The following is a 56746-nucleotide window of genomic DNA, read 5'->3' on the forward strand; positions in this document are numbered from 1 at the left end:
GCCTTCGACGCTTCCGGCCTGTAAGCGACGACGTTCTGGCTGTCGAATTCGACACCCGGCTGCACGACCACGGCGATCACGCGGCCGAACGCTTCGGTCAGCCCTTCGCGGGCAAAGATCTCACGATGCACGTCGATCGTGCAGCGCGACGCCGCCGCTTCGGTGGGCTTCACCGAAAAGTCTGCGACTTTCCGGGATCATGCTCTGGCCCTCACTCGGCCGCGGGCGCCTGCTCGGCAGCCTTCTTGAGTTCCCTGCCGAAGAACAGGGGGTATAGCCTGCCGGCAGGACAAGGATGGTGAGCACGGTGGCAACCAGGATACCGCCCATCATGGCATTAGGCGAGCGGACCCCTGAGACGGCGCGCGAGATCGGGATTAGCGCCAGCACCGCCGTCATCGCCGTCAGCACGATCGGCCGGGAACGGCGGACGCCGAGCCGCACCCTGTCTGCGGCCCCTGCCCTGAAACTTTCCCGGAGCACTCGTGGGAGTCAGTTACGGTTGCGCTCAGAAACCTCGCACGTCTTCCTGCTGAAGGCGTTCCAGTGTGCCATTTATGCGACTTTCGAAGCACGTAGCGTGAACATCGAGCCCTGAAAAAACCGTCTTTGCTCTCCGAGCCATAAGTCATTTCTGCCGAAGGACCGCGATCAGATTCCGGCACTGAAGGTCTGGGGTTGGGCCGGTGTGGAAGGTCGGCTTTCGGTTCACCACTGCAAGAAACCGCCCTTGGGCTCACGACCCTATTGGTCGCATTGCCCTTTTGCGATTCCCAAAACCAGACTTTCGACGCCAGAACATGAGCGACCACATCGACGCGCGCGTAGCTGATCCAGATACCTATCGTCCCTTGCGAACGGCCACTAGGCTGCGACGGCTGCCGACCTGCGCCCTTGGCGGGGAGACCTATCGCGTTCGTGATCTTCGGGCGGGCAAGCGGGACAAGCCACCGATGCGTCGCCAATGGCTTTTGCCGCTACCATCGACAACTTTGGCCTACCTTCCAAAAGAGAGACAATCTGCTTGGCGAAGGAGCGGCCGTCTACGGCGTACATACCGCCCCGTGCGCCCTCAAATCCGCAGTTCCATGCCGCAAGCGCCTGACCGTATCGAAGGGCTTGGTGAATCGAGACTCCGGTACCATCCCGTAAGCCTATTTGTCCGTGAGCGGCGACTTTCGTCAGAAGCCCTGCGGTACACCAATCTCCCGAACCGCATGTATCGACCATATTTGGTGCATTAATTGCACTCATATGCGCCCATTCTGAAATGCCCGCTCCAAGACGATGACGGTATCTCAAACCGTCAGAGCCGAACGTCTGCACTTCAAGGAGAGTGGCACTTTCGGCCTGCATTGTGCCCCCGGCCGTTGCGAGGCGCTGATCGGAGTATTTCACGATGTGAGCTAGTTGAATCGCCTCTGCAAAGAGTTTCTCATCCGACCTAGCCGACGGTTCATAGACGATGACGGCACCCTGGGCTGACGCCGCGGACGCGAGCGAGAGCGCGGCGCGCGAAAGGCGATCCATGAAAAATACGGCTGCTCCAGGAAGGTTCGCAGCGACGGTTTCGATAGCGTGCTGGGTGACAGGTCGGTAGCTGGGCAAGCGTTGACCGCAGCGCGGACATGACCACAAAAACCGATGGGTTGGAGAGCCGTGGCGATCCTGACGAATCTGCTGGATGATAATCGGCGTGTGGCTGGTCGGCGCACAATCCGTGAAGTCGAGGGCCACACCCCATCTCTTGAGATCAGCGCGGACGCGATGGGACGCCGGATCCCCGTTCATCCTTGCGATGGGGAAGGAGTTCCAGCCGAGGTATGCCAGGATAGCCATGACGTTGCCACAAGTGCCGCCCGCCCAGGACTGAACGGGCGATGTGGCCTCGGCGCCCATGACAAGATCAAGAGCGATCAATCCGGTGCCGAACGCTTTGGGCCGGGAGTCTTTCGTCTTCATGAGGCACTCGTCCCTTCACGGTGAAGCACTGGCCGAGGCTGTGTATACACGTCGCCTTCCAACCAGATGTGTACAAGATTTGGCGTCGAGCTTGTAAGCGGAACTGACCCGTCAAGATCGTAGCTTATCGATTCGAGGTATGCGACTGGTAAATCTCGTTCCAATGCGGCCATCAGCGCTCCCAATGCCATGACCTTGCTGCCGAGCGGCGACAAGACCAGTAGCGAGCCTCCGACCTCGCGGAAGACCGGCTTTCGCAAGTCGTCAAGCCGCAGAATGGTTCTGTAGAGATCGAGGGGATCCGCCTCGTCCGCATAGAGGATGTTGCGGGTGTCAACTGACCATCCGCTCTCCATCTCAGTCAGGAATTCTTCCGCCAGCTTGTCGCCAAGTCTCGGGTCACTGGCAGGGAAAGGCAGGATTGGGCACGTGTCATGCGGCCCGACGAACTCATGAAGTCTGCCGAGTGCGCCACGGCGTCCGGTCGCAAGTTGGGGCAGCCATAGCTTTGCCGCTGCCGCTGAACCGTCCAGCGTAGATCCACCCTTAAACCCATGGACATAACCTGGTGCATCGCTTGGCACCGATTGAATAGCTGCATCCAGCGTTGGGTCATGAGCGACGAAGACGTGCAGGTTAGCTGGCCCCTTGCCGCGCTCGATCCGCTCCACGAGATAGCGAATAATCGGGAAGCTGGTGCCCACTGACAGTGCGCTGGCGTCGACGACGATATCGGTAATGTCCTCGAACTTTTCCTTGCCAAGGCTACTGGCTATATTTCTGCCGCCGACAACAGCACCGTCCGTTCCGAAGATTTCGATAGGAATGACGACATGGTTGCCGACGGCCGTGGTCAGTGATCCCGCGTTTGATGTGGCTCGGTTTATGAGGTCCTGCGCCGGCTTAGGCCGGTTTTCTTGAAACAGGATCGCGCGCACGGATGCCCCGGCAGCTTTCAGCCGTTCGGCGACGGCGGTCGAGCGCGGATCGAAGCCAGCGCCGGCAATCAGTAAGACTTTCCGGCCGACGCCTCCGAAATACTCGACGATAAATCGGTCAACTTCCGCACCTCGATGTGAGACACACGGATCCCAGCGCCGCTCGCGTCCCATGTCAGACCTCGCCCAGAAGCCGAACGAGATCGTCGGCGTGGCGTTCGAGGAAGCCGCCGCGTTTCAGAGTGAGACCATGGTGCAGCAACAGGACACCGCCGAGTTCGACCAGGCACCATAGGCGCTTCTTCGTTCCATAGTTGGGAACCAACATGAACGCGTTGTATGCGACGCCGAACTGCAGAACGCGCGCCAGGTCAGGATAGGTTGACGGGATAGTGTCAAATTCCTCTTGGGGAATCCCGAACGCTGATGCCCCTCCACCTAGAGAGGCATTGCCTTCAAGGCTCTTGGCTAGGCATTCGGAGGCGATCCTCTCGGCGAGACGGCGGACGAGCTGATGCTGGGGAAAGTCCCATTCTCGCACCATTTCGGAGGCGCGCTCGCGCAATAGATGGTGTTGTACGCCACTGGTCAGCGTCGCCGGCTTCGAGCGAATCAGTTGGGTTTCTGACTGCGACACCAGCCTGGCGGCGAGCTGCAGAAATTGCTCTGCATTCTCGGAGCTGGCGTCGCAGAGCGGGTCGATGCCAAAATAATATGGCCGATCATATCGGTGGAGCAGATGGACCCGCGCGCCATCCGCTACGCCGGCATCGGCAGTCAGCGGGCGGCTTGGCTCGGTGTCTTCTGCGTTTTCCTCAAAGAGGCCGCGCTGAGGGACCCGTTTGGCATAACGCTCGAGCAGAATTGCGAGCATAGCCAACCGAAGATCCTCACCGTCTTCGTCGGCACCCTCCAAATAGTCGGCAACCTCCTGTTCAAGTCCGCTTCGGCGCTCGGCCGAAACGGCATAGCGACGTTGAAGCGTCTCAACCTGCTTGGCGAGTTTCTCTCGCTTCGATTGCGCAATCGTCTCCGACTGAGTCGAGAGAAGATCGCCAAGGTTGTGGAGCCGCCGGCGATTGAAAACCTCCATCTGGACGAGATAGCGCCCAGCCATGTCCTTCGCCATCTTGCGAAACGCCCGGCGCTGGTTGGCTCGGTCTTCCCCGCTTTGCATCCAGATGCTGGTAATTTCCCTGGCACGCTTGAAGCCCGGCTCATCGGCCGTCGCGGCGGACCCGTCGTCGAGCAGCACATCGGACGGAGTGAGCGCGTCAAGCCGTGTGAGTATCCAACGTGACACCTTCAATTCGCGTCGGCTGAGCCAGCGCTGTAGAGCGATGAGCTGTGTCGGATGAAGGCTGTGCGCGTCATCGAAAATCACGAGCGGTCGAAGATCGAAGGTCTCCTCGCCCGAAGCGATGTGAAATGCCTCGATAACATCGAACGGTCTGTAGGCGGCGGCTGCCTCGCTGTCGATTTCGTCGATCTCCGGAGGAACCAGGGCTGCCGAAATTCGATAGATGGCAAGCTCCACCTCCCGCGCGCGAGCATGCAGTGCCGGCCCTGTCGTTCCGCCGATAGCAGTGAGGGCTGCCACAGCGTCGGCACGCGGAACAATCTCGACCTGATCCAGGCCGATGCCAGCGGCCTGGACGTTCCGCAGCCAGGCAAGCACCGTCCGCGCTTGAAGGAGCGCGATCATCAGCCCTGTCTTCAATTCGTCGGGATAGGGGAATTCCCAAAACTCGCGATATTCGGCTTCAAGCGGGATCCGGCCGCCAATCAACGTCGGCCGTTGATCGGCAATTGCCCCACAGGCGCTGAGAGTATCAATCAGCGGCTTATATGAGTTCATAGTGCGGTTGCGCAACAGCGTGCGCAATGTCGAGAATTGGAAAAGGCGCGCGAGGGTCGTCTTGCCGCTGCCCGGCGTCCCGATGATCATAGCCAGTCTATCGTAGAGCCGCCCCTCTTCCGCCGGCTTCTGGAAAAATGTCGCTAGTGGCTCAGGCGTGACAACGGCAAGAAACGCTTCGTCGTCACGTAGATATTCAGTCGCACGCTTCTCGAATGGGTTTGCCATGTGTGACCTATGCGTGCCTTTGCCGCCGGCGGAAAAGCGGCCGCATCGCTGGGGCGATCACGCCATCACGATTGCCTCCATCGGTTTCCGCCCATAGCAACGCAACCGAGTTGTTCGGCGTGTTATGCTCGAGCACGAGCGGTAGCGCGCAGCCGCCATAGCCGAGCCCTAGATGCGTCACGCCGCCAACATCGGTATGCCGTGTTCTAATGATTGGATCGTAGTAGGTTTTGGTAAGCTCCAGGAATTCGTCGTGACGACCAGAAACGGCATCGATCGATAGGTCGTCGGGGAGAACCATACCAAAGGTGAAATGTACGCCGCTTGCCCACCCCTCGCCTTTCAGCGCCTCGCTTGCCTCAGCCCATCGACTTTGGACGGCCTTGGCCGCAGCTGAAGTCCCGATATAGTGATGGATACAGAGCTGCCAGTCGGCGGCAAGAACGTGATCGCCCTCCAGGGCTTTCACCGCATTATCGACGGATTCCTTGAACTTCAACAGCTTGCCGGACCACTTTTTCTTCTCGGAATTGTAGCGAAGGAACGAGGTCCCTGTGCCCATGAAATCGTCGATGAGATAAACGAGCCGAAATCGAGCGTCCTTGTCCTTGAGGTCCTCGCGCAGGTTCGCAACCAAATCCTGCCATTTTTCCTTGTCCACCTGCGTCGCGAGCACCAGCTGTTCGTTCGTCAACAGACCAACGTTGCTATGGCGAACGATATCGATCCGCGCGCCATCGCTCAGTCCCATGAACAAAGTCTGGCGCCGAAGCCGCTCGGCGGCAGCACGCGCTTCAAGATCAGCGAGGACGCGGTAGGTAGGCAAGCCACGCTCCCCGGCAATCGTTGCGATCACACGATCCCGAACGGTTCGCGGATAGAATTGTTCGACAAGCCGCTGCATTTCGCTGGGGCCAACGTAAATGAGTGTGTGTCGAACGAATGCGTATGCGGTTTCGCGCTCTGCTGGCGTGAATTGCTGGAGCCAAGTCGCGAGGCTTTCGATGAATCGCATTCCCGCTTGGAAATCCCTATAGCCGTCATATTTCAGTCGAGCTACGAGGCGCAGCCACTGAAATTCCCGCCTGGCCCGGTCGTCGTCCCAGCCCATAATCTCGCCAAGTATTTTCAGGCCGAGGTCCTGGTTCACTGAAGCGCTCCCGACCTCAACCGGACGCCGCCTGGATGAGCCTCGAGTGAGCGAAGATAGTCGAGAGTTACAGCGACCCCGCGCTGACCGCATTCCGCAAGATTCCAGCAGGTATCCGGATCCACGCTTATTTCGTCGACGCTCAGTGCAAAGGGTTCCTTCAGCAACGCATAGTCGTTACCAGGCCATCGACCGCGATCTCCAATTGAGAGGATTGAGGCATCGCCGACGCGCTCTCGCAGTTTCGTCAGCACATTCAGCTTCGAGACTCCAGACGCGACGATATCAATGGAGTGGCTCGACCGTGTAACCGTCATGTTCGCTCCACCGCTGAGCAGGATCACCTGGTGCGCGAGATCCCAAAGGCGATTCTCGGGCATGGCCCGTCTGCCTTGCAGCGTAATTTGAAACCGCCGGTCCGTCTGTTGGGCCGACTCGGCAAGCTCAGGCTGGACACGTAACGCGGCTGCGAGCGGCGCTAACGCTTCACATGTCCCTTCCTTTCCGTCGGGCGCTTGATTATCATCCAATGTCGCGACCTCAGCGCCATTGTAGTATCCGACAACAACGCGTGGCCACAGATCTGCGGACAAGCGAGCCCTGAGATCCTTTCGAACCGAAACACCACGACCTGTGGCGATCGCCAAGTGGCAGCCGAATCCCAGGATCCGAGCGAGTTCGGATGTCACGTCTTGGCTCGCCAGGTCGAAACGATTGCGGGTATCGACGATTGTGCCATCGTAGTCCAACACGACGGCGCCGAAGATCGCGCTCTGCAGGCGAGCACGGAATAGATTGAGCGCCGTTCTCCAGTGTTGCAGTTCGCCCAAAGCGTCAAGACGTGCAGGCGTTACGCCAGCCTTGCGCGCTATGGCAGCCGCGTCGCGATCCGTGAGACTGCGATGCACGTTCGACGGCAAAGGTTTGGGAAGCGGGAGGCTGTACAGCTTGCGTCCGAAGTCAGGGACGCCCGGCCGACCCGGATCAATCCCGCGTGCGGCACCTGCCCATCCGGAGATTCGGAGCGCAGCCACCAGGGAGGCGAGACCGGCTGCCGATGCTGAACCTGCAAGATCTAGTCGTGCGCGCGGGATTTCAGCCGGAATGAGCTTGAGCGTCCGATCTGCCAGCGCACGGTCATGGTCCGACACGAAGGCCAGGACGGCGCTTGTCTCCCCGCGTTTGGCGAGCCAGTGGTGTCGCCCGTGACCAAAATTCCGATAGTCCGCAAGTTGAAGGTTACCAAGCGCAGCCTCGGTAAATTTCGACTCAAGGTCGATAGCACCGATTCGAGTTGACGGACCGTAGAGAACGAGCGTCGTTTGCCGGGACCAGAGCGGCATAGTGGTGGCCTGCCAGGCGTCGCGCGTATCGGAGCGCTCCGCGAGCAGCGGCCAGGTCGTTTCCCTGATCGCGTCCCAATCAGCGTCGCGTCCGAACTCGGTCACGTAGGCCCGCGTCAAAAGCGCGGTGAAGCCCAGAAGGGAGTTGGTCGCGAGGAACCCGTCCTTGCCTGCAGGCGGCGCGTAGATAAGCAGGTCCACGTAGTCATGTCGCCGGCAGAGATCGGCGAGGGGGCTATCCTCGCGCCCGCATAGAATGCCGACTTGGCGTGGTTCGCGGGCAATAAGGGCCTTCGTGGCAGCCAGAATATCGACGTTGCCACCTCCCGCACTGAGCAGCCACGGCGCAACGCTGGCTTCCAGTGGATCGGCAACTGCGTCGAGCGGTGTAGCCACCGCGGCAATTCGACCGGTGAACCGCTGGTGGAGTCCAGCCAGCGCATGGGCGACGGTCAGCGATCCCCCAGATCCGATGGCAAGAAGGGAGGAAAGGCCGGCCGTGCGCACGGCTTTGCGAAGCGGGGCAATATCGACTGCGGCCGACCAAGCAAAGGTCTCGGCGAGTTTTTCCATTTCCGCGGCATAAGGCTTTGCCATCTTGGGTTCCCGGCTCTCGTCAAGAGCCTCTAGCATTCCATTTTGCCTGCGAATTTACAAGAACAGATCAAGAACATGCGCGGCAGCGTTTCGTTAATGCGCCATAACAGGTCCTGTCCGAAAAACGTAGCATCGTTCTGACAAGGCCTGTTAACAGTCTAAAAAATGTTCCAGATTTCGGGCATGTCCACGGACTCGTCAACAAGCGGCGATTTGCGTTTTGCCTCCTCGCGCGCATTCAGCCCGAGCCGGACCGCGTCTGGCAGGCAGACCTGCAATGCGTCTTGTTCAGGCCCCTGCACTGGCTTCAGGATAGTGCTTGGCCAGGATGAAGAGCGTCGTACAGCCGCGACTTTGCGATGACTATTTGACGTCTCCAGCACGGTGCAGCGATTCGGCGGATCTGGTCGACGGTTTTCGTCCCTACCGATCTCGATGCAAGAGTTCCTCCGAAACCTGATGGCTCCCTGCAAAGTCGGACATTCCAGATGCCAAAGCTGCCTCGTACTCGTGGGTGCCACACTCTCCAAGTGACCCGTGTCGCGATGGCGACCGGGCAGCTAGCCCTGCCGCCGGCGGTGCCATCAAGGTGACATTAGTTACCTTCTCTTTTTCCGGCGCTTTTCCCTCCCGCGGATTGCTTTTTCACGCCGAGATCTTGGCTGCGGCTCACGACGCGCTTTCAAACGCTGCGCCATTTCCTCGATTTCGGCTTTAGCAAGCGCAATCGCGCCGGCAGGAAGGAAGTGGCCGGTTATCCATCCGTTGATGTAGTCTTTGATGGGCTGGGCGCTTCCTCTTATGATGAACGCAAGCGTTAGCGCCCATTCATGGGCCCGATGCCTGATCATGCGTTCGAGCAGAATGCTGGTCGCCTGCTGGGATCGCAGATCATAGCGCCCTGGCCCACTCCAAAGCTTGTTGAGAAATTCAATGGATACCTTGAGATGGGACCTCATGTCGGCGTTCGCAGTGCCCATAAAATTCGATAGGGCGCGGAAGTTTGCTAGATCGCCAGTCTGATCCTCTCGGAGAGCCGTGAGCATCACGTCGGCTTCCAAGGAAAGATGCCCATGGCGACGCCACGCCAGCTTAACGACTAGATCGACGTACCGTGATCGATCGATCGCTCCAACGTCCTGGGCAAACGAAAAAACTGTCTGTAGCCAAACACCCCTGGTCGAGCACGCAGCTTCACCGTACTGGCGGAAATGCATGTCCTCCGAAACGAGCACATGCTCCGTTCCCGCCAAATTGGCGGCGTCAAGCACATGACTACCGAAGGATTGGTGGATCATCGTCGCCAGTTCGGACGGATTGTCGGCGACAATAACGGGGCGGACCTCGCACGCCGTCTCGATTCTAGAAAGCTGCTCTTGGATATAGGCGTGCCGTTCAGCGGCGTCCTCGGCGGTGTGCTCCTGTTTGATGTATTCGCCGTTATGCCAAGCGACGGTCATCGAGCGTTCGGCCGTGAGATCCTGCTCGTCTCTCAGCGTTCGCAGCTCATCAACGACGGATTGTGCGACGATGACCGATCCGAATGTCGATTTCAGAACATCGAAAGCATCCATCGTCGAGACGGTCCAAGCGGTGTAGGTATCGAGGACCGCGCCAGAACTTCTATGCCGCTCGATGATCTGGCGAGCGGCGACGCGCTCGGCGTCCGTGCCGACGCAGGTTCGGATGTCGAAATCGAGCGAACGAACGTACTCGACAAACCGGATGGTATCGCCGCCGCGTTTGGAGACGACCAGGCTGAGCGGGCAATTGTTCCGGAGGTAGAGATCGGCGAGCTTGCGATTGCTCTCAGACACGCGCCTCACCTGATCCAGCGCAGGCTGAATATCCCCCTCTTCCATTGTGATTTTGTAGAAGCCCTCCGCGTCGGGGAACCTTTTTTCGAAGTTCTCCATCATGTCGTGAAGAGCATGCAGATATTTGTGCTTGATCTCGGCGACCCGCCATTTGCGAACCTCGCCGAAGACCGCCGGCATTTCGAATACATCTCCGACGCTCAAGCCCAGAGCTGCGGCCGCGGTCGCATGTGTCGGGCTTAAAACATCCTCCGCAGGCCGGTCCTCCCCCTCTTCGATGAGAAAGGCGTGCACCTCACGACGATCGCTCTCCAGACGGACCCAGGTATCGACGGCCACGGTTTCCGCAGACGGAACAAAGCCGTCCTCCGGATCCATCATGATCAGGCCGAAATAGCGGAGAGCCGCCTCGTGATCGTTCCTGGCGGATTGAAGAACGGCGTAGGCGTATTCCAGCGCCTTGGCTCCCTCCCCCACTTTGCGCATAACCTGTGCCAAAGACATCTTCTGGCCAGGCGTCCCCATCACTTCATCGAGATCAATTCCCTCGATGACCGCCTTCACCTCGGCGCCTCGGTCGAGCCGATGCAGGACCGAGAACAGCGCCAGGTAGGTGTCGAGCTCCGGTTGCGTCGCGATGGCTTTCCTCAGCGCCGCTTCCGCCTCGGGAAGCGCACCGCGGTTGAAATGCAGCAGGCCCTCGGCATGGAGGAAGAATGGAAGCCCCCGCACCTCCGCAGGAAGGCGCTCGAAGAAGGACAGCGCTCGTTGCCGGATGGGGCTGTCGTTGACAAAGGCGCGAGCCAGCACCCGCAACTCGTTGTTGTCGTGATCTTCAGCGACGTGGCCATCCAACAAATCCGCAACGATCGAAGAATCGCCACGGCGAGCTGCATGATGCGCGACCATCAGCCTGTCTGCAGCGTGACTTCCAATCGCGATGTGACCTAGGGCGGCTTTGAAGGCACCGTCTGCGATTTCTTCGAAACCTTCCCGGCGGGCAAAATCGGCGACAACGACGCTTGCGCGCGGGTTGCTGGCCGCCTCCACCGCGACAGCGGAAATCTCCCGCCGACGCGCTTCCTCGTCACTGCCGCCGATCTTGATCGCCGCCAGCTTGCCGGTCGTCGAAATGATCGGCGCTTCCACCGACGGGATCAAAGAGGCATCTTCCTCAACGAGACGTGCGATCTCGCTCCAATCGGCCCGGGATGCGTGGAAGCGGAACTTCAGGACGGTCGCATCGGAGTTCCGAGGCAGTTTGGCGAGGAGCTCGTGCGCCAACGCGTCATCATCGGCGTCTAGAGCGACAACGGCCGCTCGGGTGATAATTTCGACATCATCGGGCGCAAGCGAAAGACCTTGGCGCGCGACCTCGAGCGCCTTGGGCAGATCGCCGAGCGCATGCAGTCCAACTAGGACATTGCCACACAGCGCGGCATCCTCAGGCCGTAAGGCGCCCTCCGTCACCCTTTCGCGATCCCATTGCGATACCAGCGTTGCCGTAGCGGCTTCCAGTCTGGCCCGCTCCGCAGGCGACAAAACACGCGTGCGCTGAAAGCTCTCACTCGTTAGAATCTGGTCGAGCTCGGCCTCCGCCGCAAACTGGACCGCGTGGGGTTCGGACGGGTGTGCTTCGAGTACCTCTTTGGCGACGGGCCACCACTCGCCCGGCTGTCCACGGCGCCGGATAAAATCCACCCGACCGATTTGCACAGCCGCAGTGTGATGAAGCTGTTCGGGAATGATGCCGAGCGGATCGCTGACGGAGGAATCGAACCGGGCGGCCTGAACCAGATAGCCCGCAAGGCCCTCGTTTCCCGGATCCGCGTCAAGCTTTGCTCCGCCAAAGGCGAGAAGTTCCTGCCATTCTCCTCGCAACAGCAGCCCAAAAGCCTTGTTGGCGACGGCTTTCGGTTCGTCCGGCGCATGGTCATAGGACGACAGCAGCATCGCGGAGGCTTCGTCGTCCTTACCGAGCGCAAGCAGGCAATGGCCAATATTCGCCTTGACGCGAAAGAGGATGCGGCCAGAGGCCGTGCTCCGGACACGCTCGAGCAGCTTTTCCAGAAGCGGTAACGCCGTCAGCGTCTTTCCGCTGTTGTTGAGCTCCCGGTACTCGTCGATCTCCGCGTCGAGATGCGCCTCGAAGGCGCTCAAAGCCACCGTTGCGTCACCTGGCGGAACAGCCAACCGCGCGCTCACCTCCGTGAGCATCGCTTCCATGCGAGAGAAACCAGCACCCATTTCGGCACGGGTCTCGGTCTGGGCGATGGTGATCTGGCGGGTTTCGTCGAGAATATGCTCGCTGAACGGGCCGTAGGTCGGATCGAACGCCTTGCGGGCCCCCGCGTCTTCGCTGATTTTTTCCTCTAGCGTGTTCCATCCCCAGACGAACACGCGGAGCTTACGTCCCGTTTTCGCCAGCTCGGCCGTGATCCCGCGTGCAAGCTCCTGCATCGCAACGTCGTCCGGCGCAGTGGTCGTGACGTAGTATTCCTTGAGAGGCGGCTTGAAGGTCAGGGCCTTTCGGACTTCCTCCCGAACCTCATCCTCGGCGAGGAAATGCCCTTCGCTCTTCAGCTTGCATTGAATGCCAACGTGCCAATCCGCGTCATCGTCACGGATCCCGAAAAGATCGACGCCGTTCTGCCGTTGGCCGCGCCGACCATTCCGCTGCACCGACCGATCATTGAGCAAGCCTCGCCACAGCACGACAGAGGCGCGCTCGAAGGCTTGCTCGTCGGCAGGCTTTGGAATCTGGGTGGCGGCGAGAAGCGACATAAACAGCGATCACCCCTCGATGCCCAACTCGCCGAGCAGCCGAGAAAGGCTATCGTTCACCGCGCGCTGCCGCAGCGACCGCTGTTCGCGAATGTCGGCGTCTTCATCATTGCCTTCGATCTCGAACCGCGCGACCGCTACCGGTCCTTCACGAAGGTAGCCTTCGTCAGGCTTCGGGTCGCAAAAGCGCTTCAAAAGGATCGCCAGCGCTTCACCGATGATTCCGGCGTGTTTGCCAGTCAGGGCATCCTTGAATTTGGCAATGGCGCCGTCCAGCCCACCCTCGCCATGCTCAAGGCAATAGACAAGGTCATGGGCGTCCTTCCCCTCGCGACGGTGGTCGAAGGCGAACGCCTTCAGGCAGGTGAACGATACGATATTCGCGTAAGGTATCGTTTCGGTCGCTCGCCCTTTTTGTCCAAGGAGATCGGCTGTCACCTCCATATGATCGTGGAGGTCGAAAACGAGCGATGCGTGAGGAATGTTGACGGCCGAGATGTTTCCCTCGGTCGGCAGCTCTTGCAGCGCACCACCTTTCACTTTCGGGTCGTCGGCCAGGAATTCGAGAATGACCGTGACCCCGTGTTCGGTCTTGGTCTTCCAGCGCCAATTGACCTTCACGCCTTTGTCGTTTTCCGCGCGCTCGAACCCCATTCGCTTGAGGTTCTCCTCAAGCGTACGATAGGCTTCGGTGTCCGCGAGAACGGCAAGATCAACGACGACGTCGATATCACCCGTGCCGGCATGAGCCGGAACGGCCGGCGGCCGCGCCGTCACCAGATAGCGCGGCGTCAGACCGCCGACCAGGAACACCGAATTTCGCCACGGTCCGAGACCACTGAAGAGCGTGACAAGCACACGCTCGCAGTCCCGCGTTACCTCCTGGCTGTAGTCGACGAGAAACTGCGGCTTGGACATCATGCCTCCAGTTTCTCGGCACGAAGATGCTGCGCCAGTTCCTTGGCCCGGCCTCCCGCTTGCAGCAAGTCAAGATAGGTTTGGAGCGGATCGGCAACCCACAGATCATCGATCCTCTGGCGAAATGGCAGTTCGTCGTCGGACTTCAACTCGTGAACGCCAAGATTCCAGCCGTCCCGGACGGGGCGTGCCTCGATAGCGTCCAGCACGGCATGCATCGCCCGACCAGCAGGAATGCGACAGGAAACCTGGGATGCGTTCGACAGGTAAGGAGCATGGATTTGCCCGGCTGAGATGCCGGTGAGCTCGTAAGGAATGCCTTCGCCCTGGCATGCATGATCAAGTCGACGTTGCAGGTCCGGAGGCGTCGTCGAGCGGACGTAGTAGTACCGCACGGCCTTCGGCTTAACTGAGCCTTGATAGGTCGACCAGGCGTCGAGCAGAGCACGGGGGTTGATCAATCGGCGCTCTTTCGAGGGACCAGCACCGCGCACCTCGACCCATTCCCGGCGCTCGACAGCGATCAAGGTTTCCGACGCCGTCGCGGGCGACACACCGGCCCGCTCCGCGAGTTCGTGGACGCCGAACCAATCCGACTTGGCGACCCAGATAGCGTGCAGGACCTGGGCACGTCGGCCAGTGAACAGGTTGTTCAGTGAGCGGGACTGTTTCCTCGATGCCGGCTTGTCGACACGCAGGTAAAGCCCCCTCGCTGCGATGAACAGACTCCCGCTGGAGTCGAAATAGCCAATTCGTTCCTTGCGGAGCAGCTGCCGGGCGCCTGGCGAAATAGTCTCGGCAATAAGAACGGGCACCACCGGATCGGCACCGACGTCGTGGTGGGCGAGATGGTTCCTGAGCTGCCAGATTGCCTCGCGGGCATCCCGAGGAAAGAGCGATAGCTTGGCCTCGACAATGAGCCGATAGGGCTCGCCGTCTCGGTTCATTTCCATCATGAAGTCCGGTCGATACGAGCCTCGCGCGCCCTCCGGCTCCCGCAGAATGTGGGGCGCAGCACCGACGATTTCGGTCAGGGCCTCGGCAAAATTCTCAATGAGGGCTTCGACCGTCTGTTCTTCCATCGTCATTTTCTGCGCAGCGAATAATATGAAATTATCGCATATTCGACGTTAAGTCAATATTTGCTGCGCAGCGAAATTCATCTTCACGGAGAGCTGGGGCCCCTTACAGCACTTCGTACAGGTCGCATCAGGCAGCGTGATCGGCTTTTCCGGCACGCTCGCAGAACGAACAGGCGAACACCACCATACAGGATCAGTACGCGAAGAATGGATCATTCTTCTGATGCGCGCGGCAAGTCTCGAACTTCGTTGATTTCGTCCAACGGCTCTCTGGCGCCTTGTTCCTGTTCGACCTTATGGACCAAGTGGGAATCGCTGCAATAAACCGCTTTTCGAGGACGATCTTGCGACCGACAGCCTTTTCGGCAACGGACAGAGCCTTGTCGAAGGCGGCTGTGGCAGCATCGATGTCGGAAAACACGCCCCATAGGGTCGTGTTTGTTAAACGGAATAGCTTTGACGTGCCATGAAACACGTAAAGCAGCCCTTCCGCCTCAGCACAGTCGACGAACTCTTCCCATTGCTTGCTAGCTCGATCCTTAAAGTCATAAGTAACAAGATAGTCTGTCAAAATACGCCCTCCCCGGTTAATCGTCGCATATGGTGTTGCGATTCGTGCGATCCAAGAGCGGTCGATCAATCTCAACGCAATCGCTAGCAAGGAGGAGACTCGACACCATGGACGGCCCGCTCGCACTGGAAATCTTCGAAGACGGTGGCGTCTTCCGGCACGGCGAGAACCACGAAGAGGTCGTCGAAAAACTGGACGAAGCTCTCGAGCAGCGCGAGGCTGGACGGATCACGCCGGCGAAATATCTCAAGACACTCAAAACGCTAGTCGAGCATTACCCGCACTTCATTGACGGCTACGCCCATCTTGGAAACGCCTTGGTGGAAGAGGGCAAGCCGAGGCTCGCGCTTCAGGCGTGCTTGCGCGGCCTCGAAATAGGCGAAAGCGCCATCCCTTCGGATTTCACGGGGCCAATCGAATGGGGGATTCTGGAGAACCGTCCCTTTCTCCGTGCCGCCCAGGGCTCAATGTTGTGCCAACTTCGGCTTGGTCAACGTCGTAAGGCGCTAGCGCTCATGGAAAAGATCCTCGCATGGAATCCCAACGACAATCAGGGCATTCGCCACCTGATCGGCTCGGAATATCTGCGCGCTGGTGAGCTAGACAAAGCCGACCGCATCTTTGCGGATGAAGCCGCCCACAATCCACCCTATCATTATGAGCGCGCCTTGCTGCAGCTCCGTGCCGGAGAAACCGTCTCCGCCGCGACCAGCCTGCGTCACGGCTTTGTTGCGAACGGCTATATCGCCGAAATCCTATGTGGCAATCCCGACCCGATGCCGCTCGCGATCTGGCACGGCTCGAACCTCGCCGCACCAGAAATCGCCCGCGAATATCTGGAGCATTACGGCGGCCTCTGGCAGCAAACGCCGGGGGCCATTGCCTTTGTGCGCTGGATGCACACGCACCCGAAAGTGTTGATCGAGCGCGCCGGCATCCTGGAATGTCAGGGGGCGCTACTGTGGGAGTTTGACCCCGTCCGCCGCCGCGAGATCCTCGATCGCGAGGATGCTGCGCGAATTCGGATCAACAACGCCCTGTCGAAAGAGATCGTCCAGAGTCGCGCCGACCGCCACGGTCGACAGGTCGCACCGTGGCTCCATCAAGCGGCGCACCGGCGGCACCGCTGACGCCTCCTTTGGAACGTTGCCTAACCGCCGTCCAGCGAGTCGCCATCGGGATCGTTTTCCGCGTTGTTGGCAAAAGTTGTCGGCATCTGTCCGGCTAACAGCTTCTCCTTAGAGAGCAGGCCGGCATCCTCGAGTGACTCGAAATCCGGCAGGTCGCGCAGCGTGTCGAGCCCGAACTCCAGCAAGAATTCTTTTGTCGTCACATAGGTGTAGGGCGCGCCCGCCGTCGGGCTACGCGGACCGGAAGCGATCAGGCCGGCACCGCGCAGATGACCAATAAAATCGCGACTGATCTCCTTGCCGAAGAAAGACGACAGTTCGGCGCGGGTGATCGGCTGGAAGTAGCCGATGCACATCAGCACCAAAACCTCCGACTGCGTAAGGTCGGCCGTCTTCCCATTTCCACCTACAGCAGCGCGGATGGCGTCTGCATAGGCAGGCCGGGTCAAATGTTTCCAGCCGCCGGCGACCGAAACCAGATCGTAAGGGCGGCCGCGCAGGTCCTCGCGGATGTCGTCGATGAGAAGATCAATGCTGCAGCTTTTCCCGACGATGCGGGCGAGCATTTCGCGGTCGACCGGCTCGCTAGCGGCGAAGATCGTTGCTTCGACCCGGTGCATCCATTCACGCCAACGCGCTTCCGGCGGCAGATGATCCAGTTCCCGGTCAAACAGCTGGTCAGCTGATCGACGGTCATCTGGCCGGCTCCCTCCTCGCCTACGTGCACTCTCCGCCATTGTCTTCACAGCCCATAGATGCGGAAGGTGGCGCGGCCGGACAATTCACGCACGGCACCGAGCTCGACCAGCCGGTCGAACAGGCGGCGCAGGCCGCGATCGCTCATGCCGGCGATTTGTTCCGAGGCGACGATCGCGTCGTCAGAGAGCAGCTTTTCCACGACGACGTCCGCCGCCTTGGCCCTGAGTTTCGGCGCAACCGCAAGCAGCCGGTCCGCGCGGCGCTCAAGTTCGGCGAAAAGATCAATGGCGCGCAACGCAGCGCGCGCCTGCGCGGCCAGCAGGCTTTTGGCCCAATCGGCTTCCGTTTCGGCGCCGGCAGCCAGAGCGGCAGTCACTGGTCGACGCGCCCGGCCCTTACCCACAACTAAGGTCGCTTCGGCGCCCAACAAAGGGATTGCATATGTCCAGCCTAGCCGCTGCGCGAGCAAGACATCGGCAAGCCAGGCTCCGAGAACGCGCCGGAAGCCGTAACGCTCCGCGGCCGCGAAGGCCCCGACCAGCGTTTCGACCGTGCCGGTGTTGGCGGCAAGCTGTCGCAGATCGTCCGTCAGATCGCTGACCGCCTCATCGTTGAGCGTGAGACCTAGATCTTCCAGCACCGCCGCGACATTTTTCTCCGTCAGCAATTCGTCCGCTGGCCGAGATGCCAGCCGCCGCCAAGCAAGAAGGAAAAGGCCGGCGGGACCGACATTGTCGCCCGGTCTTGTGAGCAATACGGCATCGCGCAAGGCCGCTTCGTTCTCGATGCGCCCTGCCTGCCGTGCCGTGACCGCGGCCGCCGAAATTGCCAGGCGCTGCCGCCAGGCGCCGGCCCACCGCTCCTGCCGGCGGACCACCGCATCGAGCGCGCCGATGGCGGCGCCGGCCGTGACCGCAATGTCCTCTATGCCTTGTCCCGCAACCGTTTGGGCGTCGAGGGCGGCGGCCTTGCGCAACCAGGTCGGCACCATTGCCATCGGCGCGGTCGGAGGGGCACCGGCAGGCGTGGCGTGGTGACGCGGAGAAGCTTTGGGGCGCAGAATCATCAAGAGCACGATGAATCAGGGCGGCGCTTTTAGCAACAGGAATGACCGGAAAGCGCTGTGCTTGTCGCCCGCCAAGAACGAACGATAATCTTGCATTATCGTTCGTTATGCTCTCTATAGGAGAAATGGCCATTTTCAGCGAGCAGAAGCCCAAAAATCGCCTCACGCGACCCTCCGGACCGTCCCACAGTACGGGGCCGCAAGACGTTGTTTCCGCCGCGCCGGTGTCGGCTGAGCCCGGGGCCGGCGCCGACAGTCTCGACGGCGAGCTGCCGGACATCGTCTCGATCGTCATGGCGATGGACCAGGCGCCGGAAGACGAGCCTGCGGAAGCCCCCTCCCCTGCCCTGCCGATCAGCGGCGGCCAGACGCGTGTGCCGGCGCATCTGGAAAAACTCGCCGATCGTGCCCGCGGCTATGTCGAGGCGGCGAGCGCGGCCAACACCCGCCGCGCCTATGCCGCCGACTGGAAGCATTTTGCCAGCTGGTGCCGGCGCCAGGGCGTCGAGATGTCTCCGCCCGATCCGCAAGTCGTCGGGCTGTACATCACCGCTTGCGCGTCCGGCACGGCCACCGGCGACAAGACGCCAAACTCCGTTTCGACGATCGAACGCCGGCTGTCCTCGCTGACCTGGAACTACGCCCAGCGCGGTCGGCCGCTGGACCGTAAGGATCGGCACATCGCCACCGTCATGGCCGGCATCCGCAACAAGCACGCCGCCCCGCCGCGGCAGAAGGAAGCGATCCTGCCCGAGGATCTGATCGCCATGCTGGAAACGCTCGAACGCGGCACCTTACGCGGCTTGCGCGACCGCGCCATGCTGCTCCTCGGCTTTGCCGGCGGCCTGCGCCGCTCCGAGATCGTGGCTTTAGATGTCGGCCGCGACCAGACCGAGGACGGCCGCGGCTGGATCGAGATCCTCGACAAGGGCATGCTCGTTTCCCTTCGCGGCAAGACCGGCTGGCGGGAGGTCGAAGTCGGGCGCGGCTCGTCCGATGCCACCTGCCCGGTTGTCGCGGTGCAGACCTGGCTCAAGCTCGCCCGTATCGCGCACGGACCGCTGTTCCGGCGCGTCACAGGCCAGGGCAAGGCGGTTGGCGCCGATCGGCTCAATGACCAGGAGGTCGCCCGCCTGGTCAAGCGGACCGCGCTGGCGGCCGGCGTACGCGGCGACCTGCCGGAAGGCGAACGCGGAAAGCTCTTTGCTGGCCATTCGCTGCGCGCCGGCCTCGCCTCCTCGGCCGAAGTCGACGAGCGCTATGTGCAAAAGCAGCTCGGCCATGCCTCGGCTGAAATGACTCGCCGCTATCAGCGCAGACGCGATCGGTTCCGTGTCAATCTCACCAAGGCGAGCGGATTATAGGCCGGGGACGTCCCTCCCCTGCCCTTCGATGCCAAGAAGTGCGTTATCGCCAGGATAGCTGGTCCTTCGGCAGCCGACCGCTCGGGTCGAATACAGTTACCTTGTGCGGCAGGCCCGGACCCCAGTCCCAAAGGACCAGGTTGCGATCCTCCATCTCGGCGCTCGGCGCGAAACTTGGGACCACGATGCCGGCAATATTTCGAGGTCGCAAGCGGTCGTAGATGGACCAGGACGCCGGGCGCTCTCCGTCGCCGAGCGCCGTCGCCCAGGCGCAGGCCATGTCCTCGAGCGCGATAGAAAATTCTCCCCTCGCCTCTTCGGTTGTCAGATCCACGATGTCATCGCAGTCGATCTCATAGGAACACAGCACGCACGGATCGATCCGGTGCGCGAACCCCTGGTTGGCTTCCTTGACCGCTGTCATGATGGTCAGCGCCAAATAGAGCGCCGGCACGCCTTTGGGATTAAATCGCGCCCCTCTGATCGCCGCTCCTTCACCGGAAGTCGGCTTGAATGCCCAACGTGGATCGTGTGCGCGGTAGCAGGTTCCGACAAACCTCAAGCGAAACCACCAACGGCCATGTGATCGAGATAATCACGGACCGCAGCTGCCTTGCCGTCCTTCACCAGCGCTTCAGCAGTGCGTCCGCCAAATGCTGGAAGCGGCTGAGCTCGATACCATGCCATCGCCTGCTCCTTGCCGCCCGCCCAATCCGTCACGCGACTGATGATCTCAAGCATTTCCCGCAGACGCCCTTGTGTCTTAACCGTCGCGCTGCGCTCCGACCGATAAAGGGTCTCGCGAGCAAGACCGGCGGTCTGGGCCAACTGGCCCTTGGACATGCCAAAACCGTCCGCGACCTGCTCGACCGCAATCTTCCCGTTCCGGTCCATATAGGACAAGATGAGAGGTCCATTCTGCTCGGGGATCTTCAGTGCATGAGCCACAGAATTCATCCTACCATATTGAGAGTCATATTTCCTGTGCAAAATATATGGCAGTGCTGGGCAGCTTTCAAGCGCCTCCCCTCCTCAGCCGAGGTCGACGAGCGCTATGTGCAAAAACAGCTTGGCCATGCTTCGGCCGAGATGACCCGCAGGTATCAGCGGCGGCGTGACCGCTTCCGGGTCAACCTCACCAAGGCGTCCGAGCTTTAGGCGCTGGTAGAAGGCCCCTCCCCTGCCGTTGCGGCGGCTCACATGTTGGGCGCAATCAGTTTCAATGACGGAAAGTACGTCCGGTAACGCCTCACATCGCGCGTCAGCAGCGGCAGCTGGGCGACAGCCGCATGGGCACCAATGAAGAAGTCGGGCAGCACACCGGTCCTCGATCCACTGGCTCGCCGATATTGTGTAAAAACCTTGCCCGCCAGAAACAAGGCGGCACGCGGCATGGACGTCATTTCGAGCCCAGCACCGTCGACAAACGCCTCGAGGTGCTCGATGCGTTCATACCGAACAGCAAGCTCAGCATAAACCGCGTCATTGATCAGTAGCGGCCCATCAAGGCTCGCTGCTTCAAGCTGAGAAAGTGACCAGTCCGCCCACTTGGGATCGTCGGTGACAAGATCGAGGAGCACGTTGGTGTCGACAAGCGTCACGATTCACCACGCGTCAGCGCCATGATCGCGTCGGTATCGAGCCCCTTGCCGGCATGGCCACGCAACTTGGCGAAGCGGCTTGCGGGCTGCTTCTTGTCGGCGCGCGCAAGCACCACGCTGCCATCGGCGGCGCGACGGAAATCGACCTTGCTCCCAGGAACAATGCCGAGAAGATCACGAACCGGCTTCGGAATGGTCACCTGTCCCTTGGCTGTGACGGTGGTGGTCATGTTCGCTCCTTGGTAATACCGAATGCCAAACAGGTATTACACAGAAGGTCAATTTTCAACCCCGGCTGGTCGAGTTGATCGGCCCATGCATAGGGCGTCGCCATTAGATCGGTTATGGCCGCCAACGCGCACATATCAGCACCGTCAATCGTTCAGCGCTACAGGGGCGTCCGGGTTGTAGGAAAAGCCCGCTCCCCTACCGTGCTCAGTGTGATGCACCAGCAGCTTTTTTGGTCGTTTCCTTCTCAGACGACAGGGCTCGCAGCACAGCCTCTCTCCATGATGCGAAGCAAGGTGCCCCCAGCGCCACTCGGGTGCCTTTTTCCCTGCTCCCATTTCTTGTAGCCGGATGGGCTGGTCCCGAGCACGGTTGCCATCTGGTCCTGCGTCAGATCGAGCTTCTTGCGCACGGCTTTTGCGTCCACAGCGCCAACCTCCATATCGTGCACCTTGATGCCGGCAACGTCCTTGCCTTGGCGCGTGTCTGTGCGGCTGCGCAAACTGTGGTCGAAGTTGTCCACGTGTAACTGTGCTGCCCTTGAGAGGTTCGCCTGAGACGTTTGCAGCGGCGACCCAGCGGAGATGCTCTGGAAGCCTGCCCCTGCCCTGGTGTACTATTGGCAAGTCACTGCCGATGGGCGTTGCCGGGCCGCTCACCGCTGCTGGGTCCGAGAGACATCCAGCAAGCGCCAGGAGCGAGTTGCACGTGTACAACTGCGGCGAAGCCTCAGGCGCGCTTGGAGGACGGCTTGAGACAAAGTCCATTTCCCAGATCGACCTCAAGGCCCTTGACCTTGTCTCGCACGTAGGCAGCTGGGAGATCCAGGGATTGTTGCAGCCCGAGTGATACTGCGGCTCTCTTTCCGATCCAGCTGGCTGATCCTGTGCTTGATGAAGTTGCACATGGGACAACTGCTCAAGCGAGGCCGTGATGTCGACCGCTTGGCATAGGCTGTCATCAGGACTGGTGCGCAATTGGCTCCAGGCGCTGCGATTTGGCAGAGCAGCTGCACGGGCTCAATCTTGCGCGAGATCCGCCGTCGGTCCCGACCAGGGTGCCGAGGCGCTTAGAGCAATTCCGCCGCGACATCGGTTGCGGTCTAAGCAGACGCCTGCGGCACTGCCGGTAATCGCCAAGAGCGATCGCGGCAAGGCGCACTGATCGGGAACCGGGCGGGAATTGCCCCAGGGCGACTACGACGAGCAGCTCGCCTGCGACTGGGCCGTGAGAGCGCCTATTGAGTTGTACACGGACAACTGCCGACTGCGGTGTAGCTGTCGTCGCATTGCGTCAACAACAGTAAGCCGCATTCCATTCTGCTCAACGGCCGAGCTGCCCTTGCAGCTTTCCGCGATTCACCGGCGACGACAACGTCCCGCGCGGCTAATCGGCGGGCGCAGTTGTCACGGCCGCACAAGTCGAGGTGGCTGGACTGGGCGTTATCCAGATGAGTTGCACACGTACACCTCGGGCTTCGAGCAGGGCAGGGCTCCTCGCACGTCGGTCCCGCAAGTGTGATGGCTCTGTTGACGGCAGAATTCTCGAGCACCACACAATGCGCGAAGTCACATCGTGCTTTGGGTCAAACCCATCGAACGCCATCGCGCGAACTCCGGCTCCATGCCCCTGATGCATTAGTGCCGCCTAGGCGACGGGCCGGCCCTGCCGCAGCGCGCGAATTGTCGGCAACCCTAACAGCCCCACGCCGCGAGCAGAGAAAATGCCGCTCACGCCAATGGCTTCCAGCGCCGACCTTCAAGTCGGGTTGCACATGTACAACCGAACAAGACGCACCGCGCCCAATTCGCACGCCGTCAGCGCCCACTGCGGCGCGCGGCTATGCGCCGGCGCGAGGGTTACCCAAAGTATGCGCGAGAAAGCTCCCCCAGATGTCTTGCCGACATAGTATACTCGCACGTTGATTCTTTGGACTTTCCAAGTCCCCGCAGACTCGCTCAGGGATCAGCTGCGTTAACCTTTTGTTAACCAAAAAGCGTTTGTCGGCCGTCCAGAATCAGTTCATCTTAATCAGCGCATTTACGTTTCTCTTTCGCTAAAATGCGCAGATCAGGAGAGGGTCGTGTTGGACAAGGTCAGCCATGGCAGGCCGGCGGGTGAAAGCCTTCGCGAACTCATCGCCGCGGACGCCACCGAGCTATCGAGGCAGCTGCAGGCGCACCAGGCGAGGACCTTCCCGCCGACCGCGCAAAAGGGCATACGCTTGTTCACGCCCGGCGAGGCTGCTGATTTCATCGGCATTCATGAAGGCTACCTGCGCCAGATCGTCTCCGAAGGCCACGGGCCGCAGCCACAGGCGAACGGAAGGCGCCTGTATTCCGTGGGGGACATCGACCGGCTTCGCCAGGTGCTCGACGAGGCAAACTCAAAGGCGCCGGGAAAATACATACGTCACCGAAGGGGAGGGGAGAAACTCCAGATTCTCTCGGTGATGAATTTCAAGGGAGGCAGCGCCAAGACCACCACCGCGGCTCACCTTGCCCAATTCCTGTCGTTACGCGGTTACCGGGTTCTTGCGATTGACCTTGATCCTCAGGCCAGCCTGTCAGCCATGTTCGGCCATCAGCCTGAACTCGATGTCGGGGCCAACGAGACCATTTACGGCGCGATCCGCTACGATTCGGAATGCAGAAGCATTCTGGAAATCGTCCGCTCGACCTATACACCCAACCTGCATCTGGTCCCCGGCAACCTGGAGCTCATGGAATTTGAGCACGAGACGCCGAAAGTGCTGGCCAACCGCCAGCCGGGCACCATGTTCTTTGCCAGGCTTGGCGAATGTCTGGCCGAAATCGAGGCCGCATACGATGTCGTGGTCATCGATTGCCCGCCGCAACTGGGCTTCCTGACGCTGTCTGCCTTATGCGCGGCCACGGCCGTCATCATCACCGTGCACCCGCAGATGCTCGACGTGATGTCGATGTCCCAGTTCCTGCTCATGACCTCAGACCTGCTAACCGTCGTCGAGAACGCCGGCGGCAACACCGACTATGACTGGATGCGCTACCTGGTCACCCGGTTCGAGCCGAACGACGGCCCGCAAAGCCAGATGGCCGGGTTTATGCGCTCGATCTTCGGCAACCGGGTTCTCGAAAATTCAATGCTCAAGTCGACCGCGATCTCCGATGCGGGACTGACCAAGCAGACCCTTTATGAGGTTGAACGCGGACAATTCACGCGCGGGACTTACGACCGAGCGCTTGAGAGCCTGACGCTTGTCAACGGCGAAATCGAGGAGCTGATCCGCAAAACCTGGGGGCGGAAATAATCATGGCCCGCAAGAACCTTTTCGAACTGTCCGAGGCTGCCGGCGAGCAGGCACCGCCTGACGCCGCCAGGACCTCGCTTGTACGCCCCCTCATGGGCCTTGATCGACCATTGAAGCCGGGCGGGCCGGTGGGCGCCATCTCGCAGTCGCTGGAGAATATAAACTCGCGCGCCCAGCGTGCCGACGAAATCGAGCGCAAATTATCGGAAGGGCAGGCGGTTGTCGAACTCGACCCAAGCCTTATCGATCAGTCTATCGTGGTCGATCGCCTGGGCATCACCGACGAAAGACGAACGGCGCTCGTCGATCAGATACGCGAGCACGGACAACAGGTGCCCATCCTGGTGCGGCCGCATCCAGGCGACAGCGCTCGCTACCAGGTCGCCTACGGACACCGTCGATTGGCTGCGGTTCGGCAACTCGGCCGGATGGTGCGCGCGGTCGTCAGGGAACTGACCGACGAGCAGCTCGTCGTCAGCCAAGGGCAGGAAAACAACAGTCGCAGCGACCTTTCCTACATCGAAAGGTGCTATTTCGCGGCAAAGCTCGAAGCCAGGGGTTTCTCGCGCGACATCATCATGGCCTCGCTTGGGGTCGACAAGGCAGCGCTGTCAAAGATGATTGCGCTGGTCGCGCGCCTGCCGGCGGAGATCATCGAGGCCATCGGCACCGCTGAATCGTTCGGTCGCCAAAGATGGGCCGAGCTCGCCGATCTGCTCGAAGAGCGGGCCAAGCGCGCCAGAGCTCTGAAGGCAATCGAGGATCCCGAATTCGCAGCACTCTCCAGCGACGAGCGCTTCCAGTCAGTTTACGACATGGTCAAGATTCCGGCAAAAAAGCCCGACCGGACGCTATGGACAGCACCCAACGGTTCTCGCCTGGTCAGCATCAGCGACAGCGAATCCAAGACGACCTTCGCCTTCGATAAGCGTATCGAACCGGAATTCGCCAACTTCGTTCGGGAGCGCTTGCAAGCGCTCTATGACGAATTCCGTCAAAAGATAACGGACTAAGGAGCACTAACCCGCAAAAGAAAAAGGCCCCCAGACGTCGCCGTCGTGGAAGCCTCTCTCATGATCTAAGCAGTCTGAGAATCGCAAATCCACGAATCACTGTCAAGAGTCATTGGCGCCGATTTGGCGAGCTGATTTCTTTTGCCTAGCAATAGGTGGAAGAGAAATGGGAACGCATACCGCAACGACGCCCTTTGGGCGGCGGCCGATGACGCTTGCGCTGGTGCAGGCGAACGTGGCGGCACGAGAGATCCCGCAAGGGTCTGCCGTGGAGAAATGGCAGGTCTATCGCTGGCTTTGCGAGGGCAAGTCGATCATCGGAGTGGGAGACCGCGCTTTGGCCGTGCTGAGCGGGCTGTTGTCATTCTATCCGGACGACCAGATAAGTGAGGAAAACGGCCTTATGGTCTTCCCCTCGAACGCCCAGCTGTCAATGCGAGCGCACGGCATGGCAGATTCCACGCTGCGCCGGAATCTGGCCGAACTGGTGACCTGCGGTCTAATCATCCGCCGTGACAGTCCGAACGGCAAAAGGTTCGCTCGCAAGGGGCAGGGGGGGACCGTCATGGAAGCCTTTGGCTTCTCACTGGCGCCGCTGCTGACGCGGGCTGAGGAGTTCCAGCGCGCGGCCGAGCAGGTTCGCGCCGACAGCCGGGCGCTCAAATTGATGCGGGAGCGGATCACGCTCCATCGCCGTGACATCCATAAGCTGGTCGAGGCCGCGATCGACGAGGGCGCACCTGGCGACTGGGGAGCCATCTGGACGCGGTTCAGGGCCATCGTGGAGGCGATTCCGAGGCGGGCAGGGTTGCCTGAGCTGGGAGGGATCGTTGCTGAGCTGACCATGCTCCATGACGAAGTGGATAGCATGCTGGAAAGCTTCATGAATTTCACAATTCCGAGCGGCAATGAGTCCCAAACTGAGCGGCAGCAATCTGATTCAAACACCGACTCTACTTTTGAATTTGAACCTGCTTTAGAGAAAAGCGGGGCGACGGTCGAACCAAGACGGGCAGCCGACGAGAAGCCGAAAGGCTATCCGATCGGACTTGTGCTGAAAGCCTGCCCCGAGATTGCCGACTATGCAGCCGACGGGATCGCAAACTGGCGCGACTTGATGATCACCGCGGCTCAGGTGCGAGGCTACCTTGGCGTGTCGCCCTCGGCCTATGAAGAGGCTTGCCATGTGATGGGCCAGGAGGTCGCCGCGATCGTGATTGCCTGCATCCTGCAAAGGGCGCAGCATATCAACTCGGCCGGCGGTTATCTGCGGGTACTGACCGAAAAGGCGAGGGCAGGGCAGTTCTCCGTCGGGCCTATGCTGATGGCGGCGCTTAAAGCCAACGGCGCCACCGCGAGGATGACCGGATGAAGTTGCGAGCACATCGCTGGCCCCACGAAGAGCTTGCGCAGGAACCGTGACACAAAATCAGGAAGTGAAGTGGAGCTGTGATGTCCTTCTGGAGCCTTTCTCCTGGAGAGGTCCGAAGACCGTGCGTGTTCAGCCCGATCTTTTCGAGCCGGAGATCCGGAACGCGTGGCGCGACAAGGTGTTTGCGGCAATGGCGCTTTGTCCGCAGCATCGATTTTGGCTGAGGACCGCCTATCCGCAGCTTTACGGTCAGTACATTGAACAGATCGCCCATGATCGTCTCGAATGGCTTGCCTGGCGGGTGTCGGCAAGCCAGGTGCTGCGGGAGCTTGGCCGGGAGGAGGAGGCGACTGGCGATGGCCCGGCGTGGCCGCTGGCCAATGTCGATGTCGAATGAGCGGCGCAGTCCGCAACGGGCCGAGGGCCTCGTTTTCGCTTGTATTCGAACTGCACCAGTCGGGCCGATAGCCAAGAGCGTGGTGAGCGGTACTGCGTGGATCCGACCAGATCCCATTCCAACTGCCAATCCGTCTCGACGCTTTCGGCCGCGTCGGACGTTTGGCCTGGCTTATGGAAGTTCGATCTCGCCGTCCACCACGTGGTTGAGGCCGGTGCCTTCCGCCGTCAGCGTCATGCGGACGTTCAACTTCTTCTTCTCGCCGCCGATTTGCCCTTCGCGCACCGTCTCCTCGATCTTGCGCTGGGAGGTGACGCCGACTTCCTTTAGGAACTTGCGGATCGACATGTTGAAGGCGTCTTCGCTCATGGCGGAACTCCTCTGTGTCCGGAAGAGATTGTAAGGGAAGGCAAGGGATCAAGGAAGCAGGACGGTGACGCTCGGTCCCATAGAAACAGATCCCGAGCCGAAGGAGGCGTCGGGTCCTTGGACTTGATCGGCCTTTGGATGGTGGAAGAGTGGGCGCTTTACTGCCAAGGCGCTACCGTGAATCGGTGTCGTAATAGTGCACAAAGGCCGTCTTTGTTCGGGCAGTAGTTTTTTCGCGGGCCTGTCGATACTTGTGGAAAGCCCGGAAAGTCCGTATATTCCGGAAGAAAGGAGCTCTGCCGATGACCACTACCGTCACCGCCGCCGCCGTCTCGAAAAACTTCGGCGCCTATCAGGATGCCGCGGTTCGCGACCCGGTCATCATCACCAAGAACGGCCGGCCGCGCACCGTGCTGCTGGCTTACGAGGATTTCATCCGGCTCTCCAAGCGGGACCGACGGGTCGAGCTGACGACAGAGCTCAGTGCGGACGAAATCGCCGCGGTCGAAGCCGCCGAAATGGAGCCGGGTCTTGACCATCTCAACGACGAACTTCTTCCGGCAAAAGGTCTGACGGCAAAAAATGCTGCCGGCTGAAATCAAGGTCGGCCACGTTTTTCGTTATTCATATCTCTGGTATTGGCAACATCGCGAAGGCCGCGAGGAAGGCGACAAGGACCGGCCCTGCCTGGTGCTAGCGCTGGTCGCCATGCAGGAGGACGGCTCACCGGTTGTCCGAGTCCTGCCGATCACGCACACACCGCCCTCCGATCCCGCCAATGCCATCGAAATCCCGGCTGCGGTCAAGTTGCGCCTGCGGCTCGACGGCGAGCGGTCGTGGATCGTTTTGACGGAAAGCAACCGGTTCGCCTGGCCGGGCCCCGATATCCGGCCGCTGGACACGGAGAGCGGCTATTACGGGCCGTTGCCGCCAGCGCTGTTTGCAGCGGTCAAGCGACGGTTTATCGCCATTGCGACAAGCCAAGCGCACAGGAGCACGCCACGCTCCGCGTAAGCGCCGATCAGTGCCGATCAGCGCACGATCGGTGAAGAAGCCTTGGACTTGCGCCGACAGTTGAGGCGCCGCGATAGAGAGCATCCTCGTCGTGCGCGACCCACACCACTGGCCGATAGAATGGGGTCTTGCAATTTTCGCTTCTGCTGCGTTTAACTCCCAGTCTCGAAATCAACCGGACTGGCTTAGCGGCCAAGTCCACGTCGCAGTTGTCACAGAGGAATGCACAGATATGGCGACCGGAACCGTGAAGTGGTTCAACAGCACCAAGGGATTTGGATTTATCCAGCCCGATAATGGCGGTCAGGATGTTTTCGTCCACATTTCCGCTGTCGAACGCGCGGGCCTCTCGACGCTGAATGACGGCCAGAAGATCAACTATGAGATCGAACAGGACCGCCGCACAGGCAAGTCCTCTGCCGGCAACCTCAGCAAAGCTGGCTGAATTTTCGCCTGCGTCCCGGCAAGAGCGATGAACGCGAGGTAAGGCGGGGATTGGTTCCCGCCTTTTCTTATTCTGCGCAGATCATACCGATAAGCAGCTGCGCGCTCCAAAATGACCCTCGAGAGATAAAGTTAGGCTGCGACCTTCTTGCGGGTCCGCTTCGCCGGCGCCGGCGTTTCCGCCTCTTTCGGTTTGCGGCCGAGACCCATGGTCTTGGCCAACGCAGAGCGCGCAGCAGCGTAATTCGGCGCGACCATCGGATAATCCGCCGCCAGGCCCCATTTGGCGCGATATTCGTCCGGGGTCAGCCCGTAGCGGGTTGAAAGATGGCGCTTTAGCGATTTGAATTTCTTGCCGTCCTCAAGGCAGATGATGTAGTCCGCCGTCACCGACTTCCTGATCGGGACGGCAGGCTTGAGAGCCTCCGGCTCTGCTGCGGAGACGCCTCCGGCGGTGCTTTTCAAAGCCGAGTGCACTTGGCCGATCAGGGCGGGGAGATCGCCCACCGGGACTGGATTATTCGAGACATAGGCTGAGACGACATCGGCGGTAAGCTCGATGAGGCTGTCGAGATTGTGATCGGCTTCTTCTGTCATGAAAACTCTCCGGGTGGCTTGAAAGACAGCGGGCGAAGTCCTGCTACATATTGATGGCGGTCGCTGAAAGCAATAAATGTCTGGGCAGCATAAGTATCGGCATAAGCTAACGCTGATACGCGTCGGCCCCGGTGCTCGTTCGGCTGCTGTGCGCCGGAACCGATGTGCAGCCGTCCATCTTGAGCCTTTGTAATTCCGAAAACAACGTGAGGAAATTACGCGCACCATCAAACACGGCCAGGTGAATGGAACCTGGGCATCCGTCGTTCGCCAGTGACGTGGGGCCAACGAGGCCGGTCTATTCCCTGGCGTTTTCTCCGGATGACTGTTTGTCTTTGTTGCGATCTGATCGGGCTTCCGCCGGAGCTTGGTCCGAGAATGAACTCAAACACGGGTTGCGGCTGACCGAGCGCTGTCGGCTGCAGGGCTGCCGGGGTCCTTGCCGTGGCTTCGGCGTGTTCGGCGAGCGCTGCGGGTGACATGCCGAGCGCACGCTCGAAGCTATGATCGGCCGTGTTCATCAGCCGACGAAGGAGCGCCGCGGCGCGTCCGGCATGACGCATCGCCGCCGCCTGCTTGCCCTCGCGGATCTTCACGCCGGCCGCCGATAACAGGATCAATCCCTTGAAGAGCGTCCGAAGCGGAGAGCCTCGGTCTGCAACTTGCCACAGACCTTCCCAGGCCTCGTGGGCTTCCCAGTAATAGCCATGGTTGAAGAGGTCGAGACCCCAGAGGAATGTGTCTGAATCAAGCGAGATCTCAGCCGACAGCATGGCGTCGCTATTGTAGCTGTGTCCCGCGGGATCGCGCACCGGATGCGGTTGCCTGCCCGGCAGATACGCATAGGATGGAAAGCTCTTTTCCGGCAGCCAACGCCGGCGCAACATCGAACCAATAACCATCAAAGCCGTATAGCACACCCGTGACACCCTGAACGGATGATCACTCCGGAGCGCCTGTCGGCAGAAAAATGAGGTTTTGGGCAACCTTGCGGTGCGACGATGAAGCTGCGAGCGCGAAATTTTGGGGGCCTTGATCCGGTGGACCAGCAGGATGAATTTGAAATATTTTTCAAGGGCCTGTTGTGCCTGCCACAAGAATTGGGACCGTAGACGAGCGCGACTGCAGAAGCGCGCGCTGATGTAATCGTGGTCAGCGATCGGTACGCGAATCTATCGAGTTCCTCTAGAACGAATGGCTTCGTTGGGCGGCGGGCATTAGCAAAGCGTCTCGCACGCCATGCCGTGGCCGTCCCGAGGTGGTGCACGGAACTAATAGGGCATTGCTCTCCGGTTTTAGGTCCGACCGGTTCTAAACTGCATTCGGTGGCGAATTTCGAAATGTCGGCGAACCATGGCCCACGAAGGTTTCCGTGAAGGTCCACCATCAGATCACGTCGATACCCGCCTGAACCGGATATCGCCTCGTGCCCGGTTTCCCTCGAACTGAATTGTCGTCAGATATTCTCCGGCGTGACTATTTCGAAAGGTATTGACCGCTGAAGGGTGGCGAGAGGGGCTTGCGGTCCAATGACGTCTATCATTGTCTGCACGAGTAGTGCCGAGGTCGCTTCGAGGGGATGACAAAGAGCTGCTGTGATCAGGCCCTCAGACAAGCCTTTTCGCGTCTCGGGGCCAATGTCACGGCAAACCACCTTTATCCCGGACCGCCTCTCGGAAGGAACCTCCCGAAGCGCACGAAGCACGCCGGTTATCCCGCCACCGACGATCAGAATTCCCACGAGATCATCAGTCGCCTTCAAAAGCTCGGAGACCATAAGGTAAGCCTCGCTCGATTCTTCGTGCGTGGGGCGGCTTTCCTCTACGGTCAGCCGTGGAGCGTGCTCGCGCAAATAAGAACGGAAGCTGGCGTCTGAGACGTCCTGGCATTGGTAGCGATGGTTGCCTATGAAAACCGCAATGCGCCCGGGACCATAAGTCGTTTGCGCAATCAGGAACGCCGCGGTGCGCCCCAGCTTCCAGTTGTCGGTGCCCACATACGCCGCCCGTTCCGGTGCTGATTGATCCGTAATGTAAGAAACCACCGGCTTCCCCATCTCTTTCAAGGAACGGATGGCCTGGCCAATGATCGGGTGATCGGCAGCGATCACCGTGACGGCGTCGCATGTGTCGCCGAGCGCGATCAGTCGACTGGAGATGGTTTCTGGCGTCAGCAGATCCACAAAGTCGACGACGGGCTCGATCACTTCGTCCCGTCGCTCGCGGCAAGCGGCAACGATCTTCTTTCCGAACAACTGATAGAGGTCGCGGGTCGACTGCTGGAGCAGGAAACCCAATCGGTAATGTGGCGATATTTTACGAGCCCGGTCGTCAATCGCGCCGATGCCGTAGAATCCTATTTCTTCCGCCGCGCTTTGGACGCGTTGCACGGTTTTGGGGCGCACGGAAACGGTGCCATTCAAAATCCGGTTGATAGTCGCCACCGATACCCCTGCCGCAGTAGCGAGATCGTGGATTGTCGGGCGCTTCATGAATCCTCATTCCTCAGCTGTATCATCATGATTGAAACTAAATGATACAAATGCAATTTTGATATTATTTATGCCTTCTCTGAATATCAAGCCTCCGATATGAATTGCGCCGAGTGAGGGCTCGATCAGTTGAGCCCTAGGACGGGGTCCGAACCCCACAGACTCCAGATTGATCCGGGCGGGGAGGCGCTGTTACGATGGATGACCTTCAGTATGGAACACGTGACAAGCGCGGCAATTGGGCCCCGCACCGCCGCGCCGAGCCGGCGCCGATCTGGCACCGTCCGTTCAATGCAAAGAAGGTAGTCGCTTGGATTCCTGATTTCTTCTGGCCATGGAACACATTCCATCTCGCCACGTCGCTCATTTGGGTAAATCTGCTCATTCCGAGCTGGCAGAGCCTCGCGAGCTTCTCGCTGCTCAACTACCTTTGGTTATACGGCCTCAACGCCGCCGGAATTTTTCTTTTCTACGGCTTCTTCGAGCTGCGCTACTACGTTCAGCGCAAGCAACAGAACCGCTTCAAGTACAATCCAAAATTCCCGTCAGACGCGCCGTCTGACATATTCTGGTTCCAAAACCAGAACATCGACAATTTCACCCGCTCGTTTTTCGTCACTATACCGCTGTGGACCGTGGTGGAGATCGTGATGCTGTGGGTCTACGCAAACAGCTGGGCGGTCTGGCTCCCGTGGACGACAAACTGGATCTACCTGTCGTTCCTGGTGCTTATCGCGCCGGCCGTGCATGAGGTCTATTTCTTCTTCCTGCACCGGGCGATCCATTGGCCGCCGCTCTACAAATGGGTGCATTCGGTCCATCACAACTCGATCAATCCGAGTCCCTGGTCGTCGCTGTCGATGCACCCGGTCGAAGGCTTCCTCTATCATGCCGAAGCCTGGCTACACCTCTTGATCCCGTCCAATCCAGTTTGCGCCTACTTCACGCTGCACGGCGCGGGATTCGGCGCGGTGAACGGCCATCTCGGTTTCGAGATCTTCGAAATCACCGACAAGGTCAACCTCGATAGCCATTCCTACGTGCACTACCTGCACCACAAATATTTCGAGGTGAACTACGGCGGCGATGGGCTAGTGCCCCTCGATAAGCTGTTCGGCACTTGGCACGACGGCAGCAAGGAAGCCGACGAAATCATGAAGGCCCGCTTCCGCAAGAAAAAGGAAAAGGTACGGAGCCGGCAGGAAGGCCGCGGCGATCCGGCGTCTGGAATGCCAGCCGAATGACGAACCAAATGCTGTTTCGACTTTGCCCGTGAGGAGCGGGCCGGGGACAGCAGGACTTTTTGTTCAAAAGCCCCGCGGGGTAAATCTGGGAGGAAGACCATGAAGCTTTTCAAGACGCTTGTGTCGGCAGCGGTGCTGGTCGGGTTCAGCACCGGCGCGACGCTCGCCGCCAACATCTTCGTCGTCGGCGGCAAGCCGGACGATCCGTTCTGGTCGATCGTCAAGCGTGGCGCCGAAGACGCCGGCAAGGTAGCGGAGGCTCAGGGCGGCAAGGTCACCTGGCTCGGACCTCAGAATTATGACAATCTGGGCGTCGACGCCGCCGAACTGATCCGCCAGGCCATCGACCAGAAGGCGGACGCCATCGTCGGTCCGGACTGGGTGCCGGAAGCGATGGATCCTGCGTTCAAGGCAGTGAGGGACGCCGGCATTCCACTGATCATTTACAATGCCGGCGGACTGAAAGCGGCCGATCGCCTCGGCGCCATGAACTATGTCGGTTCGGACGACTACAAGGGTGGCGTTGCGGCGGGCGAGTACCTTGCCAAGGCCGGAAACAAAAAGGGCGTGTGCATCAACACGCTGCCAGGCGCCGCCAATATCGAGGCCTTCTGCGGTGGCTTCAAGGAAGGCATGACAAATGGCGGCGGCCAAGCCGATGTCCTGCCATTGCCCGCAACTTCCTTCGGATCGGCCACAGCCGTCGCGCAGGCAGTGAAAGCCTATCTGCTGCAGCATCAGGACGTGAACGCCGTCTTTACGATCGGCAACGTCGACGCCAACTCCGCGATGAATGGTCTAACCCAGGCCGGCAAGGTCGGAAAAGTGCACCTGTGCGGCATGAACTTTGACGAGACCATCCTGAACAACATCAAGGGTGGTCAGCAGGACTGCGCGATCGACCAGCAAGGCTACCTGCAGGGATACCTGGCCGTCGCGATCCTCAATGGCCACGTCAACTACGGCTTGTCGGTGCCCACCCGCGAGATCCTTACCGGACCAGGCATCATCGATAAGACAAACGTCGACGCCACCATTGCTGGCGTGAAAGCAGGGACGCGATAGTTCCTCCCGCCTGGGCCGCCCTGCCTTGACGTCGGGCGGCCCTTTTTACCTCTCTCTGCGGCGGGCCGCATCATGGCCGGCCGCATGCTCGCGGATTACCCTGATGGCACATCCCGTGACGTTCACATCAACCCCAGCGGCGCCGAACCCCACGCGGTCCGGACTGGCCCTCGGCCGGCTGGCGCGTCGACCAGAGTCGGGCTCGTTCCTCGGCCTGGTCGCGGTTCTGCTTTTCTTTGGCCTGTTCGGCGGGAGCGGCTTCATGTCGGCAGCCGGGGCGGCCAGCTGGTTGAACATCGCGTCTGAGATCGGGATCATCGCCATGCCGATAGGATTGCTGATGATCGCCGGGGAACTCGACATCTCGGTCGGTGCCGTGATCCCCGCGGCGTCTCTGACCGCTGCAATCGTCTCCGGGCATTATGGGCTACCAGATTGGCTCGGCATAGTGGCAGCCCTTGGCCTTGGCCTCACTGTCGGCTTCCTCAACGGGCTGCTGGTGACGAGAACGACCATCCCGTCGCTCATCATCACCATTGGCACCATGTTCCTCACGATGGGTCTGACGCTGGGTCTCACCGTCAAGATCGCCGGCAGCACCGGCGTATCGCTGGTGCCGGACCCGCTCACCAAGGCAATCTTCGGCGACTATCTCGGCGGCATGTTTCAGGTCACGATCCTGTGGTGGGTTGTGTTCGTGATCGGCTTGTTCTGGCTGTTGCACATCTCGCCCATTGGCAACTGGATTTATGCTTTGGGCGGCGACAAGGAAAGCGCGCGCAACATCGGCATCCCAACAAAGCGCCTGACCATTGGCCTGTTCATGCTGTCCGGCTTCAGCGCTGCTTTCGTCGGGGTCAGCGAGGTGATGGTCTACCAGAGCGCGCAGGTTCTGGCCGGCCAGTCCTTCATCTTCAATTCCATCATGTGCGTGGTCATCGGCGGCGTTTTGCTCACGGGCGGCTTCGGCTCGATCGTCGGCATCGTGTTTGGCACGATTACCTTCTCGATTGTGAACCAGGGGATCTACTTCACGACCATGGATCCCAACATAGGGAGCATCATAATCGGCGCGCTTCTTTTGATCGCGGTGCTGACCAACGACACCTTCCGGCAATTGGCACTCAGCTATTCGTCGAAGAAGGAAAAACAGCCATGATGGACGCGATCAAATCCGTGCTGCGTCGTCCAGAAGCCGGCTCGATTCTCAGCCTTATCGGCGTGGTGTTATTCTTCGTTCTGTTTGGCGGCGCCAACCTGGCTACGCTCGTTGGCGCAGCGAGTTGGGTCAATTTCGCGGCCAATCTCGGGATTGTGGCCATTCCCGTCGGCCTGCTGATGATCGCAGGCGAACTCGACATCTCCATCGGCGCCATGATCCCAGTTGGTTCGATGACAACCGCCATCCTCACCGGTTACTACGAACTGCCCATGGCGGTGGGGATAGCTGGGGCGCTGGCAATCGGCGTGGCGGTCGGTCTCGTCAACGGTCTGCTGACGGTCCGCACCTCCGTGCCCTCGCTCATCATTACCCTGGCGACGCTGGTTGCCATGCAGGGCGTGGTGCTCAGTGCTTCCGTGCTTTTGACCGGCAATGCCAGCGTTGCCCTGACCGCGCCGGACTGGGCCAAATTCCTCTTCGGCCAGCTGATAGGCGGCAGTCACCAGGTCGTCATAGTCTGGTGGGTTGCATTCGCAGTCGTCGCAGGCTTCGTTCTGCACAAGACCCGTTACGGCAACTGGCTGTTTGCAATGGGCGGCGACCGTGTCAGCGCCCGCAATGCCGGAATTCCGACAGACCGCATGACTATTTCGCTGTTTGTGTTGTCCGCGGTCAGCGCCACCTTTGTTGGCATCTGCCAGGCCATTCTGTTCAATTCCGCGCAAGTCTCCGGCGGCATGAACTTCATCTTCAACGCCATCGTTTCGGTGGTGGTGGGTGGGGTACTGCTGACCGGCGGTTTCGGCTCGGTCGTCGGGATCTTCGTCGGCACCATCACCTTCGCCATCGTCAGCCAAGGCATCTACTTCACCCAGATCGACCGAAACTGGTCGAACCTGATCATCGGTGTGATGCTTCTGGTGGCCGTGATGATGAACCAGTCCTTCCGCGACTTGGCTGTCTACTTCCGGCCGCGCAACAAGCGAAGCGTGCCGAGGGAGCCAGCAAACCCATGAGAAACAGCCACCGCAGCCGGCCCCTGGACGCGCATCGACCAACGAGCGTCGAATTCGATGGCCGATCTACCGCGTCAGCCAAGCCGATCAGAGATGGAGATGAGCCCGTCATGAACGACAAACCTGCCATTCTCGAACTGAGAAACGTCAACAAGTCCTTCGGACCAATCGACGTCCTGCACGATATTTCGCTAAAAGTGCGCGCCGGCGAAGTTCTTTGCCTGCTCGGTGACAACGGTGCCGGCAAGTCGACCCTCATCAAGACGCTGGCTGGTGTCCACAAACCCAGCAGCGGCCAGATACTGATGGATGGCCAGCCGGTGACTTTCGCCGGGCCGAGAGAGGCCCAGGGAAAGGGTATCGCCACGGTGCATCAGTTCGGCGGCACCTTCCCGCTGATGAGCATCGGCCGGTCCTTCTTCGTCGGCGTAGAGCCGACCCGAGGCTGGGGACCGTTCAAGATCTACGACCGCAAGCGCGCCAACGAGATCGCGGTGAAAGCGGTACGCGATTTCGGAATCACCCGCATCGATGACGGCGATCGTTTGGTCGGGGGCCTGTCCGGCGGCGAGCGACAGTCGCTTGCCATTGCCCGCGCTGTATATTTTGGCGCGCGGTTGCTGATCCTGGATGAGCCGACCGCGGCGCTCGGCGTCAAGCAGGCCTCGCACGTGCTGCGCATCGTGAACGAGGCGAAGAGGCGCGGCCTGGCGGTGGTCTTCATCACCCATCAGGTCATGCACGCCATGGCCGTCGGTGACCACTTCGCCGTGCTGATCCGCGGTGCCATCGCCGCCGATTTCCGCAAGGGCGAAAAATCACGCGAGGAGATCACAGATTTGATGGCTGGCGGCGAGACCATGGCCGACCTCGAAGCCCAGGTCGAGGGTTACATGGAAACGCATGAGGGGCATGCGCCATCCCTTAAGGTGCTGGAGAGCCCAGCCGCTCCATAGGCTTTCTTGGGATGCTGTTTAAGGCGCGGCTTCTCCCTCCCAAACTTGAACAAGCAAAAAAGCAGGACAGAAATGAAAATCCGCATTGCAGTGATCGGCGCCGGCTTGATGGGCGCAGATCATGCCAAGATAGTCGCCGAGGAACTGCCCGGCGCAACCCTTCAATTGGTCTGCGACATGGATGAGCAACGCGCTCGTCGCGTCGCGGACGCGTGTGGGGCGTTCGACATCGCTACCGACCCCGATCGCGTCATCTCCCGGCAAGACGTGGACGCCGTGATCATTGCCAGCCCCGACTTCACGCATGCGCCGCTTTCGACGGCCTGCATTTCCGCCGGCAAGCGGGTTCTATGCGAAAAGCCCCTTTCGCAAGCATGCGCCGACTGCATTGCAGTGATGGAGGCCGAGCAGAAGGCGGGGGCGAAATTCGTCCAGCTCGGCTTCATGCGGCGCTACGATCGCTCCTACCAGGAGATGAAGCGCGCGCTTGACGAGGGCCATCTTGGCCGGGCGCTGATGATGCACAATTTCCACCGCAATGTTGAAACACCCGCGGCCGATTTCACCGGCGCGATGGCCATCACCAATTCCGCACCGCACGAATTCGACGTCGTGCGTTATGTGCTCGGCACCGAATATGCCTCGATCACCGCATTCCAGCCGCGCCGCTCGGACGCCCGTGTCGCACCTGTCGTGATGGTGCTGGAGACAGTCGACGGACAGCTTGTCAACATCGAGATCAACAACAACGCCAGCTACGGCTATGACGTCCGCGCCGAACTGGTCGGCGAGCGAGGCAGCGTGGCGACCAACAACGTCGCCTTCACCCGCACGGAAACCGCGCTCACCCAAAGCACAAATTACGATGTCGACTGGCGGACCCGCTATTACGATGCCTACCGTCGCCAGAACCGCGACTTCCTTCGCTTCGTCCTGACCGGCGACTTCCCGGCGACCGCCTCGGATTGCTGGGACGGCTATTGCGCCGCCGTCGTTGCCGAGGCTGGCGTGGTCGCGTTGAAGGAAGCGCGTCGAACACCCGTCCAGATGATTGCCAAGCCGGAGTTTTACGCGTGAAGCTGGGTTTCGTTTCAGACAGTCTCGGCGCTCTGCCGTTCGATGCGATGTTGGATCATGCCCAGCGCATGGGAGTATCCGGCATCGAGGTGAACACCTGTGGCTGGTCGACCGCCCCCCATTTTCGGCTTTCGTCGATGCTGGGGGACAAGGAAGCCCAGAAGCGCTTTATCGGAGCGTTCGAGGAACGCGGGCTGGAAATCATCAGCCTGAACGCAAACGGCAATCCGCTGCATCCAACCGATCACACACAAGGCGAGGGATTGAAGGACACGATCCGCGTCGCCGGCGAAATGGGTGTTCGCACCGTCTGCACCATGAGCGGTCTGCCGGCCGGGAGTGCCAGCGACAGCATGCCGAACTGGGTTGTCTCATCCTGGCCACCGGAAACCCAGACGATCCTCAGATATCAATGGGAAGAAAAGCTGATCCCCTTCTGGACCGAGATCGCGGCGCTGGCGAAGCAAAACGGCGTCGACCGTATCGCACTCGAGCTCCATGGCAATCAGTGCGTTTACAACGTGCCCTCGTTGCTAAAACTGCGGGAAGCGGTGGGACCGGTCGTGGGTGCCAATCTGGATCCCTCGCACCTGTTCTGGATGGGTGCTGACCCCTTGGCCGCAGCTGAAGCCCTAGGCAAGGCGGTTTACCATGTTCATGCCAAGGATACGATGCTCAACCGACCCGTTCAGGCAACGACCTCGCTGCTTGAGAACGGCAGCCTGATGGACATTCCGGCCCGCGCCTGGAGCTATATCACGCTTGGCTTTGGCCATGGCGAGCAGTGGTGGCGGCAGTTCTGCTATCGGCTGAAGATGGCCGGCTATGACGGCTGGCTCTCCATCGAGCACGAGGACGTGCTGCTGAATTCGCTGGAGGGGCTCGAGAAGTCCGTCGCTCTGCTCCAGGGGGTGATGCCGTCGGCTCGTGCAGACTTCAAACCACAAGATATCTGAAGAGGTACTCAATGCCCTGGGTCGACGCTTGCGCTGCTGACGAAATCGACGCTGAGGAAGCCAAGCGCTTCGAGAATGGCGGCCGCACCTTCGCGATCTTCCGCAACGACGCGGATGAATACTACTGCACGGACGGGCTCTGCACGCACGAGAAGATCCACCTCGCCGACGGTCTCGTCATGGGGAATACGGTGGAGTGTCCCAAACACGCTTCCGTTTTCGACTTCACGACTGGCGAAGTAGAAACACCACCCGCCTGCGAGAACCTCAAGACTTACAAGACCAGGGTCGAGAACGGCCGCGTCTTGGTCGAGCTTTGAGCCGTCATGGGCCAACCTTTCCAACTCGCCGCATGCGCCGAGATGCTTTGGCGTGATCGGCCTATGGCCTGGCGCGTCGCGCGTCTGCATGAGATGGGTTTTGGCGTCGGCTTGTGGAATTGGCCGGACCATGACCTCGAGGCGCTCGTGAAGACGGGCGCGACTTTCACGATCATGAACGGCTATCTCGAGGGAAGGCTCGCCGATGACGAGGGGGCGGACATTCTCTTGAAATCGGCCCTTGAGACCGCCAGAGTCGGAAAGCGCCTCGGCGTTGCCCGATTGAACCTGCACGGCACCGGGCTCGGCGAGGGCGGGATTCCCATCGTCAAGACCGACGTCGAGACCGGCCCGATGTGGCTGAAGGCGCGCGACACGTTGAACCGCATCTGTGACATGGCAGAGGCCGAAGAGGTCGTCTTCACGCTCGAAAACCTGAACCTGCTTGATCACCCCGGCTGCGCGTTTGGTTCGACGGCAGCGGTGCTGGCATTGGTGTCGTCGATCGACAGGCCGCAATTGCGCATCAATCTCGACCTCTATCACACCCAAATCGGCGAGGGTGATATCGTGCGCTGGTGTCAGAAGTGCCTGCCGTTCATCGGCGAAGTCCAGGTCGCCGACAATCCGGGCCGTTGTGAACCTGGAACCGGAGAGATGAACTGGCCCTACATCGCGAGAGCCCTGTTCGAGATGGGATACCGCGGGCCGGTGGGTCTGGAAGCCTTTGCCCGAAACGATCCGGAAGCGGCGCTGGACGCTTTTCGGCGAGCTTTCACGGTGTGAGCCATGCTGGGCGCGGGCCGGCGATACTCCGATCCGACACCTTCGCCAATTCCTTTGAAGATCATCTGAACCGCAGCGGAGGCTGACCATGGGCATGTATCACAACCGTCCTCATGTCGAGGACATCCGAAAGATGAAGAGGAATGGACAGAAAATCTCCATGCTCTTCGTCAGAACGCCCGATGAGGCAGCAGCCGCGGCCGCGGCAGGCATCCACATGCTGTCCATCGAAGGTCGATATTTCGACCAGGAGATGCGAGAGGCAGCCGGCAACTGTTTCGTCCAGGTCGGTTTGCCTTATGGCGGCTGGGGGAGCTTTGCCGGTCGGCCGCTCGCGACGGCAGAGGACTATCTGCGCGCGGCCTTCCACTTCGCCGCCATCGGCGGCGACGCCTTCTACTGTGCCGCGTCCTACGACATCCAGAAGGCGCTTTGCGACAACCACCTCCCTGTGGTCGGCCATATCGGTTTGATCCCTTCATACATCACCTGGACGGGCTGGCGGGCAGTCGGCAAGACCGCGGATGAAGCACTCCGACTGTGGCGACACACACAGAGACTCGAGGAGATCGGTGTCTTCGGGGCGGAACTGGAAGTCGTGCCCGACCGTGTCGCAAAATTTCTGGCGGAAAACTCATCGCTCGTCATGCTCGGCATGGGCGCCGGCAAGTATGCGGATGCGCAGTACCTCTTCACTGAAGATGTCTGCGGCTACGGCAGGAACCACAAGCCGCGACACGGAAAAGTCTACCGAAACCTCGGCCCAGAGTTGCAGAAGATCCAGGACGAACGCATCGCTGCCTTCAAGGAATACAAGGGAGAGGTCGATTCCGGCAGGTATCCCGGTTACGAGCATACAGTCCCGATTGGCGATGCCGAGTTCGAGACCTTCATGCAAGCGGCCAAACGGTGACACCATGCGAATGGAGCTATCCGATCCCTTACGGGCGAGCGGTCGACAGGCCCGAAATGCGCCGGCGCCAACGCTCGCAGAACTGAAAATACGGGTTGCAAAGAGGGAACTCATCCTCCCGGCGAAGCTGGAAACTGTCGCGCGCCTGATGTTTGCGGAACCGGATTACGTTGCCTTCGAGAATGCCGCCTCAATCGCACGCCGATGCGGGGTATCCCCGACAACCTTGTCCCGCCTTGCCCCGCGCCTCGGCTTCCGGTCCTTCAAGGAAATGCAAAATTGCTTCCGAGTGCACATCTTAAACCAGCCGCGAAATGAGCTGATAGCCGCGGGCCGCTGAGCGACGAGGAACATCGTTTTGATGGTATCGGGACGATATTTCTGAGGGGAGCGCCGCCGACTCAACGATCACGAAGCGGTGACGGCTGTAACGAAGGCCCGGCAGGTTGCGAAGACCGGACGTAGGCGCCGGGCGACGCATTTGCGGCGCGTTCCAGCCGAAGTCTGGGCGCGATCCGCCAAACTCTCAAGGAATCCACGATCATGATGAATAGGCGCACTTTCTCCGCCACGCTGGCCGCTGGAGCGGCAGCGGGCATACTGGCCAGCTCCCAGACGACGCGAGCGCAGACGGCCCCCAAGGTTCGCAATGTTGTTCTGGTCCACGGCGCCTATGCGGATGGTTCGTGCTGGTCGGAGGTGGTTGGCCGGCTGCAGCAGGCCGGCTTCAATGCAACCGTCGTCCAGCACCCGCTGACGACGCTGGAGGCGGGTGTTGAGGCAACGCGCCGTGCGATCGCGCTTCAGGACGGGCCGACGGTCCTTGTCGGACACTCCTTTGCCGGCATGATCGTCAGCGAGGCAGGGATCGATCCAAAGGTTTCCTCGCTCGTCTACGTCGCTGCGCGCGCTCCGGATGCGGGCGAAGACTACACGGCGCTCGCTAAGAATTTTGCGGCGCCGCCTGCCTCGGCCGGCCTTGTCTGGTCCGAAGGCTACGGCAAGCTCAGCGAGGAGGCTTTCCTGCGGGATTTCGCCGGCGGTGTTCCTCGCGAGAAGGCGCATATCCTCTATGCCGTCCAGGGGCCGATCTCGGATAAGCTTTTCATTGGAAAGATAACGCAGGCGGCCTGGCGCTCGAAGCCAAGCTGGTATGCGGTCTCGACCGAAGATCGCACGATCAATCCCGATCTCGAGCGCTTCATGGCCAAGCGCATGAACGCAAAGACCATCGAGGTGAAGGCAAGCCATTTGTCGTTGATTTCTCACCCGCACGAGATCGCCGGGCTCATCTCGCAAGCGGCCGGATCGCTCAGCTAGCGAGATTGGCGGCATCTGGGGCGGCATGGAAATCAGCCGCCTCAGGGCTTCGGCGATCTGCGAGTCGACATCCGCGAAGCGTCCGGTATGGGGGCTAAAATGCTTGTTGTACGGTTCTAGAATTGGGAATCGCCCTGGGCTTCCTAGAAGCTTTTCCGAGCTACCCTCGTATCCATGCTCACTGAAGACGTCGGACCGCTTCCGTGAATTAGGCTGCCGAGCAGCAACGCGCCCGATGTTGGTCATTCCAACGATCGGTCCGTCCCCAAAAGCGGACATAACTTGCGCCGGAGCTCCTATTCCGGCAGGCCTGCCATCCGAAAGGCGTCGGTGACGTTGTCGACGATCTCGGGCGCAAGTCCAACTGCAGTGGACCAACTGCCGATGGTGAAGTGTGGGTCGAGTGCCATGAGCCGCGTGGCCGACGCTTTTGCCTCCTCGATCCGTCCGAGCCGGGCAAGGGGAGCGGCCAGCCATCCGTGCAGGATGCTGAATCCGGGGTTCAGCTCCACCGCCCGCCGGCCGGCCGCGATCGCATGTTCATGCCGGCCGTTGAGAAAATTGCCGAAACCAATCATGCCTTGCGGCACGCAGTTCATGACGTCCAGGGGGTTCAATCGTAACGCCTGCTCGCCCCAGTCGATGGCGCGTGTCGCATCGCCGCCATAGGCCACCGGCACGCAGCCGAAGGCATAGACGAAGGCACACGAGGCGCTAAGCGAGAGCGCCTGCGAAAACGCCTCGTCGGCGAGCTTGCGGTCATGCTCGACGAGGCCAATGGTGAAGCCGGCCAAGGCCAAAGCCATGGCATCGCCCGAGCCATGCTCGATGGCCGCATGGGCGTGGCGGGATGCCTTCTCGCGGTGCTCGGCCAGCATGCCGCCGCGGATGAAAATGGTCTGATGCGCCCAGGAGGCAAAGCCGTGGACGAGCGAATAGGTCGGCTCGATGGCGAGCGCCTGGTCGAGCAGCGGCAGCCCCTTGGCGGCGCCCTGCGGCATGAAGGTATAGACGTCGGGCAACGCGCGCAGCAAAAGATCGTAGGCGTCGAGACTGTCGGGGCGCTTGCGCCTGACGCGTTCGATCTCGGCCCGGCGCAGATTGGGCTCTATCGCAGCGACCACGCTGACGGTGATCTCGTCCTGCAGCGCGAACACGTCGCTCAGCTCGCGGTCGTAGCGTTCGGCCCACAGATGGCTGCCGTCCTCGGCGTCGATGAGCTGGCCGCTGATGCGCACGCGGCTTCCCACCTTGCGCACGCTGCCTTCCAGCACGTAGCGCACGCCGAGCTCGCGCCCGACCTGCTTCACATCAACCGCGTGGCCTTTATAAGTGAAGCTTGAGTTCCGCGCGATGACGAACAACCAGCGGATGCGCGACAGGCCGGTGATGATGTCCTCGACCATGCCGTCGGCAAAATAGTCCTGATCCGCATCGCCGCTCAGGTTCACGAAAGGCAGCACGGCGATGGAGGGGCGTGCGGGAATGCCAAGGCCAGGCTTTGCCTGTTCCACCGATGCTGTCGCCTCGGCGCCGGCCTCCTCGCGCACGCTGCCGATGAACCGAAAGCCCCGGCGCAGGATGGTGCGGACGAGGCGCTGCTGCTCGCCATTGTCCTGGAGGGCGCTGCGGGCGGCGTTAACTCGGCTGGCAAGCGTCGCGTCCGAGACGATGCGTCCCTGCCAGACCGCATCAACCAGATCGTCCTTGCTGACCACCCGCTCGCGGTTGCGGATCAGATATTGTAAGAGGTCGAACACCTGCGGCTCGACAGAGATCAGGTCGTTGCCGCGACGCAGTTCGCGCCGATCGCCGTCCAGAGCGAAATCCTCGAAAAGATACGGCAAATTGCTGGCTCCGGAACGCGGCTAATAGCGATTCTGGACATTGTAGCCGTGCGGTGGCGGCAAAATCAAAGCCATCTCAAGGGAAAATCAAGAGGTCCTGAAGGCTGCCTCAAAGCGAGCGGGTCGTTGTCGTCGCATAGTCCTCCTGCACCAACGCAAACAACACTTTGAAAAGGAGAACTCAAATGTCGAACAACACAGCAAATTCCGTGGTCCTCGTTCATGGCGGCTTCGTCGATGGCTCCGGCTGGGAAGGGGTCTACAACCAACTCAAGAAGGACGGCTACGACGTCACCATCGTCCAGAACCCGACGACCTCGCTCGCCGACGATGTCGCGGTGACGAAGCGCGCTATCGCCGCCGCCCCCAGCAATGTCATCTTGGTCGGCCATTCCTATGGCGGCGTCGTGGTGTCGGAAGCCGGCACCGATCCGAAGGTGGCGGCTGTCGTCTATATCGCGGCCTTCGCGGCGGATGCCGGCGAGTCGGTCTCGACCCTGATCGCCAACCCGCCTCCCGGTGCTTCCGTGCCGCCGATCCTGCCGCCCGTCGATGGCTTCCTGATGCTCGACAAGGCCAAGTTCGCTGCCGCGTTCGCCGCCGATGTGCGTCCCTCGCTCGCTGCCTTCATGGCGGACTCGCAGGTTCCGTGGGGCATTCCGGCGCTCGAAGGCAAGGTCACCAAGCCGGCCTGGAGGGTGAAGCCGAGCTGGTATCTCGTCGCCACCGACGACCACATGATCCCGCCGCCGGCACAGCGCCAGATGGCGATCCGGGCCAGCGCGACGACGGTCGAAGTGCCCGGCAGCCACGCTGTCTACGTTTCCGATCCCGCAGCTGTCGCCAAGATCATCGAACAGGCGGCTGCTGGCGTCGGCAAGAAGTGACCCCGCATCATCCGAACGGGATTCGGGCGCCAGGCGCCCGGGTCGCGTTCTGACTAGTTCATTGCAGAACCGGAGCGTCTGCTTGCGGCCCCACAGGACGCTGAACACCGCGACGCCATCGCGGACTAAGCTTATTACACAGATCAAGGATGTTTCAGCTTTGAGGGGCTTGGCGATTCCGCGAGCTATATGAAAAGATTATATTATTAGGAAAATTCTGGCGGAGAGAGCGGCGCGAACGGTACCTCTTTCATGTGACGGGCCCACCGTCTTGCCGGCCAGGCAAAGTCGGCATCTCAGTATCGGCCGTGCGCCAGATCCAGGAATCGAACTCCGGTCGCGATGCGATCAGTTCGCCCAGCATTTCCTGGTACGCGCCATCGGAGGAGGGCGGTACGACATAGAGGCCAACCGGCCGCGGCTGTATCTGCAATATCGCCGTCGCGGTCGGCTTGTCCGCCGGCAGATTGAAGCGCAGTCCTTTCACGCTTCGCTCCCTTGTCCTGGCAAGGGCGTCGACCAGCTTCTTTTCATAGGCGGATTCGTACGGCACCCAATTCTCCGCCACCACCATGACGGCAATTTCCTCGATCACAGCCAGCCCCGCCGGGGTCAACCCGAAGGTGGCGATCGCAATCAAATGCGATGCCTCATCCGCGCCCCAGAGTGCAATCTCACTTTCAAAGCGGGTTCGAAGCCGACGATGAAGGCTTTCGTCCAACAAGAACACGAACCCCGGCATGTGCTTGACGATCAACTTGTGGCCGCTCCGAGCCGGGCTGAACTCCTTGACCTCGCCGACCAGGATCATCAGCCTTCTGGGGCCGCTCTTCGGGGGCAGCGCAGATGCAAGCGCCTGCCCGCGCCTTTGCTCGATCGCGATTTTATCGGCGGACCGGAACGGCTCGGGCACGAACAGGATTTCGCTCAGCGCTCTGCCCTTGACCGTCATCTGGCCAGCGGCCTCAACGAGGTGCCAACGAATATTCCACCAATGCCTTTTGCCAGCCCATCGCGACGTCCAGACTGTCAGTTCCGCTTCGTGCCAGAGATAATGGAGCAGGCCTCGCAGGGAGAGTTTCCTGATGTCCCCGACCACGCTGTCCGAACTTGCGGCGCCAACTGCCGGCGCAGATCGCGTGCCGACCTTCGATAGGCGAAAGTCCAGCTTCAGCGCGGCCATGCCGCTCTCGGAATCGACCTGGATAGCGCTGCGCATCAGCACGCCAAGGCCGGACAGTTCGTCGGGCGGCTCGTAAGAGAAACAGGAAGGATCATGGCTGCCACCCGACAGCGGCATCCGCTTGACCATGTATTGGTCGCCAACCTGCGCAATATACATCGTCGGGGAGGGCTCTTTGCACAAGCAAAGCGGTCGCAGCTTTCTGCGATATGCATCCGCAAGCGCAGCCTGTAGATCAGACGCCGCCTCCTCGATCACCAGGTCAGCAAGTCTGAAACGTCGCATTGCCTCCGTTGCTCCGGACGCCGCCGCATCCCACGCCCCCATTGAGTCACGGTTTTACCATCGAAGCAACGGGCTTATTCGTCAGGGCATCATCACCCGCCTCTCTCGCCGGAACGGGGCTGCCGGCTTCGCTGAACACCCGGCCTGCGGCTGGTCTTCCCTTGGGTGTGAGTTTGGGCGCTGCCACGCGGCGGGCACTTCGATAGGCGACGGTTGCGGCCAGCAGAGGAAGAGAGAAGGCGGGGCTTTCGGTGGACGGACGAAGGTCCGGGAGAGAGGCTCCCGGCGTCCGCCGCGGAGCAAACCCATGACACATATGGAAATTCAGGCACCGACGCGCAACGCGCGAGCAGGCTACAAGGTGGATGTGAGCCGAGGCCAGCGCGTCGGCCGCGTGTCGTCGGAGTGGTTCAACCGACCGGCCGATGAGCGCTACCTGTCGCTCACCGACCTGCGGAACTCGGTGAGGGCACGGTCGCAGCGTAGCCGTACGCGCATTGTCGAGAGCGAACGGATCCGCGTCGAAGCCAGCCGCGACGACGCGGAACGCCTCATGCTCATGCTGCCCGATGCCGAGGCACCGGTTGCGCCCACGCATTGGAGCTTTGGCCAGCTTGCCAGCCTGGTCGGCGCACCGGCTGCTTATCTGCGCCAACTCCCGGCCCCGCTTGCCGCCATCAATCTCCAATACGGGCTGACCTCGCAGCGGGCCGAGCAGGTAAAGACGCTTGAAATCCAGAACGGCCGCGTCGAGCTGCGGGCGGTGACCGGTCCCGACTACGGCCGGATTTTCGATCACGAGCTGGTCGAGGCCGTGCAGAAGATTGCCGGCAATGGCACCGGCGATACGCGGTGGAAGGTGCCGGGCGTACTCGACTGGTCGACGGGAATCTACAACCCCAATGTCGACATCTCCAAGAACACGACAACGCTTTATGCATCCGACCGCGACGTCTTTGTCTTCCTGGTTGACGACCTCAACCCGATCGAGGCCGGAAAGCTGCCAAACGGCGATCCGGATCTTTTCTTCCGAGGCTTCTACTGCTGGAATTCGGAAGTGGGCGCCAAGACACTGGGTATCGCAAGCTTCTACCTTCGTGCGGTTTGCCAGAACCGCAATCTTTGGGGCGTGGAAAATTTTGAGGAGATCACCATCCGGCATTCCAAATATGCGGCTTCGCGCTTCGCCGCTGAGGCGGAGCCGGCGCTGATCCAGTTCGCCGACTCCTCGCCCATGCCCTTCGTCAACGGCATCAAGGCGGCGCGCGAGCGTGTCGTCGCCCGCACCGATGAAGACCGCGAGAGCTTCCTGCGCAAGCGGGCCTTCTCGAAGGTTCAAACCACGAAGATCATCGATGCTGTGTTGGCCGAAGAAGGCAGGCCGCCGGAGTCGATCTTCGATTTTGTGCAGGGCATCACGCGGGTCGCGCGTGACAAGCCGCACCAGGATGTCCGCCTGGAGATGGAGGGCAAGGCCAAGAAGCTCTTCGATTTGGCTGCCTGACGCGTTCCGATGCCGGCCTCGCTGCGGGCATCTCCCGCTTATTTCCCCGGCGTCGTCCTCGAGCACAAGGGCGGCGCCTTAGCACGTGGTGGTCAGAAAAAGGCAAGGCAGGCCGTCGGGCCGTCCCCGGTCTCAACTGTTACACCAGAGAGAGGACGGATGTGCTCTCCTTCGCCAGGCCGTATTCGGCATTCCGGTCCGAAAACTCTTCCGGGAACGTGCCGATCGGTTCACTTATTCGGTATCGGGTTGAGACACTCCGATTGCTGGCACATCCAGCCCCTCAATTTCCTGCATCACTTTTCCGGCGATGCCCTGCAGGTCACCGTACATGCCGACGGTCGACTCGATTACCCCTTGGATCTGTGCCTCGCGCTTGGCCCACAGACGTGTTGTGGCCTTGCGTTCCTTGGCGAGGTCCTCCTGCATATCCGAGAATTTTTCCACGATCGCCTCGACGCGATGTCGGAACCGCGGACCGGTCAGATAGCCATAGACCTGCTCCATTTTGGTGGCCTGGCCGTCCTGGGCGAGGCGCGAGTTGGCCAGCTCGATCAGGGATTGCCGGAGCAAAATGGCGATCGGGATCGCACATTTGGGGTGGGCGACATAGACTCCGTCCAAAAGATCGAAAGTTTCCACTCCGGGAGGCAACGCTTCCGAGACCATCAACGCAATATCCGCTCTCGCGGCTCGTTGATCGCCTCTGAGCTTACCCAGCCAGCCCTGGCTCCAGTTCTTCGTTCGTTTCGATTCCCACAAAATGGCGCCGCACGGCTGGCCGGCCGGTCCGACCACGCGGTGCAAGACGTCTCCGCCGAACTCGCCCTTGGCGACCGGTTCGATGATGTCCATCGGGAAACGGCTGGCAATGAGGGATTCTAGCTCGAGCTCGAGGACCTCGCCCTGCAACTGCTGGGAGCCCTGTTCGGCACGACGCTTCAGCTCCTCGATCTGACGCTGCATGCCGGCAATCTGTTCCTCTTTCTCCGCAACCTTCATTTTGAGGCCATCTTCGGCTTCGGACCTCGCCTTGATGCGAACGGCGTCCAGCCCTTCCTGGATCTTTCGTTCGATGGTGAGCGCCACCTCGCGCTTCTCATCATCGAGCGCACGTTTCTGTTTCAGGAATTCCGCTTGTTGCAGCTGAGCCTCGGCGAGTTTCTCGTCCCGCGCTTTAAGCGTCGCCTCTATCTCGGCAAGCTTCCTGTCCCGGTCTTCAAGATCGACCGAGAGCAGCAGCCTGGCCTTGCGGGCCTCCTCGGCCGCGATAGCCGCGCGCTCAAGCTTGATCTTTTCCGCCACTTGGTTGTCGATATCCGACTGGGCGGCATCGATTGCGGATTGCTTGCGTTGAAGCTCTTCCTCTCGGGCCGCGATGGAAGCGTTGCTCTGCGCCAAACGCCGCTCATAGTCCTCACGGGTGGCGGCAATCAGCGGAGCCGCGAGCGATTCGTTTAGCTTGATGTCCGCCTTGCAGCTTGGGCAGATGATTGTCGGTTCATTGAGGATCCTGGGCTGGACTGTCATTCGCGGTGACTCGCTGAGGAAGCTGGATGAAAGAGGTGCCAGATTATATCTTAGGGACTGCTTTTGGAAAAGAACAAAGAGCGAACGAAGGGAGTTATCCCCCGCGCAAGGGCCGGCGAAAGTTCGCTTCACTATTTGCAGATTGCTGGAAAGAAGCACGCGGCGGCCGAGGCGAGGAATTTAGCTATATTCGGGGCCAGCCGGCACACCTGAAGGGTGCCAGGCCAGGCCCGGCCGGCAGCGCTGATCCACCAGCTCATGGATTACGCCGATAAGTTGGGGGCACTAGGCAAGCTCGAAAGTACCGAAATCTGCAAAATCGACCGCTGCGCTGTCCATGCGCGCATGACACGATTGCCGCAGTTGCCTGCGCTGGCGCCGGCGCCAGAGGCAAAGGGGGGAGGGGAGGTTTCCTGACGGGCTTGGAGGTCCAGGGAGAGGCCCCGGGCCGCCCGTCATGGAGAACCTGACCATGGCAAAGGCCATTCAGAAGATCGCTATGAACCCATCGGAAAACATTCCTTACGACAAGCTCGTGTTGTCGCAGAAGAATGTTCGGAGAGTAAAGGACGGCGTTTCCATCGAGCAGCTCGCCGAAGACATCGGACGGCGCATGCTGCTCCAAAGCCTGAACGTCCGTCCCGTCCTCGGCGAAGACGGAGAGGAGACCGACACGTTCGAAGTGCCCGCCGGCGGCCGCCGCTATCTAGCGCTCGGCATGCTCATCAAACAGAAGCGGCTGGCAAAGAACGAGCCGATACCGTGCATCGTCAATCGAAGCACGGCGACATCGGCTGAAGAGGACTCTCTGGCCGAGAATTTCCACCGCGCGGATCTCCATCCTCTCGACCAGTTCCGGGCGTTCAAGACACTGAGCGACCAGGGACTCGATCACGAAGAAATCGCCGCGCGCTTCTTTGTCTCGTCAGCGACGGTGAAGCAGCGCCTGCGGCTCGCCTCGGTCTCGCCAAAACTGCTCGATCTCTACGAGAAGGATGAAATCCGGCTCGAGCAGATCATGGCGTTCTCGATTTCGGACGACCATGCCCGCCAGGAGCAGGTCTGGGAGCGCATCACAAACAACCCGAATATGCAGGAGCCTTATTACATCAGGCGTCTGCTGACCGAGACGACGGTGCGTGCCGACGATCGCCGCGCAGTCTATGTCGGTGCCGAAGCCTATGAGAATGCCGGCGGCGTCATACTGCGCGACCTGTTTGAGCAGGATTCCGGTGGCTGGTTCCAGGATGCAGCTCTCCTCGAGCAGCTGGTCTTCGATAGACTGAAGGTAGATGCCGAGACCGTTCGCGCCGACGGCTGGAAGTGGGTCGAGGCGGCGATCAGCTTCCCGTACGGCCACACCTCCGGCATGCGGCGGGTTTATGCCGAGCCGGCGGAGTTGAGCACCGAGGAGACCGCCCGCTATGAGGCGGTGAAGGCCGAGTATGATGCGCTCGATGCCAAATATGCCGAGATGGAGGACGCCGATCAGGAGATCGAGGACAAGCTCGATCAGCTCGGCGCCGAACTCGACGCGTTCAGCGATCGCCCCCAGGTCTATGACCCGGCGCAAAAGGCTATCGCCGGAGCGTTTGTCGCGCTTGGCGCCAACGGCCAACTGCAGATCGAAGCCGGCTTTGTCCGCCCCGAGGACGAACCACGGGTCGAGACGGGCGATGACGATGAAGAAGCCGAGGACGGGGATCGCGACCCGTCGCAATCCGACGATGACAGCGCCAATCACGTCGTCGTCAACGGCCGGTCCGTGAACGGCGCATCCGACACCGCCGAAGAGCCCGAGGATGAAGGGATCAAGCCGCTGCCCGATCGCCTCGTCTTCGATCTCACCGCACAGAAGACGCTTGCGCTGCGTAACGCGTTGGCAAGCGACCTCGACATCGCCTTCGTCGCGGTGCTCCATGCACTCGTGCTGCAGGTGTTCTATCGGTTTGCCAAGGACAGCTGCCTCGAGGTCAACATGGTGAGCAACAGTTTTGGCCAAGTCCAGGGTCTGGCCGACACGACCTGGGCGAAGGAGATCGCCGATCGCCACGAGGCCTGGGACAGGGATATGCCCGACAGCAGCAATCTCTGGGAGTTCCTGCTTGGTCTCGACGAAGCGAGCCGCAAGGCGCTATTCGCGCACTGCGCATCGCTCTCGCTCAACGCCGTCGTCGAGCCCTGGAACAGGCGGTCAGGCGCCCTTGCCCATGCCGATGCACTCGCTGCCACGCTTCAGTTCGACATGGTGGAGGCTGGCTGGTCGCCCACGGTGGACAATTACCTCGGCCGCGTCACCAAGGCCCGGATCGTTCAAGCCGTGCGCGAGGGACGCGGCGAGGATTCCGCACAGCTGATCGACCACATGAAGAAGGACTTGATGGCACGCGAGGCTGCTCGCCTTCTCGAAGGGTCGAACTGGCTGCCCGAGCCGCTGCGCCTTGATGTCGACGACCCGGTTGCTGAAGTCGACGACGCCGCCACCGATGATGTGACGGATGAGACGGCTCTCGACGGCGATGCCGCCGAGCTGCCGGCCTTCCTCGCCGACGATACCGGCACGTCCTCCGATGAACCGGTGACCGAAACCGGCGAGGAACCCGAGCACCTTCAGGCCGCCGAGTAATCGGCCTCCCGCTCACCACTAGGCCCAGCATCTCCGCCGGGTCCTTTTGTTTTCCGACAAGGAGAAAAACGCATGTCCGCACATACAATTTACGATTGCGCCTCTCTGGGAAGCGTTGTCCGCTATTGCGACGGCACAGCGTGGCCGCCGGCCCGCTTCAGAAAGAAGCTGTCCGCCTGGGAGAGCCGCAACGGCACCGGCCGACTGGTCAAGAAGGAGCCGCCGCGAACGCGCGCGACCTATAGCTCGCCAGCCTGTTTCACCCTGCATGAGGGCGACTTCGGCCAAGGCGGCATCATCGTCGTCTCGGTCCGGCGCACGTGGTCCGTCGAAAGCGACCTGCGTTTCGAGGTTGTCGAGCGTCCGTCGATTGGCATGGTCCGCGTGCTGCAGGACATCGGCGAAAGCCCGGAACTCCTGAATCTCGCCAGGGATCGCGAGGCCGCCGAACGCTGGCTCGCCAACAATCCGTACAGCCGGGCCTATCTCGAGGAGGTCTCCGCCGATGAGGTCGGCGCCGACGTCATCGAAGGCCGCGCGGCTGCCTGACTTCCTCATCGCATTAAACCAACCCACGACATGCCCGGCGGTCGCGCAAGCGATCGCCGGGCATGTTCCGTTTCATGGAGATCGACATGTTCGACTGGAATACAAGCTGCTCCTACAACGAGCAGCAGAAGAGACGTTTTCATACGAGGGCGCGCTCACGGCTGAAAGAGCTTGTCGCCGAACTTGCCTTGCCGCCGGGTAGCTTTGACCTGCGCTGGAATAGGGCGGGTATCGCCGTATCCGGTGAAATCACCCTGCATCATGACCGCGCCTATATCCAGGTCGGCCAGTTCGGGCTGTCGTCGGGGCACGGTATTCTGATCCGCACCTGCAAGGGCCGCAAGGACTATACTGGCGGGGCCAACCACTTCGTCGCGCTCGGCATGCTCGATGACATCCCGGCGCTCGCCGCAGCGGTCCGCGCCATTACGGGCGTCGGATACGATGCCGCGCCTTCCGCGGATCGCCGCGCCGCCTGAACTGCCCACCGATCCGTCACCCGCCGACCGCTGCAGCGCTGCTGTGGCGGGCGACCGCCTATTTCCGGAGAGCAGCCATGTCCACCCATCCCCCGTTCCGAAAGGTGTTCGACGGCGTCGCAACGCGCGAGCAGATGTTCCGGCTCTTCAACCGGCACAAAGACACTCCGGGTATAAATCCAATTTCTGGCACGCCCTACGCCGGCGAGTATTTCGAGATTGCCGCCGAGCAATACCACTTCATGCTCGCGCTCTTGCCGCCGCTGTTCCAGCGAACCGGCATGTTCGGCATGTCCGAATACAAGTCTGGCTATGTGACCAGCGTCTTTTTCGCCATCAGGATCCGTGGCCGTGAACGATGGTTCCACGGCTTCTGCGACCTCTCCGACAAACGCAGTCCGGACGCGATGCGCGCGGCGATCATCGCCCACGAGACGGGCGCCGTCGACAGCATGACGCGCCAGGAAAAGCTCGAGGCGATCTGGTCCGCCACCCATCCCGACTTCAAGGGCATCGCTGGCGAGGCAAACCCGGACGCCTGGCCGCCGGAGCATCACGGCAAGCGAACCATCCTGATCAATGCTGGCACGCAGGGGACAGTCCTCAAGCTGCTGGAGGATCTCTCCGACGAAGAGATCGACAATCGCATGCCAGCAATTCATGCACGGTCGAGGTGAGGAGGGGCGAGTGATGCGGAGCCATCATAAGCAGTTGCCGACGGCCAAACACACCTGGGAGGCGCACTCGAGCTATACGGCCGCCTTCGGTGTGCCCGATCGTCGCCGATACCGACGCACGCCGCCGGGCCCCGACCGTCGCCAATCTCGTGCGGCCCGGCGACAGTGCTCGGCCTCGCCGGCTTCTGCTTTTCTGGGCTGCATACCCAGCCCCAGACAGGGAGACGCCACATGTCGCGCCTGAATGATCCGGAGAACTTCCGCGGCCGCGTGAACTATACGGCCAAGGTCATCGCCTGCGGACGAAGACCGACCTGCGCCTTCGACAATTGCTTCGACAACTATGACGACGACGAGGTGGCGACGGTGATCCTGAGACGTTCCCGCAAAAATGGCCGCCTTGCTGCCAATCTCCAGCGCTATCTGAATCTCTCCTCCATCGACGCCGCCGCCGATCGGCTCGCCAGTGTTCCAACGCGCAAACTGCCGGAAGTTGCCCGGCAGACGCGCGTACGCCGCCTGGCCGAGTTCGACGCCTGGTTCGAACAGCGCAAGACGGACGCCGGCGTCGATTCCTATACGACCCTCGCCGATGAGGGGAGCGCTCCATAAACCGTGATCCTGCCGTCGCATGCCACCCGACGCTCGTCGTCATCGACGATGCCTTCGGCGTAAAGCGTGGGCCGAAGAACGCGCCCGCTTTCGCGCGATGGCCGATCAACTTCGGGGGCGGCGACAAAGCGCTCGACGTCTGTTCGGTCGCCTGACCGACCAGTTGTGCCGCGACGGGTTCCGATCGCGGCTGACATGAAGCGATGTCGCCTCAACCGACCCGCAAAACCACCATCAGCTTTGAACTCTATCCGGCGCGAGCGCCGGGCATCGCACATCAATGCAGGAGAACGGCAATGCCAAAATTCACTATCGAGAGCACCTACCATCTGCCCGTGTATCGGCACCGTACCTACGATGCCGCGACGCCTGCCGAGGCGTGTCGTCAGGCCGTCGAGGACGACGACTGGTCCGCCGAGAAATTCGACTACGAAACGGCCGGCGAGACATACATCACAGGCATCTGGCCCGGTGCGGATGCCGCTTACCGTGTCGAGTCAATAACCGTGCCATCGCAGTTTCATGAGACGATCCAGCGCAAGGCCGCCCACTTCCAGGAGCTGTTCGATCAGCTGGTCTATGTCGCCCAACCGATGGGTTTATCCACGGTCGACTTCGAGCGCTGGCTGCCGAAGGCAATTGTCGCGATTGAGAAGGCAAAAGCGATCATCGAGGAACGCCGCGATCCCGATGAGCAAACAGCAGGGTCATGATCAGCACCAATGCAGGACCGAAATCCTTTCGGAGCAAACCGTCAGATCACTCGACGAAGGGCTTTTGGCAGCCGACGTTTCCAACGCTGCCCACGAGGCAAATTTGGTTCGTCGAGACGTCTGACACGTTTTCGAGGCGACCGCGCAGGCTCCTCGTCAACGCCTTCCGTCTCGACCTCAGCGGGATGCGGTTCGGCATGGGTTGCGTCGGCAATGGCGTGCGCATGACCGTCTTCTGATGGGGTGTCGATCGAGGAGCCGGCGCTGCTCGCGCAGTCAACGTCGACGATCGGATCGAGACGCGATCATTCCCGACCGGCCCTAGGGTCCCCTCGGAAACCGGCAAAGCGTCGGCGGCTACAGTGGAAAGGTCCAGGTCGCCCCAGATCGATCGCGGTTTTGCAGGACTGCCGCGCCTCTTCTTCACTTCCACGACAAACGGTCGCGTGGGTCGTTTCATAGTCGCGTTCCCTGGTGAGAATCGATCCCATTGCAGGATCCGGTCGTCATTTACTTCGGTCACGAGCAGCGGTCCAACAATCCCGCCGTCGCCGCGACCTCCAGCCGCTGGGTAGTCCGCAGCTTTCGTACCTGAACAGCCCCTCGCTACATCTCGCTTCTCGTCGCGAGAGGGAGAGCGGGGCTGGAAGGAGCGCGGCCCGGCCGGGGCACAGAGAATGCCGGCGGGGCAGGCACTCTCTCCCGCGAAGGACATCT

52 protein-coding genes and 2 pseudogenes (1 of these 54 cut by a window edge) are annotated in these 56746 nt (G+C 60.8%); 29 read left to right on the plus strand and 25 right to left on the minus strand.

All coding sequences use genetic code 11. The features are described 5' to 3' along the window. From RQ479_RS33010 to RQ479_RS33060, 11 genes and pseudogenes are all read right to left on the minus strand, one after another. Positions 1-173, minus strand: the 5' portion of a protein-coding gene (locus RQ479_RS33010) for a class II D-tagatose-bisphosphate aldolase non-catalytic subunit (protein ID WP_376706154.1). 40 nt of this gene lie to the left of the window's left edge; the window shows 173 of its 213 coding nt (coding positions 1-173); it begins with the start codon at positions 171-173; its stop codon lies beyond the left edge, outside the window. A gap of 38 nt (positions 174-211) precedes the next feature. Continuing rightward, positions 212-432 (minus strand): annotated as a pseudogene (locus RQ479_RS33015) (hypothetical protein); the annotation flags it as partial. A gap of 432 nt (positions 433-864) precedes the next feature. Beyond that, entirely contained in the window at positions 865-1962 is a 1098-nt protein-coding gene (locus tag RQ479_RS33020) for a PfkB family carbohydrate kinase (protein WP_376706155.1), read from the minus strand. Beyond that, positions 1959-3074 carry a hypothetical protein gene (locus RQ479_RS33025; protein WP_376706156.1) on the minus strand — a complete coding sequence of 372 codons (1116 nt, stop codon included), beginning with the start codon at positions 3072-3074 and terminating at the stop codon, positions 1959-1961. Before RQ479_RS33025 ends, RQ479_RS33020 begins: the two co-directional genes overlap by 4 nt. A gap of 1 nt (position 3075) precedes the next feature. Continuing rightward, positions 3076-4986: a hypothetical protein gene (locus tag RQ479_RS33030; protein WP_376706157.1), complete on the minus strand. Its 1911-nt coding sequence runs from the start codon at positions 4984-4986 to the stop codon at positions 3076-3078. A gap of 7 nt (positions 4987-4993) precedes the next feature. Next, positions 4994-6136 (minus strand): hypothetical protein, encoded by a 1143-nt coding sequence (locus tag RQ479_RS33035; RefSeq protein WP_376706158.1) that lies wholly within the window; start codon positions 6134-6136, stop codon positions 4994-4996. Further along, the gene (locus tag RQ479_RS33040; protein WP_376706159.1) at positions 6133-8076 is read right to left on the minus strand and encodes a sucrose-6-phosphate hydrolase; all 1944 of its coding nucleotides are present in this window, start codon (positions 8074-8076) and stop codon (positions 6133-6135) included. The genes RQ479_RS33035 and RQ479_RS33040 overlap by 4 nt, the downstream gene beginning before the upstream one ends. Positions 8077-8675: 599 nt before the next feature. Beyond that, positions 8676-12677 (minus strand): hypothetical protein, encoded by a 4002-nt coding sequence (locus tag RQ479_RS33045; RefSeq protein WP_376706160.1) that lies wholly within the window; start codon positions 12675-12677, stop codon positions 8676-8678. Positions 12678-12686: 9 nt separating this feature from the next. Next, positions 12687-13595 carry a hypothetical protein gene (locus RQ479_RS33050; RefSeq protein ID WP_107653121.1) on the minus strand — a complete coding sequence of 303 codons (909 nt, stop codon included), beginning with the start codon at positions 13593-13595 and terminating at the stop codon, positions 12687-12689. After that, on the minus strand, positions 13595-14677 hold the full coding sequence (locus RQ479_RS33055; RefSeq protein WP_376706161.1) for a hypothetical protein: 1083 nt from the start codon (positions 14675-14677) through the stop codon (positions 13595-13597). The genes RQ479_RS33050 and RQ479_RS33055 overlap by 1 nt, the downstream gene beginning before the upstream one ends. A 193-nt stretch (positions 14678-14870) precedes the next feature. Beyond that, positions 14871-15248, minus strand: a complete 378-nt coding sequence (locus RQ479_RS33060; protein WP_376706162.1) for a hypothetical protein — start codon at positions 15246-15248, stop codon at positions 14871-14873. A 107-nt stretch (positions 15249-15355) separates the two neighbouring features. Between RQ479_RS33060 and RQ479_RS33065 the strand changes: the two genes are divergently transcribed. Next, positions 15356-16378 (plus strand): hypothetical protein, encoded by a 1023-nt coding sequence (locus RQ479_RS33065; RefSeq protein ID WP_376706163.1) that lies wholly within the window; start codon positions 15356-15358, stop codon positions 16376-16378. A gap of 20 nt (positions 16379-16398) precedes the next feature. Here the strand turns inward: RQ479_RS33065 and RQ479_RS33070 are convergent, their stop codons facing one another. Both RQ479_RS33070 and RQ479_RS33075 read right to left on the minus strand, forming a co-directional pair. Next, positions 16399-17115 carry an SMC-Scp complex subunit ScpB gene (locus RQ479_RS33070; RefSeq protein ID WP_376706164.1) on the minus strand — a complete coding sequence of 239 codons (717 nt, stop codon included), beginning with the start codon at positions 17113-17115 and terminating at the stop codon, positions 16399-16401. Positions 17116-17120: 5 nt separating this feature from the next. After that, a complete protein-coding gene (locus RQ479_RS33075) occupies positions 17121-18074 on the minus strand; it encodes a DUF1403 family protein (protein ID WP_376706165.1) in 954 nt (317 codons plus the stop codon). Positions 18075-18268: 194 nt separating this feature from the next. Between RQ479_RS33075 and RQ479_RS33080 the strand changes: the two genes are divergently transcribed. Beyond that, positions 18269-19507, plus strand: a complete 1239-nt coding sequence (locus RQ479_RS33080) for a site-specific integrase (RefSeq protein WP_376706166.1) — start codon at positions 18269-18271, stop codon at positions 19505-19507. 43 nt (positions 19508-19550) lie between these two features. On the opposite strand, the gene RQ479_RS33085 is transcribed toward RQ479_RS33080, so the two are convergent. After that, positions 19551-20069, minus strand: a complete 519-nt coding sequence (locus RQ479_RS33085; RefSeq protein WP_376706167.1) for an RES family NAD+ phosphorylase — start codon at positions 20067-20069, stop codon at positions 19551-19553. Then, positions 20066-20455 (minus strand): antitoxin Xre/MbcA/ParS toxin-binding domain-containing protein, encoded by a 390-nt coding sequence (locus RQ479_RS33090; protein WP_376706168.1) that lies wholly within the window; start codon positions 20453-20455, stop codon positions 20066-20068. The genes RQ479_RS33085 and RQ479_RS33090 overlap by 4 nt, the downstream gene beginning before the upstream one ends. Positions 20456-20530: 75 nt before the next feature. Between RQ479_RS33090 and RQ479_RS33095 the strand changes: the two are divergent. Further along, positions 20531-20665 (plus strand): annotated as a pseudogene (locus tag RQ479_RS33095) (integrase); the annotation flags it as partial. A 38-nt stretch (positions 20666-20703) separates the two neighbouring features. Here the strand turns inward: RQ479_RS33095 and RQ479_RS33100 are convergent. The 3 genes from RQ479_RS33100 to RQ479_RS33110 form a co-directional block, all read right to left on the minus strand. Further along, complete coding sequence (locus tag RQ479_RS33100; protein WP_376706169.1) at positions 20704-21108, minus strand: type II toxin-antitoxin system VapC family toxin; 405 nt, start codon at positions 21106-21108, stop codon at positions 20704-20706. Then, positions 21105-21338, minus strand: a complete 234-nt coding sequence (locus tag RQ479_RS33105; RefSeq protein WP_027170537.1) for an AbrB/MazE/SpoVT family DNA-binding domain-containing protein — start codon at positions 21336-21338, stop codon at positions 21105-21107. The genes RQ479_RS33100 and RQ479_RS33105 overlap by 4 nt, the downstream gene beginning before the upstream one ends. Positions 21339-21583: 245 nt before the next feature. Next, entirely contained in the window at positions 21584-21859 is a 276-nt protein-coding gene (locus RQ479_RS33110; protein WP_140662139.1) for a DNA-binding transcriptional regulator, read from the minus strand. A 1563-nt stretch (positions 21860-23422) separates the two neighbouring features. Between RQ479_RS33110 and repA the strand changes: the two genes are divergently transcribed. The 4 genes from repA (at position 23423) to RQ479_RS33130 (ending at position 27407) form a co-directional block, all read left to right on the plus strand. Further along, complete coding sequence (repA, locus tag RQ479_RS33115; RefSeq protein WP_376706339.1) at positions 23423-24625, plus strand: plasmid partitioning protein RepA; 1203 nt, start codon at positions 23423-23425, stop codon at positions 24623-24625. Positions 24626-24627: 2 nt separating this feature from the next. Beyond that, entirely contained in the window at positions 24628-25638 is a 1011-nt protein-coding gene (gene repB, locus RQ479_RS33120; protein WP_376706170.1) for a plasmid partitioning protein RepB, read from the plus strand. Between the two features lie 166 nt (positions 25639-25804). Continuing rightward, a complete protein-coding gene (repC, locus tag RQ479_RS33125) occupies positions 25805-27010 on the plus strand; it encodes a plasmid replication protein RepC (protein WP_140662142.1) in 1206 nt (401 codons plus the stop codon). Positions 27011-27056: 46 nt separating this feature from the next. Next, positions 27057-27407, plus strand: a complete 351-nt coding sequence (locus tag RQ479_RS33130) for a DUF5131 family protein (RefSeq protein ID WP_376706171.1) — start codon at positions 27057-27059, stop codon at positions 27405-27407. A 171-nt stretch (positions 27408-27578) separates the two neighbouring features. Here RQ479_RS33130 and RQ479_RS33135 read toward each other — a convergent pair whose 3' ends face one another. Next, complete coding sequence (locus RQ479_RS33135) at positions 27579-27776, minus strand: DUF6494 family protein (RefSeq protein ID WP_376706172.1); 198 nt, start codon at positions 27774-27776, stop codon at positions 27579-27581. 302 nt (positions 27777-28078) lie between these two features. On the opposite strand from RQ479_RS33135, the gene RQ479_RS33140 reads away from it, so the two are divergent. The 3 genes from RQ479_RS33140 (at position 28079) to RQ479_RS33150 (ending at position 29235) form a co-directional block, all read left to right on the plus strand. After that, positions 28079-28372, plus strand: coding sequence for a type II toxin-antitoxin system Phd/YefM family antitoxin (locus RQ479_RS33140; protein WP_376706173.1), 294 nt, complete (start codon positions 28079-28081; stop codon positions 28370-28372). Beyond that, positions 28359-28790: a plasmid maintenance toxin (PemK-like) gene (locus RQ479_RS33145; RefSeq protein WP_376706174.1), complete on the plus strand. Its 432-nt coding sequence runs from the start codon at positions 28359-28361 to the stop codon at positions 28788-28790. Before RQ479_RS33140 ends, RQ479_RS33145 begins: the two co-directional genes overlap by 14 nt. A 232-nt stretch (positions 28791-29022) precedes the next feature. After that, the gene (locus RQ479_RS33150) at positions 29023-29235 is read left to right on the plus strand and encodes a cold-shock protein (protein WP_376706175.1); all 213 of its coding nucleotides are present in this window, start codon (positions 29023-29025) and stop codon (positions 29233-29235) included. A 131-nt stretch (positions 29236-29366) separates the two neighbouring features. Here RQ479_RS33150 and RQ479_RS33155 read toward each other — a convergent pair whose 3' ends face one another. The 3 genes from RQ479_RS33155 to RQ479_RS33165 form a co-directional block, all read right to left on the minus strand. Further along, positions 29367-29831: a MucR family transcriptional regulator gene (locus tag RQ479_RS33155; protein ID WP_376706176.1), complete on the minus strand. Its 465-nt coding sequence runs from the start codon at positions 29829-29831 to the stop codon at positions 29367-29369. Positions 29832-30058: 227 nt separating this feature from the next. Continuing rightward, entirely contained in the window at positions 30059-30928 is an 870-nt protein-coding gene (locus tag RQ479_RS33160) for a DUF309 domain-containing protein (RefSeq protein WP_376706177.1), read from the minus strand. Between the two features lie 359 nt (positions 30929-31287). Further along, complete coding sequence (locus RQ479_RS33165) at positions 31288-32322, minus strand: LacI family DNA-binding transcriptional regulator (RefSeq protein WP_376706178.1); 1035 nt, start codon at positions 32320-32322, stop codon at positions 31288-31290. A 197-nt stretch (positions 32323-32519) separates the two neighbouring features. Here RQ479_RS33165 and RQ479_RS33170 point away from each other — a divergent pair, with 197 nt between their 5' ends. From RQ479_RS33170 to RQ479_RS33220, 11 genes are all read left to right on the plus strand, one after another. After that, entirely contained in the window at positions 32520-33566 is a 1047-nt protein-coding gene (locus RQ479_RS33170; RefSeq protein ID WP_376706179.1) for a sterol desaturase family protein, read from the plus strand. A 99-nt stretch (positions 33567-33665) separates the two neighbouring features. Further along, positions 33666-34631, plus strand: coding sequence for a sugar ABC transporter substrate-binding protein (locus tag RQ479_RS33175; RefSeq protein WP_376706180.1), 966 nt, complete (start codon positions 33666-33668; stop codon positions 34629-34631). A gap of 25 nt (positions 34632-34656) precedes the next feature. After that, positions 34657-35790, plus strand: a complete 1134-nt coding sequence (locus tag RQ479_RS33180; RefSeq protein WP_376706181.1) for an ABC transporter permease — start codon at positions 34657-34659, stop codon at positions 35788-35790. Next, positions 35790-36809 carry an ABC transporter permease gene (locus tag RQ479_RS33185; protein ID WP_376706340.1) on the plus strand — a complete coding sequence of 340 codons (1020 nt, stop codon included), beginning with the start codon at positions 35790-35792 and terminating at the stop codon, positions 36807-36809. Before RQ479_RS33180 ends, RQ479_RS33185 begins: the two co-directional genes overlap by 1 nt. A gap of 110 nt (positions 36810-36919) precedes the next feature. Continuing rightward, positions 36920-37765 (plus strand): ATP-binding cassette domain-containing protein, encoded by an 846-nt coding sequence (locus tag RQ479_RS33190; protein WP_376706182.1) that lies wholly within the window; start codon positions 36920-36922, stop codon positions 37763-37765. 72 nt (positions 37766-37837) lie between these two features. Further along, the gene (locus RQ479_RS33195; protein WP_376706183.1) at positions 37838-38842 is read left to right on the plus strand and encodes a Gfo/Idh/MocA family oxidoreductase; all 1005 of its coding nucleotides are present in this window, start codon (positions 37838-37840) and stop codon (positions 38840-38842) included. Next, positions 38839-39798 carry a sugar phosphate isomerase/epimerase family protein gene (locus RQ479_RS33200; protein WP_376706184.1) on the plus strand — a complete coding sequence of 320 codons (960 nt, stop codon included), beginning with the start codon at positions 38839-38841 and terminating at the stop codon, positions 39796-39798. Before RQ479_RS33195 ends, RQ479_RS33200 begins: the two co-directional genes overlap by 4 nt. 11 nt (positions 39799-39809) lie before the next feature. Continuing rightward, complete coding sequence (locus RQ479_RS33205) at positions 39810-40118, plus strand: MocE family 2Fe-2S type ferredoxin (RefSeq protein WP_376706185.1); 309 nt, start codon at positions 39810-39812, stop codon at positions 40116-40118. A 6-nt stretch (positions 40119-40124) separates the two neighbouring features. Beyond that, a complete protein-coding gene (locus RQ479_RS33210; RefSeq protein WP_376706186.1) occupies positions 40125-40904 on the plus strand; it encodes a TIM barrel protein in 780 nt (259 codons plus the stop codon). Between the two features lie 160 nt (positions 40905-41064). Then, positions 41065-41817, plus strand: a complete 753-nt coding sequence (locus RQ479_RS33215) for a 3-methyl-2-oxobutanoate hydroxymethyltransferase (RefSeq protein WP_376706187.1) — start codon at positions 41065-41067, stop codon at positions 41815-41817. 540 nt (positions 41818-42357) lie between these two features. Further along, positions 42358-43137: an alpha/beta fold hydrolase gene (locus tag RQ479_RS33220; protein WP_376706341.1), complete on the plus strand. Its 780-nt coding sequence runs from the start codon at positions 42358-42360 to the stop codon at positions 43135-43137. Positions 43138-43433: 296 nt separating this feature from the next. Here RQ479_RS33220 and RQ479_RS33225 read toward each other — a convergent pair whose 3' ends face one another. Then, positions 43434-44984, minus strand: coding sequence for a winged helix-turn-helix domain-containing protein (locus RQ479_RS33225; RefSeq protein WP_376706188.1), 1551 nt, complete (start codon positions 44982-44984; stop codon positions 43434-43436). Positions 44985-45169: 185 nt separating this feature from the next. Here RQ479_RS33225 and RQ479_RS33230 point away from each other — a divergent pair, with 185 nt between their 5' ends. Then, positions 45170-45871, plus strand: coding sequence for an alpha/beta hydrolase (locus RQ479_RS33230; RefSeq protein ID WP_376706189.1), 702 nt, complete (start codon positions 45170-45172; stop codon positions 45869-45871). 250 nt (positions 45872-46121) lie between these two features. On the opposite strand, the gene RQ479_RS33235 is transcribed toward RQ479_RS33230, so the two are convergent. Then, on the minus strand, positions 46122-47381 hold the full coding sequence (locus RQ479_RS33235) for a DUF1173 domain-containing protein (protein ID WP_376706190.1): 1260 nt from the start codon (positions 47379-47381) through the stop codon (positions 46122-46124). Between the two features lie 265 nt (positions 47382-47646). Here RQ479_RS33235 and RQ479_RS33240 point away from each other — a divergent pair, with 265 nt between their 5' ends. Beyond that, positions 47647-48843, plus strand: coding sequence for a DUF932 domain-containing protein (locus tag RQ479_RS33240; protein ID WP_376706191.1), 1197 nt, complete (start codon positions 47647-47649; stop codon positions 48841-48843). Positions 48844-49077: 234 nt separating this feature from the next. On the opposite strand, the gene RQ479_RS33245 is transcribed toward RQ479_RS33240, so the two are convergent. Further along, a complete protein-coding gene (locus RQ479_RS33245; RefSeq protein WP_376706192.1) occupies positions 49078-50373 on the minus strand; it encodes a DUF2130 domain-containing protein in 1296 nt (431 codons plus the stop codon). Between the two features lie 472 nt (positions 50374-50845). Between RQ479_RS33245 and RQ479_RS33250 the strand changes: the two genes are divergently transcribed. From RQ479_RS33250 to RQ479_RS33275, 6 genes are all read left to right on the plus strand, one after another. Next, complete coding sequence (locus RQ479_RS33250; protein ID WP_376706193.1) at positions 50846-52999, plus strand: ParB/RepB/Spo0J family partition protein; 2154 nt, start codon at positions 50846-50848, stop codon at positions 52997-52999. Between the two features lie 72 nt (positions 53000-53071). Continuing rightward, positions 53072-53548, plus strand: coding sequence for a hypothetical protein (locus RQ479_RS33255; protein ID WP_376706194.1), 477 nt, complete (start codon positions 53072-53074; stop codon positions 53546-53548). Between the two features lie 62 nt (positions 53549-53610). Continuing rightward, entirely contained in the window at positions 53611-54027 is a 417-nt protein-coding gene (locus tag RQ479_RS33260) for a hypothetical protein (RefSeq protein ID WP_376706195.1), read from the plus strand. A gap of 77 nt (positions 54028-54104) precedes the next feature. After that, entirely contained in the window at positions 54105-54704 is a 600-nt protein-coding gene (locus RQ479_RS33265; RefSeq protein WP_376706196.1) for a DUF1419 domain-containing protein, read from the plus strand. 231 nt (positions 54705-54935) lie between these two features. Beyond that, complete coding sequence (locus tag RQ479_RS33270) at positions 54936-55316, plus strand: hypothetical protein (RefSeq protein WP_376706197.1); 381 nt, start codon at positions 54936-54938, stop codon at positions 55314-55316. 296 nt (positions 55317-55612) lie between these two features. Further along, positions 55613-56029, plus strand: a complete 417-nt coding sequence (locus tag RQ479_RS33275) for a hypothetical protein (RefSeq protein WP_376706198.1) — start codon at positions 55613-55615, stop codon at positions 56027-56029. The last annotated feature ends 717 nt before the right edge of the window (positions 56030-56746 follow it).

Source organism: Mesorhizobium sp. ISC25 (genome assembly GCF_042295465.1).
GTDB lineage: Bacteria > Pseudomonadota > Alphaproteobacteria > Rhizobiales > Rhizobiaceae > Mesorhizobium.

What these genes read in the sequence shown, in the direction of transcription:
- RQ479_RS33020 (WP_376706155.1), bottom strand. Translation starts at nt 1,962, where the DNA reads ATGAAGACGAAAGACTCCCGGCCCAAAGCGTTCGGCACCGGATTGATC.
- RQ479_RS33025 (WP_376706156.1), bottom strand. Translation starts at nt 3,074, where the DNA reads ATGGGACGCGAGCGGCGCTGGGATCCGTGTGTCTCACATCGAGGTGCG.
- RQ479_RS33030 (WP_376706157.1), bottom strand. Translation starts at nt 4,986, where the DNA reads ATGGCAAACCCATTCGAGAAGCGTGCGACTGAATATCTACGTGACGAC.
- RQ479_RS33040 (WP_376706159.1), bottom strand. Translation starts at nt 8,076, where the DNA reads ATGGCAAAGCCTTATGCCGCGGAAATGGAAAAACTCGCCGAGACCTTT.
- RQ479_RS33045 (WP_376706160.1), bottom strand. Translation starts at nt 12,677, where the DNA reads ATGTCGCTTCTCGCCGCCACCCAGATTCCAAAGCCTGCCGACGAGCAA.
- RQ479_RS33050 (WP_107653121.1), bottom strand. Translation starts at nt 13,595, where the DNA reads ATGTCCAAGCCGCAGTTTCTCGTCGACTACAGCCAGGAGGTAACGCGG.
- RQ479_RS33055 (WP_376706161.1), bottom strand. Translation starts at nt 14,677, where the DNA reads ATGGAAGAACAGACGGTCGAAGCCCTCATTGAGAATTTTGCCGAGGCC.
- RQ479_RS33065 (WP_376706163.1), top strand. Translation starts at nt 15,356, where the DNA reads ATGGACGGCCCGCTCGCACTGGAAATCTTCGAAGACGGTGGCGTCTTC.
- RQ479_RS33070 (WP_376706164.1), bottom strand. Translation starts at nt 17,115, where the DNA reads ATGGCGGAGAGTGCACGTAGGCGAGGAGGGAGCCGGCCAGATGACCGT.
- RQ479_RS33075 (WP_376706165.1), bottom strand. Translation starts at nt 18,074, where the DNA reads ATGGCAATGGTGCCGACCTGGTTGCGCAAGGCCGCCGCCCTCGACGCC.
- RQ479_RS33080 (WP_376706166.1), top strand. Translation starts at nt 18,269, where the DNA reads ATGGCCATTTTCAGCGAGCAGAAGCCCAAAAATCGCCTCACGCGACCC.
- RQ479_RS33105 (WP_027170537.1), bottom strand. Translation starts at nt 21,338, where the DNA reads ATGACCACCACCGTCACAGCCAAGGGACAGGTGACCATTCCGAAGCCG.
- repB (WP_376706170.1), top strand. Translation starts at nt 24,628, where the DNA reads ATGGCCCGCAAGAACCTTTTCGAACTGTCCGAGGCTGCCGGCGAGCAG.
- repC (WP_140662142.1), top strand. Translation starts at nt 25,805, where the DNA reads ATGGGAACGCATACCGCAACGACGCCCTTTGGGCGGCGGCCGATGACG.
- RQ479_RS33135 (WP_376706172.1), bottom strand. Translation starts at nt 27,776, where the DNA reads ATGAGCGAAGACGCCTTCAACATGTCGATCCGCAAGTTCCTAAAGGAA.
- RQ479_RS33140 (WP_376706173.1), top strand. Translation starts at nt 28,079, where the DNA reads ATGACCACTACCGTCACCGCCGCCGCCGTCTCGAAAAACTTCGGCGCC.
- RQ479_RS33145 (WP_376706174.1), top strand. Translation starts at nt 28,359, where the DNA reads ATGCTGCCGGCTGAAATCAAGGTCGGCCACGTTTTTCGTTATTCATAT.
- RQ479_RS33150 (WP_376706175.1), top strand. Translation starts at nt 29,023, where the DNA reads ATGGCGACCGGAACCGTGAAGTGGTTCAACAGCACCAAGGGATTTGGA.
- RQ479_RS33155 (WP_376706176.1), bottom strand. Translation starts at nt 29,831, where the DNA reads ATGACAGAAGAAGCCGATCACAATCTCGACAGCCTCATCGAGCTTACC.
- RQ479_RS33165 (WP_376706178.1), bottom strand. Translation starts at nt 32,322, where the DNA reads ATGAAGCGCCCGACAATCCACGATCTCGCTACTGCGGCAGGGGTATCG.
- RQ479_RS33170 (WP_376706179.1), top strand. Translation starts at nt 32,520, where the DNA reads ATGGATGACCTTCAGTATGGAACACGTGACAAGCGCGGCAATTGGGCC.
- RQ479_RS33175 (WP_376706180.1), top strand. Translation starts at nt 33,666, where the DNA reads ATGAAGCTTTTCAAGACGCTTGTGTCGGCAGCGGTGCTGGTCGGGTTC.
- RQ479_RS33185 (WP_376706340.1), top strand. Translation starts at nt 35,790, where the DNA reads ATGGACGCGATCAAATCCGTGCTGCGTCGTCCAGAAGCCGGCTCGATT.
- RQ479_RS33190 (WP_376706182.1), top strand. Translation starts at nt 36,920, where the DNA reads ATGAACGACAAACCTGCCATTCTCGAACTGAGAAACGTCAACAAGTCC.
- RQ479_RS33195 (WP_376706183.1), top strand. Translation starts at nt 37,838, where the DNA reads ATGAAAATCCGCATTGCAGTGATCGGCGCCGGCTTGATGGGCGCAGAT.
- RQ479_RS33205 (WP_376706185.1), top strand. Translation starts at nt 39,810, where the DNA reads ATGCCCTGGGTCGACGCTTGCGCTGCTGACGAAATCGACGCTGAGGAA.
- RQ479_RS33210 (WP_376706186.1), top strand. Translation starts at nt 40,125, where the DNA reads ATGGGCCAACCTTTCCAACTCGCCGCATGCGCCGAGATGCTTTGGCGT.
- RQ479_RS33215 (WP_376706187.1), top strand. Translation starts at nt 41,065, where the DNA reads ATGCTCTTCGTCAGAACGCCCGATGAGGCAGCAGCCGCGGCCGCGGCA.
- RQ479_RS33230 (WP_376706189.1), top strand. Translation starts at nt 45,170, where the DNA reads ATGTCGAACAACACAGCAAATTCCGTGGTCCTCGTTCATGGCGGCTTC.
- RQ479_RS33235 (WP_376706190.1), bottom strand. Translation starts at nt 47,381, where the DNA reads ATGGGGGCGTGGGATGCGGCGGCGTCCGGAGCAACGGAGGCAATGCGA.
- RQ479_RS33240 (WP_376706191.1), top strand. Translation starts at nt 47,647, where the DNA reads ATGACACATATGGAAATTCAGGCACCGACGCGCAACGCGCGAGCAGGC.
- RQ479_RS33245 (WP_376706192.1), bottom strand. Translation starts at nt 50,373, where the DNA reads ATGACAGTCCAGCCCAGGATCCTCAATGAACCGACAATCATCTGCCCA.
- RQ479_RS33250 (WP_376706193.1), top strand. Translation starts at nt 50,846, where the DNA reads ATGGCAAAGGCCATTCAGAAGATCGCTATGAACCCATCGGAAAACATT.
- RQ479_RS33255 (WP_376706194.1), top strand. Translation starts at nt 53,072, where the DNA reads ATGTCCGCACATACAATTTACGATTGCGCCTCTCTGGGAAGCGTTGTC.
- RQ479_RS33260 (WP_376706195.1), top strand. Translation starts at nt 53,611, where the DNA reads ATGTTCCGTTTCATGGAGATCGACATGTTCGACTGGAATACAAGCTGC.
- RQ479_RS33265 (WP_376706196.1), top strand. Translation starts at nt 54,105, where the DNA reads ATGTCCACCCATCCCCCGTTCCGAAAGGTGTTCGACGGCGTCGCAACG.
- RQ479_RS33270 (WP_376706197.1), top strand. Translation starts at nt 54,936, where the DNA reads ATGTCGCGCCTGAATGATCCGGAGAACTTCCGCGGCCGCGTGAACTAT.
- RQ479_RS33275 (WP_376706198.1), top strand. Translation starts at nt 55,613, where the DNA reads ATGCCAAAATTCACTATCGAGAGCACCTACCATCTGCCCGTGTATCGG.